The following is a 57671-nucleotide window of genomic DNA, read 5'->3' as shown; positions in this document are numbered from 1 at the left end:
TATCTTCTGTTTCGATCATTGAAGATCTTATTTCTGCCCGAACTTTATCAAGAACATTCATCAAGACATGTCGAGCGAGTGACAGATTGAGGATAATGTGTGGGAAATTGATCGACTTTCTGAGGCGTTGGCTCATGAGAAGATTTAGGATGCTAGTTTTTGTTCTAGGGGTAGGAGGAATGATTCTGGCTCTGTTATTTCACGTCCTGTCGCCTTCCTTTTTTCTCTCCTCTGCTTTGTCAGGCGTTCAGCCTCTACCTTTCCCGATCGCCTCCTCCACAGCGATTCAGTATCGGGTTTATTCATTGCCTCAGACAGATATTCATACCCTGTTGATACCTGTTGGCAACCCTTTGCACTCTAGTCACGATCGCCCTACCTTTGCTGTCTCTGCCACTTTAGAGACTGTCGAACAGTTCGCCCAACGCGAAGAGGCGACTGCGATCCTCAATGCTGGTTTTTTTGATCCAGTCAATCAAAAGTCCACTTCTTACATCACTCTTAATCAAAAGCTCGTTGCCGATCCACAGCAAAATGAACGGCTCATGGAAAATCCTGCTCTCACACCCTATCTCGATCGCATCCTCAATCGGACAGAACTACGCCGTTACCAGTGTCAGCAATTAGATAGATTTGATTTAGCACAACATCTTGCTCCACCACCTGCCAATTGTGAAATTGTGGATGCGATCGGGGGTGGACCTCAATTACTTCCCAATCTGGCTTTGGAGCAAGAAGGCTTTTTTGATGCGCAAGGCGAGGTTATTCGAGATCCCTTGGGCAGCCGTCAGCGCAATGCCAGAACGGCTGTAGGACTCCTACCTGATGGCAAGATGCTTTGGGTAATGGTGGCGCAGAAACCTAATTTCCCTGAGGATTCTGGCATGACGCTGGCAGAACTTGCCGAGTTTATGAAAACTTTGGGGGTTGAAAAGGCAATGAATTTGGACGGCGGCAGTTCTTCGTCACTTTACTATGACGGCAAGGCATTTTATGGCAAGGTGAATGACCAGGGACGGATAGAGCGATCGGTGAAATCGGTGTTGTTATTACGCTAGCGATGAATCGGACATTCTTTCAAGAATAATTTAGAAAATGTCCGATTCCATGCTAATCTTTAAATCATAGGACTTACGCAGAAGAGATCCCTAACCCCTTAAAAAGGGGCTTTTGAGATTCTCTCCTTAATAAGGAGGGTTAGGGAGGATCTGAATTTGCAGTTGCACAGTGCGTAAGTCCTGGCTAAGACTAACTATACTAACTTCTATTTTTGTTCTCTATGATTAAATACCGTGTCGAAGATTTCCGCATTTATAATCCCTGGGTTAGATTGTTTACTTTTCTCTAATGATCATTACCCTCCCCACTTCCATATTAAAAAAGCTGGACGTTGGGAAATTCGAGTCTACTTTTTAAGTTGTACTGAGCAAGAGCTTAACTATAAGTTTAAGTTTCCTAAAAAGCCTAATAGAGACGAGGGGCCAACAGGAAGGGAACGAAGAGATATTTTGAAAGCGGTTTTAAAGCATCGTGCAGCACTGCTTAAAGAATGAGAAGAAAAAGTAAGTACTGGAGAGGATAGTTAGCAATGGACATTAGAGGGCTAGTGAAAGAACCTTTAGGACAAAGCATCTGCGGCGATTCTACCCAAGGTATCGAAGTCCTGCATGAGACCATCATGGATGATGAACACCAAACTCTACTTGCCACAACAACTAAATTTGAGTTTGTAGAAGTTCGTGTCAAAAGCCAGAGTTCATCAGAAACTTTAGTAGCGATTATTTTTTCGACAGGAAATGAGTCGAAAGCAATATTTCGCGTCTTTGAAGATGCGAAGCAAGGATCAATTCGCAATGTGCGCTTTCGGCTAAATACTGCTATCCCAGAGCGCATCTTGAATGCTTGGAAGCTTGGAGCAGAACAAGATCTGATTGCCTATGCGGCGGTTTCTGACAAAGGGTTGTGCATCTTGGATTGTGCTTTGAATATTTTGACTATTCCTTTCGATGCAATGTCTGCTTTGAACTCTCTTCCCTGGTCTGAGCGACAAAACTTTGAACTTGATGCAGATGGCAGCTACCTTTACTGGGCATTTACAGATACTCATCTTGACCTTGATTCCTTCAAAATATCTGTAGATCCAGACTTAAAAACTAAGCTGAATGCTGAAAATCTTCTCTATGATGAACGGTTTGGCAAAGCGATCGCCACAGTTAGAAAAAATCTAAAGCTCAAACAAACTGATATTGAGGGCGTGTCTGCTAGACATATCGGACGGATAGAAAAAGGAGCACGTCCTAAACTGGAAACTCTCAAGTTGTTGGCAAAAGGGCATGGAGTGGAAATTAATGACTATATAGAAAGGGTTGCTCAAGCCATGGCTAAAATTTATCCATAAAGAGACAAGACAGTTGCCCCGTAAAAAAGAGATGTGCAGTTGCATATCTCCTTAAAATCTTGTTTTTTGGAAATTTAGTAATCCCTTCCCTTGACTTCTGCTAGTTCTGCCGCCACCATCACCTCATCTTCAGAGTAATAACCTGATGCTTTTTTCGCTTCAATTTCGACTTGAGCATCGGCAGGAATTAATTCAGGTGGAATGGCAATTCGCTGCACGACCTCAATTCCAGAATGGGTAATGGCGTTGTACTTCAGGTTACTCATCGAAACAAGGCGATCGATTTTGGTAATACCCAGCCAGTGCAACACATCGGGCATTAGCTCCTGGAAGCGCATATCTTGCACCCCCGCCACGCATTCGGTGCGCAGGAAGTAAGCATCAGCGCGATCGCCTCCTTCCTGACGCTTACGGGCATTGTAGACGAGGAATTTGGTGACTTCTCCTAATGCCCGTCCTTCTTTGCGACAGTAAACAATCACCCCTGCGCCTCCCGCTTGCGCCGTTTCAATACAGACTTCAATGCCGTGAACTAAATAAGGACGACAGGTGCAAATGTCTGAGCCAAACACATCCGAGCCGTTGCATTCATCATGAACTCGCACTGCTAAGGGCTGGGTAGGATCAGCGATCGCTCCTTCATCTCCCACAATATAGACAGTCGTTCCGCCAATAGGTGGCAGAAACACATGCAGATCAGGGCGGGTAACCAGTTCAGGGAACATGCCGCCCGTTTGTTGGAACAGCGCCCGCCGCAGATCCCACTCCTCAATGCCAAGGCGCTGAGCGATTCCAGGCAAGTACCAAACCGGATCAATTGACGCTTTAGTGACTACTAAATTACCGTCGGCTTTGAGGATTTTGCCATCGACTTTTAAACGTCCTTGGTCAATTTCTTGCTTGAGTTCGGGAATACAAATGTGCGCCTTCGTGATAGCGATAGTCGGCAGAATGTCATAGTCTTCAGAGTAGTGAGAGCCAAACAACTTACCCGCGATCGCCCCAAAGGGGTCAAGGGAAACAATTTTGCTAGGGTCACTCCAACTGGGATGAGGCCCCAGCGGCACAATGGGAGACGTATCGGTTAAGTCTGCCTTGTGCATGGGATCAAGCACGCCGCTGGCGACTGCTAAAGCTCGATAAACCCCGTAGGAGCCAGCATGGGAGCCAATCACATTGCGGTGCTTGGCGCTGCGCAGAGAGCCAATGACAGGACCGCGATCGCCCGGATCTGTCGCTCCCCAACGAATAGGCACAACGGGCTTAGCACCCTTATTTTGGTGAGATGTTAAGATAACGTGCTTCGAGCGAGTTGGCTCTGGATTAGGCTGGATGGAAATATCTGTCATAGGAGTTTTGCCGCCCTGATGATATTAATGTGCTGTATTCTAATCCTTAGAGTTCGGATATTAACCCGCTTTAATATGAGCAAGTTAGTTCGCTAAAGTAACTACAGATACAAAATAATGGCATCTGCTAGGTTCTTTATCTAACGTATGTTTTTAAGTTTGCTAACAAAATTCTCTAAGTGACACCAGTATAAATGGCATCTGAAGTATTTGTAATCCGTCATCCCCTAGTGCAGCACAAGCTAACGTTGATGCGTCAGCAAGAAACAGACACGCAGAATTTTCGGAGGCTTTTGAAGGAAACTTCTTTGCTTTTGGCTTACGAAGTAACCCGCGACTTACCGCTTAAGTACGAAATGATTCAAACTCCGGTTGCTCCCATGAAAGCACCGATGTTAGCAGACAAAAGGATGGTGATTGTGTCTATCATGCGGGCAGGACAAGGCTTGCTAGACGGAATGATGGAGCTATTGCCAACTGCCAAGGTCGGACACATTGGGCTATACCGTGAACCGGGCACCCTAATGACGGTAGAGTATTATTTTAAGCTACCTATTGATGTGGAGCAGCGGGACATGGTGGTGGTTGATCCGATGCTGGCAACTGGCAACTCAGCAGTAGCCGCGATCGATCGCCTTAAAGAATCCAATCCAGCCTCTATCAAATTTGTCTGTTTATTAGCTGCTCCAGAAGGCATCCAGCATTTTCACGAACAGCACCCCGACGTTCCCCTCTACACCGCCGCCATTGATGAACGCCTGGATGAACACGGTTATATTGTCCCAGGATTGGGAGACGCAGGCGATCGCTTATTTGGTACGCAATAACCGCTATCATCACACAGGTCAAACACTCATGCATCCCTCGATCGCCTACCTTCGCTCTCCTCAAGGCATCCGCGATCGCTGCGGTCAAATTTTTGCCCTCGCTACTGCCAACCAACTTCAACATTTCCATCTCGATCTAACACAACTCGATCGCACCGCAGACTACGTCATTGAAGTGATGCGAGCGACATATCCAACCCTACAAATTCCCTTTCACAGCCGTTGGCGACATTTTGAAGCAGGTGGCATTTCTCGCTCTGCGCTGTTGAATCAGCACCTTGCAAAATTAAACCCTCTAGAAAAAGCCCAAGCAAAGTTTGACCTCGTTATTCCTAGCGTTCTCCTAGATGCAGGCGCAGGTACAGGTTGGCAGTACTTAGAAGCGTCAACCGGACAAACGTTTCAACGTTCCGAAGGATTAGGCGTTGCCAGCTTTCATCTGTTTCTACAAAGTGCGTTCTCTAGCATTCCTCACGCCTTACAAACTGATGCAGCCGGATTACAAAATCTTACAGAAGCCACGTTAATAGAAGGATTTCAAGTCAGCGATCGCAATTCTTTAGTGGGGATGGCGGGACGACTCAAGCTGATGCAACGTTTGGGCAACGTTTTATCCCAATCGCCCCATTTGTTTTCTGGAGAACAGCCAGGGAAACAGCCCCGACTAGGGTATTTAGTCAATTATTTAGTAGCGCGCGCGCTTCAAGATACCCGCAAGGGGTCGCAGTCCAATCAACTAGAGGCGCAACAGGTTTTTGAGGCAGTTCTTGAAGGATTTAGCGAGATTTGGGAAGGTCGGATCAGGCTAGACAATATCAATATGGGCGATGTTTGGCTTCACTCTGCCTTGCCCGATCGCGGCGTTGGCTCTCAGATTGTGCCGTTCCATAAACTCTCCCAATGGCTGACTTACTCTTTGCTAGAGCCTTTGCAAGAATTGGGCTTAGAAATTACTCACTTGGATAAATTGACAGGATTATCGGAGTATCGTAATGGCGGTTTATGCATGGATTTAGGACTGTTGCAACCCAAGCATTCGGGCGTATTGCAAGAAACACACTCACCCGATTCAGAAGTGATTGTAGAGTGGCGATCGTTGACGGTGATTTTGCTCGATCGCATTGCCGAAACAATTCGCCAAAAGCTAGGAATGGATGCCCAATCTTTACCACTAGTAAAAGTCCTAGAAGGCGGCACCTGGGCAGCAGGGCGTAAAATAGCGGCGGAGCTAAGACCTAGAGGCGCTCCGCCAATTCAAATTATTAGCGATGGAACAGTTTTCTAGTAAATCTATGGGTAAAATTGCTCTTAGCAGGTTGAACTATTAAAGAATGGGTTATGACAACGCAACTTTTAAGTCCGCTTCATGCCAAACCCGCAAACCTGATTCACCATGTTTCCTGGCAACAGCTCGAGGAAATCGATCGAGCGCTCAGCATTTTGGGCAGATTCAAGCTTGCCTATTTGGATGAAACTTTAGAAATAATGCCTCTTTCAGACGAACACGAAGAATTCAAATCTACTATCGGGCTTCTTCTTGATGCTTACATGAGAGCCGCAAAAATTCGCTTTTACAAACGTGGGAGTCCGACCCTGGGTACTCCAGAGATAGGAGCTAGAGGAGAACCTGACGAATCCTATAATCTTGATACGCGAAAACCCTATCCTGACTTAGTTGTAGAAGTCGTCAGAACGAGCGGCGGAATAGATAAGCTGGAAATCTACCGACGAATGGGCGTTCTCGAAGTTTGGTTTTGGGAGGATGGCGTACTCAGTATCTACCAATTAAACAACATTGAGTCAGTCATAGGCTATCAGAAAGTTTCAAGGAGTAGACTGCTGCCCAGTCTGCCCCTTGAAACTTTTCTGCGCTATGTGACTTATCACGATCAATATGACGCGGTGACAGAGTTTCTTGCCGAGATAGGACGCTAAGACTCAAACTGCCAATTAACTGGCTTCCAATTAAAACCGCCTGCCTCGCGGGGTGTAATGTGCCCAATGCCAGGGAACGGAAAGTGGTACGCAAACATGAGGGTGCGATCGCTCGCAATTTTTGCCAGCGTTGACTGCCGCGTTGCCGCTGCCTGTTCTGGGTCGGCATCAAAAACTGGCTTCCAGCTAGGATTCCACAAGTTAATCGTAGAGATATGCACCACGTCTGCTGTATGAATCAGGGTTGATTCTCCTGACGTAATTTGAATAGCAACATGACCTGCCGTATGTCCGGGTGTTGGAATAGCCGTGATCCCCGGAATAATTTCCTCGTTCATTTCAAAACGAGTCACCCGTCCTTGTATTGAGGTCAACTGCTTTTTGGCAGTAGCAATCGCCCCCTTTTTCGCCTCATCAGGCAGCTTCACTTTGGGTAAGCTGACTCTCGGATTCATCCAAAATTGCCATTCAGTATTGGACACGTAATACTGGGCATTAGGAAACAACAGAGTGCCCATCGGATCGGTCAAGCCACCCACATGATCGCCGTGGGCGTGGGTAATGATGATGGTATCAATATCCGTGGGCGCAATTTGAACTGATGCCAAATTTTCAATCAACTTACCCGCCGTTGCCCCGTTTAGATTGCCGCTGCCGCTATCAATCAAAACTTTATGACTACCCGTATTGATAAACAGAATATTGCAGTCGGGTGTTAATGTTTCTGATTGAAAGCCCTCCTTCAAGACCGCCTGCAATTGTTCGGGGGTAGCGTTGCCTGCAAAGAGTGCTGCCGGAGCCGCCAAAACGCCATCGCTAATAGTTGCTAGGTTAAACTCGCCTACTTTAAACCGATAAAAACCGGGGTTACGGGGCGGCGTTTGAGCTTTGGCAACAGAGTAGAATGCAACGGGGAGAGAAGTGGCGATCGCAGCGAGTGCTGCTGTTTTTAGAAAAGACCGACGAGAGAGATCTACATTCATGAATCACACCATAAAATCTCGAAGGAATAGATTTAACACCCTATCATCTCTCAGGCTGATTGCGCCCCTTCTCGGTAAAATAGAAACTGCTGCCCTCAAGCCTTCTATCCCTATGAGTTACTTCCGCCCCACAGTTGATGCCATGAATGGCTACGTTCCTGGAGAACAACCCAAACCGGGCACACCCATCATTAAACTCAACACCAATGAGAATCCTTATCCGCCCTCGCCCAAAGCTATGGCGGTTCTGCAAAACCTGGATGGCGAATGGCTGCGACGATACCCCGATCCGTTTGCGCGGGAGTTTTGTAGTGCAGTGAGTGATGTGTTGGGTGTTCCTGCCGATTGGGTAATAGTAGGAAATGGCAGTGATGATGTGTTGAATGTGTTGGTGCGCGCTTGTGCCGAGGGGAGCGATCGCCCCATTGTCTATCCCATGCCCACCTACGTTCTTTACCGCACGCTAGCAGAAATTCAGCCCGCAAACACGGTAGAAATTCCCTACAGCGAAAACTTTGAACTGCCCATTGATGCCCTCGTTGCCGCCCAAGCCGCCATTACGTTCATCGCATCGCCTAATAGTCCATCGGGGCACACGGTGCCGCTCGATCAACTACGTGAATTAGCAGCGCGGGTGAAGGGAGTGTTGGCAGTAGATGAAGCCTATGTAGATTTTGCTGAAGGTTCAGCGTTGTCGCTCGTGCAAGAATTTGAGAATGTGATCGTACTGCGGACACTTTCAAAAGGCTATTCGCTGGCGGGTTTGCGGATGGGCTTTGGAGTGGCAAATCCCAAGCTATTAGCAGGTTTATTTAAGGTAAAAGATAGTTATAACCTTGATGCGATCGCCATTCAGGTCGGCGCTGCCGCCATGCGCGACCAGACGTATAAAAATGCATGTGCGACAAAAGTAAAGGGCGATCGGGCTCAGATGATGATTGATCTCAAGCAGCTTGGGTTTGAAATGCGTCCCTCCCACGGTAATTTTTTGCTGGCAACTGTGCCTTCTGGCAGTCATGCCGAAAGCCTCTATTTAGGGCTAAAGGAACGAGGAATTTTGGTGCGCTACTTCAACCAACCTGGGCTAGCAGATAAGCTGCGCATTACTGTAGGAACAGCGGAACAGAATCAGATTTTGTTGGAAGCATTGGTGAGTTTGTTGCAATAAGGCTGTTATGGCAAAAGATTTATTTCGCCCTGTAGTGAGAGACGCACTCATCAAAGACGGCTAGCAGATCACCCATGATCCTTTTCCTGTTGACTATGGTGATGTCCAAATGCAAATTGATCTTGGTGCGGAACGACTAATCGCTGCTACTCGCGGTCAAGAAAAAATTGCTGTCGAAGTTAAAAGCTTTACCAAACCATCAGCTATCTCCGAATTTTATACTGCTGTTGGACAATACCTCAACTATCGGCGAGCATTGCGATCGCAGGAGCCAAGTCGTATTCTGTACTTAGCTGTCCCTAGCCAAACCTATGATGAATTTTTCCGCCTACGGTTTGTTCAAGAAGGGGTAGATGAATATCAAATGCGTCTAGTGGTTTATGAAATAGAAGATAGGAGTATCCTGCAATGGATAAGCTGAATCACTATCGCCAAGTTGTTCAACAAATCCTCACTGAACACGGCCAGATCAAGCCTGCCTATGGTGAGATCGAAATGGGAGTTTTGTTTAACCTAGAGCGCGATCGCTACCAAGTCATCCGTACAGGATGGCTGCAAAAAAGGCGCGTGTACGGTGCGCTAATTCACATCGACCTGAACGGAGGGAAAATCTGGATTCAATATGACGGCACAGAAGTGGGTGTTGCCAATGAACTCACCGAACAAGGAATTACCAAGGAAGATATTGTCTTGGCATATCACTCGCCTTTCATGCGCCAATATAATGGCTTTGCTGTGAGCTAATCCTGACCACTGAGCCAATCTTAAATGCCCTCTGTCTATTCATTCTCCAAAATCGCTTTAACCCGCAAAAGCTCCTGCAAATGTTCTGGATTCATCTGAGGATATTGTAAATTCAGTTCTTCTAATTTTGTACAAACAATATCAGCAACTGCCAAGCGAGTAAACCATTTGCGGTCGGCTGGAATCACGTGCCAGGGTGCATGATCAGTACTGGTGTAGCTAAGTACCTCCTCATAGGCATACATATAATCATCCCAAAATTGTCGAACTTCAAGATCGCTGAGGGAAAATTTCCAGTTCTTTTCAGGGATATTAATGCGTTCTAGAAATCGCTTTTTCTGTTCATCCTTAGAGACATTGAGGAAGAATTTAAGAACAACGATTCCGTTATTATCTAAGTATTTTTCAAAGTTGTTGATTTCCTCAAACCGTTGCTGCCAAATGCGCGCGGCTTTGCCGATACCGGAAGGGTCGCCTTTCGGCAAATGGGGCAACTTCTGTGTAGCCAAGATTTCAGGATGAACCCGTACCGCTAAAACTTCCTCGTAGTAAGAACGGTTAAAAATGCCAATGCGCCCCCGTTCCGGCAATGCTTTAAACGATCGCCATAAATAATCATGATCCAATTCCTCTGTTGAAGGTGCTTTGAAGCTAAACACCTGACAGCCCTGTGGGTTCACGCCAGACATAACGTGCTTAATGGTACTATCTTTGCCCGCTGCATCCATTGCCTGAAAAATTAGCAGTAGCGCATAGGTATTTTGGGCATACAGCACATTTTGATAAGCACCAATCCGTCCTGTATCTGTTTGGAGCTTGGCTTGAGCCTCGGTCTTATCTTTAAATTCGCCCGTATACTTGGGGTCATAATCTTTGAGAGAGATAGTTGCGCCGGGTTTAACGATCAAAGGTTTGTGATTCATAGAGGAAAGGGGATGGCAAAGTCAAAAAAACAAGAAGAGTTGCTGGCTAGCTTGGCTGAAGTGCGGAATGATCCCACATCGGAGGCTGGCATAGCGGTTTTGCGTCAGATCCTGAGTAGCAAATTTTCGATCGCCATTGCCCAAGCTGCGAAGGTAATTGGAGAAGCTGAAGTGCGATCGCTGATTCCAGAATTAGCTGCTGCATTCTCCAAGTTTATGACAAACGGGGCAGAAACAGATCCGAGTTGCAAAGCGAAACAACGGATTGCCGAAGCCCTATACCGCATGGATTATTCTGAAGAATCGCTGTTTCTTGGGGGCATTCATTTTGTACAAAAGGAGCCAGGCTGGGGTAGCCCAACCGATACGGCTGCCGCACTACGAGGCACCTGTGCCCTAGGCTTGGTACGGATGAATTATGTTGATGTGATGAGCGAATTAGCAGATTTGTTAGCCGATGCCGAATCAGAGGCGCGGATTGGGGCAATTCGGGCGATCGCCTACACCGCCCATCCTCAAGCTGTGCCACTGCTGCGATTTAAGGCTCGAATGGGCGACGAAGATCCACAGGTTGTATCCGAATGTTTTACGGGGCTGATGAGTTTAGCGCCTCAACCCTCTCTACCATTAATCGCTAGTTTTTTAGACAAATCTCCCGAAATTAGCGAGATGGCAGCATTGGCTTTAGGCGAATCGCGGCAGCCTGAAGCGTTTGAGATTTTGCGGCAGTGGTGGCAGCGCACAACAATGACAGAGTTGCGGTTAACGGGTTTACTGGCGATCGCTATGTTGCGGCAAGATCATGCTTTAGATTTTCTGTTAACGCTAGTTGCAACGGGAAATCAGCGCGATCGGGATGGGGCGATCGGGGCGCTCAAAATGTATCAATCAGATGCTATTCTCTGGCAACGGGTACAGCAAGCCATGGCAGGAGACGCATCTAACCCATGATTTTGATTGAAGGCAATTTTTCTATTTTGGGTTCGGCTCCCGATGGCGACTCAATTCGTTTCATGCCCCACGACTTGAGTTTGTGGAATCAGTTAGGGCAACCCGTTAAGTTTAATCAGGCAGGCGTGACGCAACTGCGATTAGATGCGATCGACTCTTTAGAAACTCATTTTCAGCCGCCCAAAAGCCGGATTGGGAGCCAACATCAGCCACCACCCTACGCCGAACAAGCAGCAGTTAGATTGCTCAATTTGTTGGGATTTGATACTGGCACCATTCAACGAGATGACGAATGGTGCGTGATCGCAGCTGACCCAGCGATCGCTCCCGGTTATATTTTGACTCACTTTGCCGACCAATATGGACGAGCATTAGCATTAGCGTTTCCAGGGCGATCGGGAAAACAGGATGGCAGTAAGGTGGTCATGGATAAAAATTGGATACAACAAAGCGTTAATTTTCAACTCCTTAAAGAAGGATTAGTCTATCCAATTTTCTACAACAATCAGCTAGCACAGATTCGGCAGTTTTTAACAGCAGCGGTTGCCCAAGCCTGTTCTACAGAAGCAGGGCTGTGGTCAGTCGATGTCACAACCGCAGGGTTTACGATTTCAGGATTTAATTCTTTAACCCAAGAATCGGTGATTTTTCCTAAGCTGTTTCGGCGATTAATGGGATATTTGTCGCAGCATGACGGCATTGATTTAGGAGACCTAGAAGCATATTTGACGGTGAACAGCGATCGCCTCATCCTCCTTCCGGAGGGCACCCCAACCACGCTGAAAAATCTGCTAAAAATTGATGGACAAACAATCCGCCTGACGCAACCCATCAAGAATTTGCTATTCATGGAGAAATAAAAATGACCGGATTTCCCAATTTTTCCGGGAATACTGCTTCTCTGGGAATACTGAGAGAGCCTCCTGATGCAGCAATTTTATTTCAGTTGCGAGTTTGCTTGTAAGAGTAGGACAGCCTTCTAGCCTAACGGGTAACATGCCCGTCCTACAAATCATTGGGCTGTTAATACTTGAAGAACTCAACAAGAATTGCAGAAATTGCATAAAATTCCTAGCCGACAATCTCTAAGACGGCTAAAATGTCCCATTAGCGGCTGTTGTATACAACAACCGATGTAGAGTTACCCGATTTTATGGACCAAAGTCCATCCCCACATAGTAAATTCGTCCTCTAGCCCGGTGTAGCCATTGTCTCTACGACTCTAGTTTCCCGGCGCGAGGGGACTATAGGAGGCTGAAATGCTCACTCAGGAAAACAAAGATGTCCTGCTAGAACTTGTCGATTTAAATCAGGCGAAGGGAGAGTTGAATCGTCTCCAAGCTGTAGATGTGGGCGATTACATTGAAGAGTTGCCGCTTGAAAAACGGGCGATCGCCTTCCGGTTGCTTCAAAAAGATAAAGCGACCGATGTATTTGAATATCTTCCCCCCGATGTGCAGGAGGAGTTGATTACCTCGCTCCACACCGCAGATGTAAGGAGTCTAGTCGATTCCATGCGCCCCGACGATCGCGCTGAACTATTCGACGAACTGCCTGCGCGTATCGTTAAACGGTTGCTGCAACAGCTTAGTCCCAGTGAGCGTGCCGCCACCGCCACTATCTTGGGATATCCAGAGGGCACTGCCGGACGGGTCATGACCACTGAGTATGTGCAACTCCGCCGAGGATTAACTGTAGGTGAAGCCTTAGAAAAAATTCGGCAGACTGACCAAGATAAAGAAACTGTCTACTACGCTTACGTCATTGATGAGCGGCGTAAGTTGGTGCAGGTCGTGTCTTTGCGGCAATTGCTATTTTCAATTCCAACTGCCTATATTCGTGATATTGCCAGTGAGCGGGTGCTGAAAGCCTACACCGAGATGCCGCAAGAGGAAGTGGCGCAACTCATGAAGCGGTATGACCTGCTGGCGTTACCTGTGGTCGATCGCGAAGATCGGCTAGTCGGCATTGTCACCATTGACGATGTTGTGGACATTCTGGAGGAAGAAGCCACTGAGGATATTCAAAAACTAGCCGGGGTTAGCGGAGGCGATGAGGCAGCATTATGTTCGCCCAAGGTAACGATACGCAAGCGGTTGCCGTGGTTATTAGGAAACGTGGTGTTATATGTGGGTGCGGCAAGTGCGATCGCTCCTTTTCAGTCTGTGATTTCCCTAGTGCCTGTTTTAGCAGTGGTGATGCCAATTCTTTCTAATGCCAGTGGCAATGTAGCAATCCAAGCGCTTTCAGTGACAGTGCGAGGGTTGGGCATGGGGGAAGTGACCCATCATGACGCGTTAAAAATTTTGCGAAAGGAAATTTTGGCAGGTTTAGCTTCTGCATTAGCACTAGGGCTTTCGTTGGCAGTGCTTTCATTAATCTGGGCACCTCCTTCAGAGCATTGGGTAGCACTAGTAGCTGGGTCAGTGATGATGATTAATGTACTGATAGCAGCGAGTTTGGGGACGCTGCTGCCCCTGGGGTTAAAGCGGCTGAATCTCGACCCGGCGTTAATCAGTGGGCCCTTACTAACTACCACTTTAGATGCGATCGGATTCTTGACGTTTTTAACCTTAGTCTCTGTAGCGTTAAAAATTGTGGGTCGGTAGGAGAACCCTGGTGCTATTGCACCACTTGTCCTCCATGACTACGCGGGTCATCGGTTCTGGCTTGAGCACTGTCTTGGGTCACGGGAGGTTCTATTTCAGAGACACGACCTCGGTTTTGGAGATGAGGCAGAGGAGAGGCAGTGGCGAGGGCTTCAATGTTGCTTGCCATGATGGCACGAGGTTGTTGACCAATGGTGCTGGCGATCGCTTCTCCTTTTTGCGTCAGGAATTCAAAGTGAGGAATGCCATCAACCCGATAGCTCAGCATCTCGGGAAGCCATTTGTTGTTATCGACGTTGAGCATGACGAAGTTGACGCGATCGCCATATTGCTGCTCAAGTTCGCTCATATCATTCGCCATTGCTTGACAAGCCGAGCACCAGTTGGCGTAGAACTCTACGAGAGTGGGCTTACCGTTTTTGAGCGCTACATCAAGGGGAACAGCGATCGCTGCCAGGCTAGTAAGGGAGCCAGAGCTTGTGCCCGTTCGCAGACCCAAAAAGAGAGCAACGCTAAGGACAACAGCAACCAGGACAATAATGAGGTTACGGAGGCGAGAGGCAAGGGTTGATGAAGTGGCGGTCATAGCGATCTGAGCCTAAAAAGTTCTACATTAGACCTTTAAATGGTAAACACATTTTAGGCTGAAAGCGATCGCTTCAAATGACACGGCTTCTAACGTCCCCCATGAACCTGGTCTTTTAACCCTGCTTAAAAATCTACGCCTCGTTTGAGATCAATACCTTTTTCAGCGTAATGTTTGTGGCAGTAGACTTCAGAATGGACGCTGGCGAGGTCGAAGTAGTCTGGGGGATTTTTGCAGCGTCCGGTGATAATAATTTCGGTGTCGCGCGGCTTTCTAAGAAGAGCTTGGACGATCGGTTCTTGCGGAAGTAATTCTAGATCTACGGTGGGGTTGAGTTCATCAAGAATAATAGTTTTGTAAAGACCAGAGGCGATCGCCGCCCTCGCAATTTCCCAACCGCGCTCAGCCTCCACATAATCCAATTCTTGTTGTTGCCCCCGCCACACGATCGCATCCCGTCCACAGCGCTGATGATCCACTAAATTAGGATAGCTTTGGTGAAGCGCCGCGATCGCCGCATCTTCGGTATAACCCACCCCACCCTTCAACCACTGCAAAATCAACACCCGGTGCGACTTATCCTGACTAATTCCTTTTCCGATCGCCTGTAACGCTTTGCCTAACGCACTAGTCGATTTACCCTTACCTGCACCGGTATAAATTTCAATACCCTCAATGCCATGCGCCAACGCATTAGGATGATGATACGCCTTCATCTCAGAATGCAGGTCAGCAATATCTAACACGGCTTGGGGCGCAGCCCGTCCTGTGGCAATGACCTCTAAATCGGGGGATTTATTCAGTAAAGTTTTTACAACCTCTTCAACGGGCAGCAAACCCAGGTCAAGCACTGGATTAATTTCGTCTAAAACTACGACTGAATAAAGCCCAGAAGCGATCGCTCCTTTTGCCACATCCCAGCCCCGCTGCGCCTCCAAGCGGTCAAACTTTGTAATTTCATCTGCTCCAAAAAATTCTGCCCGACCCGTCCGTACCTGGTCAATTAAGTGCGGAAACCCGCGCCGCAATGCTTCGATCGCCGCATCTTCATCGTAAGTCCGTCCAGGGCCCTTCAAAAATCGCAGCAGCAACACCCGCGTTTGCGTCCCCGTGTGAATGCCTAGCCCAATCGATCGCAGCACCACACCCAGCGCTGCCTGCGACTTTCCCTTCCCCAGCCCGTCATACACGTGGGTCTGACCTGCTAACCGCTCAGACCGACCCTGGGCTGTCCGAATACCGATGCCTGATCTAGTCATGACTTTAGTATTGCTCACTTTAAAGAAGGATAAATTAAGAGAGATAAAAGAAGGAAAAAAAACTTCATTCGCGCCTTCACGGTAACACTACAAGTAGTTATTCTGACCTAAATATTACTAATATTTACTACATGTAGCGTTTTTACAAAAAGAATTAACTCCTAGTTCCTCCTTGTGCTGCCCACTTCTTTTCCTATCCCACAGATCCATTCTGTTCAGGCTGAAGTACTTTTAATGAAAGAATCTCCCTGCATTTTTTCTTGAACCGATGTTCTTTGACTTCATCCCTAGCGTTGTTCCTCTCCGAGCGATCGCCTTTCAGATCGTATTTTTGCTGATGGCGATCGCCATTGAAGCCACCGTCCTTCATAAACAACTCAATATTCCCCCGAAGCAAAGCGTCCAGTTTGCCGCCTCTATTAATTTATTAACGACAGTTTTAGGCTGGCTAGTCACGTTCTTGCTGTTGGGAACCTCCCTGGCACTGCCCACGCCTTTACTCACAGAGCTAAAGATAGCGCTGATGAACTTTATCTTTTTTGACCAATGGTCTAACGGCACTGCCGAGCTATTAATCATGATTTGCTTCATTACCTTTTTTGTCAGCCTGGGCATGAAGTGGCTGGGGCTGGTCGGGCTAGATTGGTTGATGAAAAAAGATCTCCCCAAAGCTCCTGATGTGGTCGTCGAAACAGGGGTTTTTGTTTCACCTCAGCGTAAACCCCGCCAGTTCCGTCCGCGGCTCAACACCACCCTGGTAGCTAATGCCTGGAGCTATAGCGCAATTTTGGTGGCGCTGTTGCTGCGGATCGTCTTCCAATCAAACCTTAATGTGCCGCTGTGAAAAAACTTATTGACCAGTTCCAGGCACGCTTCAAAGACGTTCAGCAATTTTCGGGGACAACGGCGCTGTTGCTAGGGATATTTTCTTGGCTGGTTTACCTGCTAATTCGTGAACCCGCTGCCAAAGAACTTGTCGCGCTGACTGGCTGGTTTTTCCTCATCATTGGCACAGATTGGGTACTTTTCAAGAAAACTGTGCCTATTCCGCTTTTAGGTTTGAAAATTACTTATGGGCCCTGGGTAACCGGGGCATTGCTGAGTATTGCACTCTATAGCAATCGTTTCTTCATTCAAGATTTCCCGACCGCGCTGATTAGTTGGCCGTTGTTATCTGGCATCATTGCTGCCATCCCAACTTTGCTAAAAACGGGCCCTCAGATCAAAAAGTTTGATGACTTCCTCCCTTTTGAGCGGCAATATCTCGTTTTGCTCGCTCTAATTTCAATTCTGCTAAGCTGCTGGATTCAGTTTCATTTCTTGCTTGATAATTTGCTTCAGCAGTATCCTAGCCTTCTAGCCGATCGCAACGTTAACAAAAGCGCCTTTATTGTTCGGCTCAATTCCCCTCCTGTTTCTCAAGGTGTAACGATTCTAGACACTGCCGAAGCCATGATTCGAGATGAACTTCGCCGCGGGGAACTGAGGGGGCGATCGTGGGCAGATGGACAACGGCTCCTCCGCAATATTCAAGCCGAAACCTCGCCTATTCGTCCCTTCAACATGGCTCCGGTGATTGCCCAAAAAGTTTTTGGCAATATCCCTGGCGCTGAAGAAGCCCGCCTCTGGCTTTACAACGCCCAATTTTTTCCTAGTAACATTGACAACGCCCCTGGCTCTCAGTCTCCTTGGTACGGCACACTTCTTCTGCAAGCCATTTGGCGGGGCCCTAGCTCTCAACCCAACGGCTACACCTTAGCTAAATCCTGCCGTGTCCCCCGAGAGCCAGATGCACCGCCAGTTAGAGGCTTAGAACGTCCTAAAGAACTCAGCTTTTATCTCCTTAAATGCGACCCCATTGACTCGCGTACCAGCGGCATTACAATCGATCGCGCTCCACCTCCGGCAACGGCTCCCTGGTGGAACCTTAACCCTCGGACTCCTGCCGCTAGTCCAACGCCTAGCATTTAGAGTTGCCAAAGCATCCTGATCCAGCCATCCTCCCAGGAAATATTTAGCCTTGGCAGGGCATATTAAAAGCGGTCGAATCAAAAATTTAACGGGTGTCTATGAACTTAGGTCGAACTCTAGTAGTGGCTTCCAACGTATTCCGCGAGGTAATCCGCGATCGCGTTCTCTATATCATTGGCTTCTTTGCTCTGCTCATGATTGCGGCTGCGGTGCTCCTTCCCGAAATCGCAGCGGGTAATGAAAACAAAATCATCATCGACATCGGCTTAGCCGCCATGAGTCTTTTCGGACTGGTCGTCACCCTTTTTGTCGGCACAGCGCTCATTAATAAAGAAATTGAGAAGCGCACAGTCTACGTCCTGATCGCAAAACCAATCAGTCGCGCTGAGTTTGTTGTGGGCAAACATGTCGGGTTATCGGCAGTGTTGGCGGTGTTGTTGGCAGCAATGACGGCTATCTTTCTGGCAATACTCAGTGCCAAACAAATTTCTTATCCGGTCACCAGCATTTTTGTGACGGTACTCTTTCAGTTTCTAGAACTTGCTCTTATTGCTGGAGTTGCCATTCTTTTTGGCGTGTTCACCAGTTCATTGATCGCCATGATGCTAACCCTAGCAGTTTACCTAATGGGGAACTTTAGCCGCGATATTGTCACATTGGGAAATTTGGTAGAAAGCCCAGGCATTCGGCAGATGACTCAAAATCTTTACTTGGTGCTGCCCGACCTGTCGCGCTTTAACCTTAAGAACGAAGCAATCTACGGCATGACTTTACTGCCCCAGCCGCTAGACTTGCTGGGGAGTACGATCTATGGGCTGGTGTGGATAGGATTGGTATTAGCGATCGCCGTCCTGATCTTTTCTCGCCGAGAGTTCTAATCAGTTAAAGAACTTAATCTGCGCTCATAATCTTTGGCACCTTAAAAAAGTCTCCTTGAATGTTCGTCTCTCGGTCGGGGGCACTCTCCAAAATTTGCTCCCGTTCTGGCGAAGGCTGCAACGCATCTACTCGCGCCACATTGCTCACCTCGATCGCCCTAGTCGTAGGCTGAACGTTGGTCGTATCTAGCTCGTTCAACTGCTCAAAGTAATCTAGGATGCCATTGAGTTGCGTTGTAAACTGCTCTTCTTCGCCAGCCGATAAATCTAGTCGCGCCAAATGAGCCACTTTATGAACCTGTTCTCGATCAATCATGATTTAGCCTGCAAAAGAAAATCTAGCTTTTAAAAGAAAACATCTGCCTTCGATCGCCCAGTCGTCTTCATCCAGTTCTGCGCCTCAATGTAGTTATTGGGAGCCTGACGAATGGCGCGTTGCCAGTAATCCGCAGCCTTATCGAACAGTTCTTCAGCCGCTTCGTTATCGCCTTCCTCCTGCTTCATCTCGCCCAAGTGATAATAAATAACCGCGATATTATTCAACGCCTGGGGCATCCGAGGACTGATTTCAATAGATTGGTGATAGAGTTCTAGCGCTTTGTTATGGTCGCCGTTGCTCGCAAAGATTAAGCCCATGTTGTAGAGAATGAAACTGCGATCGTAGGGGTCTTTTTCTAGCCGCAGAGCCTCTTCATAGTTCGCCATCGCCTCGGCGTATTCGCCATCGCCCTGAGCCGACATCCCATCTCGGTAGTAAGCAAATGCTTCTTTGGCGGCTCGGCTGGTGGGTAGCACCTTCAAAATCATGTCTGCCATGACAGTAAAGGTTTTATCAATAAAGTTGTCATTTCGTTGAGATCTGGGCATGGTCGCCTCGGGTAAGAATTTAGGAAGGACAGAAAGAGCGTGTTAAAGCAGTCTAAATGGAATACTGGAGAACATCTCACAATTTAATACTTTAACCTGATCCAACCCGACAACACGCAGCTACAATAACCGCTTCACGTAGCTTCACCTTAAACAGCCGTAAAGATGCGCATCTTATCACCAGATCAGCCCAATGGTGCAAATTTAAGTAATTCCCTCCTTCTCGATAACGTCGTCATTTTTCCTGATGGCTCTGTCACGTGGCTTACAGCTAACCCCATATCCTCTGAGATGATTTCAACCGTTGCCTGTGAAATTGTTCCAGAGGAGTATTCTTTGCCCGTTGAACACCTGCGTTTGCCTCAGCCTCAGCCTCCTGAGATTTTCGTCACAGAGCCAGAATTTACTCCGATGCGAATATTAAAGTCTATGAGGCACCTTTGACAGTTTATTCTGTCTAGGTGACTGAGTTCTAAAGGACTGAGTTCTAAGGGACTAAGTTCTGAGTGACTGCGTTTTCCCCATCATTTAGAACCAAAACCTATACTGAAGAGAGCAGATCGTTTGAGGTTCAATGGCATGGCTTTAAACCCTTCCGTCATGCAAGCGGTAGAGAGATTAGGTTATCGGGTGACAGTTGGAGATGTAGCGTCTCAAGCGGGATTAGAGGTGCAGGTTGCCGAGCGCGATTTGCTAGAACTTGCCTCTGAAGCGGGTGGGCATATGCAGGTTGCAGAGTCGGGCGAGATGGCATACCTGTTTTCCAACAATTTTCGGGATGTGCTGCGTAACAAATATTTTCGGCTACGGCTTCAGGAATGGTGGAGCAAAATCTGGGGCGTTCTGTTCTACATTATTCGCGTGTCGTTTGGGATCGTGCTGATTGCGTCAATTTTGCTAATCATGCTGGCGATCGCCATTATCTTGATTGCCCTAGCCAGCAGCCGAGGCGACAATGACAACGACAGCGGCGGAAGTTGGGGTGGCGGTTCAGGAGGCGGTATGGGCTTTTTCAGCCCTGACTTTTTCTGGATTTTTACACCCAACTATTATGACGATCGGGCGCATCGCCGTAAGTCAAGCCGAGACGGAAACGAAATGAACTTCCTAGAATCGGTCTTCTCTTTCCTTTTTGGCGATGGCGACCCCAACGCCGATCTCAACGATCGCCGCTGGAAAACGATCGCCACCGTCATTCGGAATAACAATGGCGCGATTGTTGCCGAACAGGTCGTTCCTTATTTAGATAATCTGGGCGATCGCTCTCAACAAGAATTTGAAGACTATATGCTGCCTGTGCTGACGCGCTTTAACGGCAGACCAGAAGTGAGTCCGACGGGGCAGATTATCTATCACTTTCCTCAACTGCAAGTTTCGGCACAGCAGCAGCAGTCTAGATCCGTCGGCGCTTACTTGAAAGAATCCCTGTGGCGATTCAGCCAGGCAGGTTCGGGACAGATCATACTAGCTGCAGGCTTGGGTGGCGTTAATCTCGTTGGTGCGCTGGTGCTAGGCAGTTTACTACGAGATGGAACGATCGCTGCTCAATTAGGCGGTTTAGTTGCCTTCGTCGGCGGTATTTATGGCATTTTGCTAGCCTATGGCATTGGCTTTTTGGGCATTCCCTTAGCTCGCTATTTCTGGATTCAGTGGCGCAACCGGGGCATTGAGTCGCGGAACGTATTACGCCAAGAAAGAGCAATCGCTCTTAACTCTGGCAGCGATACCCTTAATCAAAAACTGAGCTTTGCCAAACAGTTTGCAGCCGCTACAGTGGTTGATGCAAAAGACCTGGCATATACCACTGAGTCAGATTTAACAGAGCAGGAGTTCTTGAACGCTGACAAAGTGGACGCAGAATGGCGGAAAAGATTGGAGCAGTCGTAGTTCAATCATCCTCATACAGAACATAGAGAACTATGGTTGCTGACATTCCACATAGCCTACCTGCTCAACAGGCTGTCCACACCAATCTGTCTGATTTCGCACAAAAGGCTTATTTTTTGCCCATCCTGGCACCTGCGTCAGAATATAGTCCTTTGCCTGTTCTGCTTCCGCTTTGCTGGCAAATCCTTCTCCAACGCGCACTGCATACCATTCATTTCGCTTAGCAATTGCCGCCGATAGCCCAGCGTTTTCTGCAATTTTCACTTGTTCTTGCGCCAGTTCCAAGGTGCTATCACTAGACACTATCACCACCCAAACTGATGGGGTCACGGGCAATGGCTCAGGCGTGGGAATGAGATCAGGGCTTGGAATAGGAGATGAGTTAGCCGGGGAAGGAGGAGACAGATCAGGCGCAGGAAAGGGTTCAGGAGTGGCAGAGCTGCCTACTGCGATCGTCGGACTTACCGGAGGAGAGACAGAGCCATAATCTGAATCACCAGAGAGTAAGAGCCGTGCGCCTGCCCCGACTGCAAGCCCTACGCCAATCACAGCCACAATAATCCAGAGGGAATGACGCGATCGCTTGCGGGTGCCTTGAAACGATCGGTCTTCTTGTACAGGAGCAGATCGTACAGGGGTTGAAATGAGGGGTTGAAAATCGGGAGTTGAACTCTTAGAGAGATTAGGAAAACTCTCTTTAAGTGGGGTTTGAGTGACCTCCTGACGCACTTCTGGTTGAATCAATCGTCGAGAGATCGCCTCAACATCTTCTTTCCGTAACCCTAAAGCCTTTTGAAAAGATTGCAGTTCGCCCAATGTGGTGTTGGGGAGCGACCCTTGCGGTATCTGCGAAGCAGTCCGCCGTTGTTGCAATTCAGCCGCCAAAACTTGCTCATAGCGCAGCAGTTTCGCCTGATATTCTTGGTAAGGTTTCATGACCTCTGCCTCGATCGCCGCTGCAACATCTGGTAATAATCCTAGTGTTGTCTGGCGCACATCTAACGTGTGCCGCCCGATCGCCGAGATTGTGCCCCGGCTAAAAAAGCGTTCCACCTCTTTGCGATAAAGCACCTTCGGATCGCTCGTCGGTGCTTTCGCCAAAAAGATGCGAAACCCTTCCTCGACTGCATAGATTTTAGGCTTCATTGCAGGCGATGTATCTTGTACCTTTTTGCGTGCATAGTCGTGCAGTTCATCGACCGCAATAAATCCATCATTGTCGGTGTCAGCAATTCCTGTTTCAATTCCTTCCACAATAAAACGGGTGTACACCGATAGTTCTGAGCCTTGTTGCTCAAAAGAGTATTGCGTCGAGGTCGATGAGGTTAGCACTGCCCGTCCCTCGCCGCCCAATTGCGACTGTACATCAACAACGCCATCATCTTTCGCCGTCATACCCTCAGCAAAAGCGCCGCTGAAACAGCAATCTAAAATGACGATCTGGCGCTTACAGCGCGATTGGCTCATGATATCTTGCACAAAACTCGCAGGCACAGCAGTCGCTTTGACTAAATCGCCATTACTATTTTTGCGGGTTAACGGCGTTGCAAAGTATAGCCGTCCGCGATCGTCTTTAATGCCATGACCTGAGAAAAAAAGTAGCGTTAAATCTTCCTTCACGCCACTCGAAAACAAAGCTTCGATCGCCTCCTGCATTTGCTGCACTTCAGGATTTGCCAAAGTCTTAATCTCATCAAACCCGCCCATGTCTGGATGCTGCAACACCCGCTGCATCGCTTCCATATCGCGCACCGCTCCGGGCAAAGGATTTAACCCAGGCTGATATTCACTCATTCCAATCAGCAGTGCGGCTTTTTTCATGGCTATTTTTCCTATGGCTACTTTTCCTTACGATTGCTCAACTTCAACAAAATCTCGAGCAGCTTTCATCGCGGCTTCTAACTCTTCTCGGCTGTGTGCCGTTACCTTTAGCTTTCTACCGTTCGCTTCGACTTCCAGTTCAATGGGTTTACCGCCAAGGCGATCGCCCAAAAAACCCAACACTTTTTTACAGTTAGCAGCATTCACTTCTGCCGTCAAAATACCTATTAGCAAGGCTCCCAAGGATTTATTGCCAGCGGGCGGATGAGGATCAACCACTCGGTTTGCTTCGACTTCATCCAGATCTTGTAGTTGATACAGTAGGTTCTCAACTTCTTCATCCCGCTCTTCGTCATCTAGACCTGGATCACTAAAGTTAATCGTGAATTTAATGGTGTCACTGGTCATCATGATTTTCCTTGGTTAGTAATTATACACAACCACTATTAGTTTAATAGACGCGATCGCCCCTTCAGGGTTTCCCGATCCTAATATTTTATATTTCGCAAACCCTGCCGCTCTTTACGTTAACCCGTTGGTTTCCCCTATACTGGGGGCGATCGGCAAACGTTTCTAGTACCCTGACAGGTAATTTTCAACAAAAAAACGGAAAACAGGAACTTGCTATGATGCTTCCTTTATTCAGGTAGTGCCAGCCAGCTAAAGATCTCTGCTGCTGATAAGGTGAGGTCGATATCTCGCAGGATTGGTAACGGCTCTGTTCCCTGATATAGCTTCACCCGCGACTCTGGCAAAATTGCTAGCACAGTGTCATTTTCTGGATCAAGCAGCCAACCTAGCTCTGTACCATGCTCCATGCAGTGCAGCAGCTTAGCTAAAACCTTAGTCTGAGATTGGTCAGGAGAAAGGATTTCGATCGCCCAATCGGGAGGAATTTCAAACCGATTAGCCACTCTACCCGCCGAAGTGCGCGGAATCCTCCGCCACCGAAACACGGACACATCAGGCACGATCGCCGCTCCGCCAAACACACAGCGCAGTTCTGAAAAAGCTTTAGCAATTCGCGGTGACTCTGCAACATAATCAACACCTTACAAAGTCCAACTTGTAGAATGCTGTGTTCCCCTTGAGGCATAGGTTTTTGTGTAATTTGACTGTTGATGAATTCACTAGCAGGTTGAGTTTCTGGCAGTTGCAGAAACGCTTCCAGTGTTAACAGTTGAGTTGGAGTTTGAACCATATGCCTCCAGAGATTGATTTCGGAATGCTGCAATAGGCGGCGATCGCAATATTTTTGATGCTTTTAGAAGCATAACTTTTCCGTAATCATAAATTTGGAACAGATTGGCAATCGGTGGGGATGGCGATCGTGCTTGGGAGATTGCTGTGCAGGGTTGAAGGGGCGTTGGGTGGGGGAAAGATGCTGCTCTATTAGGAATAAAGTCTAGTTAATACAAGTGTTCTTATGGACAACAGTATTTCTATAAGCCAGATTATACCTACAGTATTAGAGAGAAATAGGTGATAGAAGAAGTCAGCGATTCACAGGAAGACATTTTTCCAGAAGGCGATAGAAATAGCCTACTTAATAACAACGGAGGACATGAAGATCAAGAGGAGTCTGGGGAAACCTTTGAGGACTTGTTTAATGATGATACAGATGCTGGGATGGGTGGTGATTCACAGACTCGAACACGCCGTAAAAGACCTCAGCGCAATTTTCCAGCCGCAACCTTCGAGGAATCATTAGAACTAGCTCTTGCCATTCAGAAGCATGCATCAGGTCAAAAGATTCGGTATCTTACACTATTTCAGGAAATGGGACGATCTGCGGAAAGTGGTACAAGCCGTCAGTTAGTAACCAACTCTAATAAATACGGTTTGACGAGCGGCAGCTACAAAGATGGGTATCTTGCACTGACACCAGATGGCTATACTGCTACAGCCGAGGATATGCCTGAACGTGAAAAGATTCGTGCCCGCTTTAAACTCGCAATTGAACAAGTTACATTTTTCAAGAAGTTGCACGAACACTATGTGAACAACCGACTACCAATAAAAATACAACGAGTCAAACAGCGATCGCTGCTCCAAAATCCAATCTACAAGGCGATCGCCCTACACCTCACCGTCCAAAATGCTGATGATGTCTCGCGTTGCATATAGAATTCGCACAACTTCGATATCACTATCATGCTCAAAATAGAAAATCAGGTATTTCCTGAAATCTTTCACTGCCCATTTCCGTAACCCCTGCAAACGAGAATTTTCGACAAGGTATAAACTACCGGTTCCTGGCATTTTGGCAAGCTGAGCGATCATCAACCGTGCAGAATCAAAAAACTGTAGAGCGGCTGCGAGGTTGTTCTCAGCAATGTAAGCAAAATGATCATTTAAGTTCTGGCTAGCTTTCGGTCTGAGAGGATGTCTGAGAAGTCTCAAGGATTCTTACACTCGCCCCCCAACCCCCCATTCTGGGGGACTTCTGCACCAGTCCTCCTTCAAAGTCCCCCAGAATGGGGGATTTAGGGGGCGGATCGGATAACAATCTAGACTTCTCAGACATCCTCTGAGAATGATTCATTTGGTCATGCTTCTGGCTGATGCATCCGCTCAAGCTGGGTGCGTTTTTGCTCCCACCAGTCATCTGTTGCTTCAATGAGTTCTCCGCTCTCCAACCCATCTAGCAACATTGACTCGACTTGCTTTCGTTGCAAAAGTCGCTCTTGCTCTCGCAGAATCAACTGATAAATATATTCACTGGCAGTGTTAAAGCCAGCCGCTGCTGCCTGCTCTTCGACAAATGCGAGAATTTGGTCTGAAAGCGTCATGTTCAGCATTAATCATCAACCTTAAGCCGTGATGTTTATTTCCCCAGTATAGCTAACGAACTTTTTCAAGTCACCGCTCAATTCCTTACTCTCTTAGTCTCCACTTGGGGTGAACGGCGATCGCTTCCCACTCCAATAATCCGAAAATCATAGGCAGTACCGAGGCGATCGAGTGTCTTATATTGAAGAGGCGATGCGTGCTAACGCACAGGCTAATGCCAATGCTCAACCGGAGACAAGTATGGAATCAGCAATTTATCAAGTCAGTGCCTTTTGGGATGCAGATGCAGCAGTCTGGGTAGCAACCAGCGAAGATGTGCTCGGATTGGCAACGGAAGCCGATACCATCGAAGCTTTGAGTCAAAAATTGCGGGATATGATTCCTGATTTGCTTCTGAGTAATCATCTCATCTCTGCCGATTATGTAGGTGCGATCGCCATTCAATTGACCAGTCATCGGCAAGAACTCATCGAGGTTGCCTTATAAATGGCTGCATCGCTAACCTCCGCACTCAAGAAACTCTTGATAGAAGCAGGTTGTTTTTTTGAGCGTCAAGGCAAAGGAGATCATGAAATCTGGTACAGCCCAATTACTGATTGGCGATTTGTCGTAGACAGTTCAATCAAATCTCGTCATACAGCAAATGCAGTTCTCAAGCAAGCAGGATTGCCAAAGGCTTTTTAGTTTGGTTGTCCGTCCGGTGAATGTCCAAATTGCCTGCTTAGGCTAAGAATTACTGCGACTCTAAACGAATTTCCTGCAAAATCTGGGCAACCTCATCTTCAGAATGGTGATATCGCGCCAAAACCTTTGCAGTCGAGTCCAGCATCTGGTTCGCAAACATCTGACTTAAATCCTGACGAAGGCATTTTCCAATGTAGAACTTGAGAAGTGCCTCTAGCGACATATCCCGCTGTACTGCAATCCTCCTAAGCGACTCTAGTATATCTTTGGGAATCTGGATTGAAATCGTTTCAGCTTCGCGGGGATGAATCCGCAACTCTAGATCTTCTCCTAACTCCAACTCTTCATTGAGATTGTTCATATAACCTCCGTTCGGAACGAGTAGCAACACGAGCAGAAATCATTCTAATTTTCGATCGCCGCTCCACATGGACAACAAGCAGCAGCCGTTCAGCGATCGAGTATCCTAACGCAAAATCTCGCACTTCACGATTTGCCGATGCCTCACCTACCACATGAAAGGGATCCAGAAAAACTTCTACTGCCTCCTCAAAAGTAACTCCATGTTTCTCAAAGTTGCTTTGGGCTTTGTTCTCATCCCATTCAAACTCGAATCCTTCTAAGCGATAGGTCGTATCCATGCTCTTAATTTTAGGCTGATCTCTCGTTCTCTATCAGAGCAAAAATCAGGATCTCACTTGCACTGGCATCACCAGATACGTCATCTTCATGCCGCCTAATGGCGTTAAAATCGAAGGACTGGTTGCGGTATTAAACTGCATCTGTACCTCTGTTGTGTTCAGCGCCTTCAGCCCTTCTAGCAAATATTTGACGTTGAACGCAATCTCCAAATCGTCGCCAGAAATTTGTGCCGGAATGGCTTCTCGACCGCTGCCCACATCTTGAGCATCTACAGACAGAATAATTTCTTGATCAGTAGTCGTGAGGGTGAACTTGACGATGCTATTTTTTTGGTCGGCTAGTACAGCGATGCGTTCTAGAGCAGAGGTTAAGAGACGGCGATCGCACGTCATTTGGCGCGAAAACTGTTTGGGGATCAACTGCCGATAGTTAGGATATTGCCCTTCTAACAGGCGGCTCGTGAGACGCTGATTTGCCCACTCCACAATCAACTGCCCTTGATCAAACCGAATGGCGATCGGTTCCGCCGAGGCATTGCTCTGAATCATTCGCTCTAGTTCTCGCAATGCTTTACCAGGAACCGTGACATCGAACTTGCCTTTGTGGTTCTTCTGCTCAGCCGGATCACCATCTCCTGGCTGAACATTTGCCGTTTCTACGACTGCTAACCGATGCCCATCAGTCGCCGCAAACTCCATACCATCCTCGTCCACCGCAATGTGAACTCCCGTCAAGACTTGCTTAGTCTCATCAACGCTCGTTGAAAAGAGCGAACCTCGTAGTCCCTCCAGCAATGCTTCAACGGGCAAGTAAGCCACGCTGCCATCAACCAATGTGGGTAGCTCAGGATACTCCTCTGCGCCCATGCCTCGGACCTGGTAACGTCCAGCGGCACAGGTCAGGGTCACGAGAGTCTCATCGGAACTGCCGTCTAAGGTAATCTCACCATCAGGCAACCGAGAGACGATATCCCCCAGGAGTTTTGCGGGCAAAGTTAGTATGCCACCTTCTTTAACCTGAACTTTGAAGCTGGTTTGCACTCCTAAGCTGAGATCGAACCCAGTGAGACTTACCTGCTGCGTCTCTTCGCTAGCGTTCAATAGAACATTAGCCAGAACGGGATGGCTAGGACGAGAAGGCACGACGCGGCTGACTAAAGACAGGTGGGTATTGAGTTCGTTCTGGGTACAGGTAAGTTTCATGAGGGTGCGCAAAGAGCTAGAGAAGCTGGGTCAGCAAGGAATAGAAGAAATAAAGGCACGGCAAAGAAATTCTAAGGGTCTATCAGCTTTTGCGGTGACGCTTAAACGAGTTCTTTTCAGGAGGTTATCGTAACACTCCCCTTTCGATAAGAGTGAGTTTGTTCACAAATTTGTTGGCTCAGGTTAATCTATTTGTCCGGAGAGTTCTTTCATCTTTAAATAGCTTTAAAGAGATCTAGTAGTAGTAGAGCCTGTGGAAAATGTGGAAAAGATTCTCAAAGCCTTACTATAGATAAGTCATAAGGACTTTAAGGGTGTGGAAAACCTGTTAGGGAAAACCGAGGTTTTCAACAGGTGCCTCGATATCCCATCAAGTTGTTAGAACTACCTCAGGATTATCCACGGGTTTTCCCCAACTTTTCCACAGAAAAAGGTGAGTTTTCCACAGGAAAGATTTGGATAGTTTTTCTTTACAAAAGAAAGTTACAAATATTTGCCTTAGGAAACTAATCGGTCTTTGGTTGATTTTCCGTAATTTAAAGGTGGGTAAAGTGGGTTGAAGACTCGCAGGAATTTTAGTTAAGGCTGGAGGGGGGCTTGAAAAGAAGTCTTGAGATGAGACTGAGTTTAGAGAGTGCTTAAAGACAGTCTTATTTTGAGAATGGCAAGAGGGTAAAAGGCTAATGGAGTAGTACAGGCACAAAAGATGTACTACTCCATTAGAGCGGCGACAAGAATTTCACAAGAATTTGAAAAGTAGCGCAAGGATATTTAGACGGTTGTCTAAGGCTGTTTTATCCTAAGGCTTTGACATAAGCACTGTGCAACCGCTTGAGATAGTTTTCCATACTAAAGTTCTTTGCAACTTGCCGTCCTGCGATCGCTAGTCGATCGCGTAGGGCTTTATCCCCCAAAATTTCCTCCAGCTTTGCCTTAATATCGCGGACATCGTAGGGATCAACGTAAAGCGCAGCGTTACCGCAGACTTCGGGTAAGCAGGATGCATTAGAGGTGACAACTGGGCAGCCGAAGTTCATCGCTTCGATGGGGGGTAAGCCGAACCCTTCGTAAAGTGATGGAAAAACGAGGCAATAAGCGCCCCGATAAAGATAACGAAGGCTGTCAGGAGAAACGTATTCTAGAAGACGCACCTGTTTTGAGGAGTCAGAGTCGAATAGGTAGGACAGTTTACCAATTTCGTTTTCCCAGAGCCAGCCTTTTTTGCCCACAATGACGAGGGGCATGTCAGTATTGAGGGCTGCGTAAGCATCGAGTAATCTGCCAACGTTTTTCTTGGGTTCGATCGCGCCGACAAACAGTAAATAATTTTGATAGCTCAAGCCAAAGCGTCTAATCGAAAAGGCAACCTCTTCTTTCGAGACTGGCAGCGGTTGCAGGGCGATCGGTTGATACGTGACTACAATGCGATCGGGGTCAACATCAAAATAGGTCAGCAAATCTTGCTTAGAATGTTCTGAAACTGTGATAGTAACTGCCGATTCTTTTAACGCATCGCGGACTTTGAAATAAAAGTTTTCTTTGTCATCAAGCGTTGCGTAGGGTAATCGTAGCGGAATTAAGTCGTGAACTGTCGTGATTTTTTGCGTTCCCCGAATCTTCATGGGTAGAGGATAGGTCGCGTGCCAAATATCGAGTTTTTCGGAGGCAGAAATATGGGTTGTAATGTTGAGTTTTTTGTAAATACCATTGGCTAGATCGTAGCACTGAGGCAGGTTGAAGGAGGTCGCATACTTTAGAAAATCGTCACTGTATTGACCGCGCTTAACGACGTAATTATTAGAAGGTTTCCGGCGCTTGGCTCGGTAGAGTGGTCCTGCTGCGGTTTTTAGTAAACCTTTGAGCAACATTAGTAGGTTTTGATCTTTATCAATAGTGTCAAAAAAGTAGACTTCATCAAGAATTTCGTTCCCTTTGTAACCGCCTCGACCGAGTAAAACATCAACGGTTGCGCCCATTTCGTTAAGTGCCTGAATCAGGCTTAAACCATAGGTTTTAATGCCTGTTCCTTGAGGCAGTTGCAGATTATAGCCATCAACAAGAACTTTGACTCCTGCCAGGCTGAGGTCTTCTGAATTAATGTTAGCGGGTGCAATTGCGGGTAGAACTGTTTCTGGAACGATAGGAGCCCTTTCTTGCGGGTATCTCACAGAACTAGTCTCCCCAATTTTTTTAGGGGAAAGATCAATAGGAAGGGTAGGAGCAACGGACGGCGTAGCTTCTGTAGGACTTCTGCCAGCAGGATTTTTGCCAGTAAGACTCTCTGCATCCTCAAAAGTATTCACTAGTCCGGGTACACAAACTAAATTTCCGCCTTGTTTAACAATAGAGTAGGGCGACCAAGCTGTAATCCACCAGTCTTCATCGGTGCCCTGTCCGGGTAGATCTAAAACAGGGGTGGGGATGGGCAGTATCGATGCCCAATAGCGACGGTGAGCATGAAAGTGAATGCTGGAGGACGATCGCTTCAGCAAAATGGGGTGATCGGCAATGATATCAGTTTGGAGGGTAGGATGCTCTGGTGCGTCGCGTCCAGTGAGGATTGGACGTTCGGGGCTTTGAATTTGTGCCAGAACTGTTAGGGCATCTGCCCTGACGTTAACGTTGTCTCGGAAGTATGAGATCCAGGCAATGGTTGGGTCGGCAAGCCAGTGGCTAATGCCCAGGTTGATGGCGTTGGGCTGACGTTGATGGGTTGGCGATCGCATCAATTGAACGCCATACTGCTCTGCGATGTTCTGGTTTTGTGCAGCTTGTTCAGGTGAGGAGCCGTCATCGATTATGAGGACAGGTGCCCCAAGTGCAGCGATTTGAGGAAGCGATCGTGCTAAGTTGTCCGGGTTGTTGTAGGTGGTGACGACGATGGCGCAGGTTTGATTGTTTTGCAGAGACTCGAAGCGATCGCTAGCTTCGATTTGTTCGACCAAAGCCTGAGCCTGTCGCTCGTCTGGCTCAGGAATATCAGTTAGTTTAGCTTGAGCATAAATTACAAAAACATCATTAGCGAATGATAAATAGAAGTGTTCAAGAACCTTTAAAGACAACGATTGATCCACTTCTGCAACCATGTCTTTGTGAAAGACTACAAAATTATAGAAGTGAGCAGGGAACAGATGAGAAACACGATAGGGGTAAGTGCCAGAAAAGAGTTCTAAAAAATCATTAGGAGCGAGAAGTGTATTGGAGGGTTTAAGCTGGTGTTGCAAAAAAGCGAGGGCTTGAGTCCAATACTGGTCTGAAGGGAATGACATGGCTTAACGTTGCCCCTAAAAGTCTTAGTTTGCATTGTAAGTCAAAAGGGGTATTGTCAAAAGATCGTTAATCTAGCTCGAACTCTTTTCTGCTCTACGTTTGCTGCCTCAGCAAAAACTGGACGACTCCTTGTGGATCTCTCGAAGCGATCGCCTTCACTTTTAACTTGGAGCGCATGGCAAAGGCGATCGCACTGATCGTTTCACTTGCACCCTTGCCCGTCATCTGTGCTCCTAAGATTTCACCGTTGCGCCGCACTACAATTTGGCAAAAGCCAGCTACTTCGTTTTGAATTGCCCCTTTGTTGGGTAGCTGTTGGTGTAGAACTCTGACATTTTTGTAGATCTTTTTCGCCTGTGCTTCGGTTAACCCAACTTGAGAAAACTCTGGCTGGGTCTGGATTCCCCATGGTACCCATCGATATTCAATTGGTATCTTTTGGAAAGACAAAGCGTTGCTTACAGCAATACCTGCTTCGTACTCTGCCAGATGAGGAATTGCGTAACCGCCTAAAGTTTCGCCACAGGCATAGACTTGTAAATTAGAGGTTTGGAGATGACGGTTCACGGGAATACCCTGGAGTTGCCATTGAACATCGATCGCTTCTAAGTTAAGGTGTTCCAAGGGCGATCGCCGTCCCATTGCAATTAATAATTCCTCGGCTTCAAAAAGCTTATCTCCAGCCCATACTCGCTTTAGATCTCCCTGTTGTTCGACTTGAGTGACTTGGCAGCTTGTAAAAATCGTTATACCTTCTGCTTCTATTTGCGATCGTAGCTCGTTCATTACTGTGGTATCTGCTTGCTTTAAGAGATGCCTCTGTTCAGTAATTAGCGTTACCTCAGTGCCCAGGCGGTTGAAGCTTTGAGCCAACTCAATGCCTGCTGGCTCGTTGTGGAGAATGATTAGTCGTGGAGGAGGGCTTTGCCAGGGCTGATGAATCAGTGAATCGGGGGTGAGGTAGGCAATACTTCGAGCAATCTGGGGAATGGCAGGTTGGGTGGCAAGGGCAAGGAGGTAAGTGCGCGATCGCAACACTCTGCCGTTAATTTCCAGTCCTTGAGGATGGCGAATGAATGTACATTTCCCAATAACCACATCGACTCCTACAGTAGCCAATGATTCAACAGATTGTTCTGGGGTTAAGGTTTCGGCAACACGAGTTGTCCACTCGGTTAAGGTATGCCACTGAAAAGGTAGAGTAGTAGAGGGGAAGCCCCAGAGGTCGGCGTGGCACATTTGGTGAGCAACTTGTGCCGCATGAGCAAGGGCTTGGCGATGAAGAGCCGTGGGGATTAGGTGGGAGGAGGGTTCGATCAGGGCAATCCGGGCTTTGGTTTGGGCAGCTTTGGCGGCGGCATAGCGGGCTGTGTGGGTGCCGCCGATAATGATGATGTCGTAGTCAATTCCTTTCACCGATTATCCTTTTAGGGTACTTAAGGTACTTAAAGTTTGAGTTAATCCTTTTAGGAGACGATCGTTTTCAAGTGCGGTGCGAATAGCAATGCGGAAATAGCGATCGCCCAGTTCAGCAAAGCTAGTGCAGTCACGAATCAGAATTTTGTGTTGCTGTAGAAGTTCTTGCTGAAGTTGTAGAACGGGATAGTCAGATTGAACCAGAAAATAGTTGGCGACTCCAGGAAGGGGTTGTAGTCCAGGGATATTAGCGAGTTGGCGATAGAGGGGCGATCGCGTTTGTTCTAGCCAGTCAAAGGTGTGTTGCTGAAAGGCTATGTCTTGTAATACAGCGATCGCAGCGGCTTCAGCAAGGACGTTCACTGACCATGGATCGCGCCATTCTTGCCAGCGTTGCAGACGATCGGGGTGAGCGATCGCATAACCCAGTCTTAATCCTGGTAAACTGTAGAACTTAGTGAGCGATCGCAGTATCACTAAATTAGGATATTGAGTGATCAATGCAATCAAGCTTTGCTGGTGATCGGGTAAGACAAAATCCATAAAGGCTTCGTCAACTACCACGAGCGAAAATCGTTCTAGTAAAGGACGAATCGCCTCTACTGAAAACATTGCACCTGTTGGATTGTGGGGATTGTTAAGCAGTAAGCCAGCAGTGTTGGTCAGCGAAGATAAGGTTGGGCACGGAGTAAGGACAACTCCTGGCGAGGCTGTCAAGGGATAGCTTAAGGCGATCGGGCAAGGGTGCAAAGTTGCGCCGAATGATTTTAAGGCTCTGTAATAATCACCAAATGCGGGGGTAATTAGGGCAGTACTGGGGAGTTCGGCAAGTTCGCGGCTTGCCCAGGTGAGCAGTTCTGCTGAACCATTGCCGGGGAGCACCCAGCCAGGGTCGATCTGATGATGGGCGGCGAGAACTTGCCGCAGATGAAGGTAGCGGGGGTCGGGGTAATGGGTGAGGCTGTCCCAACTGGCTTGGATGGCAGCGATCGCCGACTTTGGCGGCCCTAAGGGATTGATGCTAGCAGAAAAATCTAAAATATCTAGGGGAGAACAGCCTGCTAGCGATGCTGCCCAGGCGATGTTCCCCCCGTGTTGAGGTCGGTTGACGGGTTGTGCGAATGAAAAATCTTGCACTGAAATTCCCGTTACTTGGCGGGTGCCACCATTTCTTTAAATAATTTGCCAGCCGAAAATGCAGGAACCTTGGTTGCCGGAATTTCCATGGCTTCCCCGGTTTTAGGATTGCGTCCTTCGCGGGCTTTGCGCTCACGAGGCTCGAAGGAACCGAAGCCCACCAAGGTGACTTTATCGCCTTTGGATACAGCTTCCATGATGGAGTCGATCGCCGCAGATAGGACAGAATCTGCTTGCTTTTTGGTCACTCCGGCTTTTTCTGAAACCTTATCTACTAATTCACCTTTATTCATTGGGGTATCTCCTAGGAACGTTCGTCGAATTTACGGATTGGATCTCTGGCTGAGATTGCAAGTTAAACGTTTGAGTGGGTTTAGATTCAGAATGGCTGAAACCCTAGCAAACTCGAATTTTCACTGCCTTATTCTAGATGGAAGATTTACCATATGGATCGTCAGAACCTCTAATTTATTAGATTTCAAGGTTTTTTTAGAAAATTTATCGTTGATCTGAGCCGTTTTTAGGAATTTTTACTTAGTCAAACCTGTTCAAACCTAAAATTGTCTGAAGGTAATGCAAGCTTTAATACACCTTGGAATGACTGAAACCTGCGATCGCCCCATACACTAACCAAATTGCCATTGCCCGCAAGTAATGACTCGCTCGAAACGTCTCAGCCGCCGTAATCGCTTCCGGTGTCCGAAACTGTAGCCCATTATCGTAAACCTGTCGCACCACGGCTTCTGTCAACTTCAGAGCGTCGTCGCGCCGATTCATTTGCACTAAAAATGCTGCTAACCCAAAGTTAATGCCCGTCCACACTTCCAGCGGATGCGTGTCTTTAGGGTCAACCGCCGATCCATCTAGTCTCACGCCATTAGCAGCGCCAATTTTGCCATCGTGAAACTTGAGGAAACAAGCTTCGTAGACCGTGGCTAAAGCAGATTGGGCACAGGCTTCGGGCACCACGTCTGGCAACCCCAATAGGTGCGCATAGAACTGTCCACAAAGTTGATCTGCCATAACGACCTCTGAGCCGCTGTCGCTGTCGAGGCGATAGTATTGACCGTTCCACAGGGTGTTGTGGTACACGGCGCGGGATTGGGTGAGCCAGGATTGGAAGTTTTGAAGCTGGGCGTTGAGATTAGGGAGCGGATGATCTGTAGAAAGTAGCTTTCCTATGGCGATCGCCGCCTCTAGTGCCGCAATCCACAGCCCGCCGCAGTAGGCGCTAATTCCCTGAAGTCGCCAATCATCAAACGTTTGGTCGGGTGCGCCAGAGTTTTCTGGAATGCCATCTCCGTCTAAATCGAGCGCTTTGAGATATTCTAAGGCTGCCGCGATCGCCTCCCAACACTCTGCTAAGAACGCCGTATCGGTGCCGCCCGTCATGACAAAATCGCGGTAGACCTGCAACACAAAATCGCTGCCTAAATCTTTCCACAGGTTGCAATCTTGGTAGCTGGTGTAGTTCGTTTTTTCCCAGACATGCTCATTAGGCGCACCTAAATCATGGGGTGTGGCGTTTTTGGCTTTGCGCAACGCTTGGGGGCTTTCCGAACCCATGACATAGTAGTAACCAATGATGCGTGTGCTGACATTTTCGGCAGGAATTGCCCGCGCGAACGCTCGCAGAATTGCTTTATCAAGTTCGGGGAACAGCATCAGCAGGGCAAAAGAACCATATAGCCGCACATCCAGACTTTCGTACCAGCGATAGTCTAAGCATTCCAGCACCGCGAACTGTCCATAGGGATCGCGTTCATCGGCAGCGCTCCACAGGGTGCCGCCGCTGGTGAGGTCGTATAGCTCGTTGAAGAGCGCCATTTTGAACCAGTCGGGCAGGTCGGGGCGATCGAGAATGGGCTGCTGCCATTGCTGGATTTGGGTTTGCCAGTGGCGATAGTTCTGAATAGCGGTGAGGGCGATCGCCTGGGCGTTGGCTCCGGTGCGTCCAAAAAAATCGGTGTAGCGGCGGAAGTAATTCACGCCTTCGGCAAATTCTGTGACTGGGAAATCCCAGGCGACGGCGAAGGGAATGCGCTGGGTGGCTCCAGGCGGCAAGGTGAACCGGATGGCGATCGCGGCTCCAAGTTGCTCGCCTTTCGACACTGCCTCATTTTCCTGATTACTCAGCGATCCATCTGCGGCAAACTGCCGCCACACTTCCGCGCCATCGCCCTGCGGATTCCAGCGGGTCTGAAAAAATGTCTCTGGGGCGATCGCATCCATAACCGACGGATCTGCAAAAATTGCCCACTGTCCATCCCCTTCTGCCGGAGGTGTCGTTGCCGAACCTGCCATCAGACAGCCCAGCCCTTGCCCTTGCTCAGTCAAGCGATTTACTTGTCCAGCGCTTTGCCCAATTCGTGGCTGATACTGATAGACCGGACTGCCATCATCGCGGACTTTCACCTCTGGCGATTTCAAGGTATTGGTAAACCAGCCCACCATGTTCTGCCAGGTCAGCATGATGCTCAGGGTAATTGGCTGCTCGGTAGGATTATGCGCCGTCCATTCAAAGCAGGCGATCGGGTAGCTCGATTCCTGATAATTGTCTGCCCAAATGGGCGAGAACTGTTCGCAGGTTAATTCTGCCTGAAAGACATTCTCATAGACATACCAACTGCGGGGAAACAGCGCATGATAAGTGCCGCCCTTCTTTGGATACCATTGCCAAGTCTTCAACGTGCCGTCTGTAGGTGGCTCTGTGCAAAGGGCGTAGGCTTGAGTACGCCGCTCTGCGTTTGTTTCGGAGCCGCCAACCTGCTCAAATATGCTGAACTGGCAAGCGGGCATTGTTTGAAAAATATGTTCCCCCCCATCAATGTGCCAGAGGTTAAAATCTCCCTTTGAGGAGCGACCGATGCACCCTGCTCCAAAGCCACCTAGCGGCATCCCGTGCCACGGCCCATCATCAATGTTGCTGGCATAGCGGACGGTGTAGGGCTTCGTCCAGCCTAAACCGATCGGGCGGCTCCAGGTGCAAGGCGGAATATCAGGGTGAGATTTAATCATGGGTTGATTTTACTGGGGTGCGGTGTCGTTTGCACAATCCGTAAATTTTCACAAAAATTGTCGATATTTTGGCAATATTCTAGAGAAAAATTCTAATTGTTTCGATCGCTCACTTTAACCCTCAGCCCTGACTCTCCGTAGGGTTAACTAGAAAAAAGATCCTCTCTAGTCACAATGTTTGTGCTGTAAAAAGATCGGGAACTCTGGGTGCAATGAAACAACCATCGGTCAAATTTATACGCGATGGCATACGTAGACAATACGAGGGAAGGGGTTGTGATGATCAGTCCTGAGAATGGATTATCTGGTCGCCTTGAGCACATGGCAGACTTAGAACAGGCGCGGTTGCAAACTTTGACAGCATTGGGTTTGCTCGAAACTGAGAGTGTGCCTGTATTTGAGGAAGCCACTCAAACCGCAGCACATTTCCTTGAGGCTTCTATTTGCGTGTTGGGCGTGCTCGATCGCCATCGCTTATGGTACAAATCTGCCGTGGGTTTATCGCGGTTGGGGCTGATGAACAGCTTGGCTTCGACGAGGCAGATCGATCGCACCGAGTCTTTCTGTGCCCAAGTTGTAGAAACTCAGCAAGTCTTGGCGATCGCCGATGCCTCCAAACATCCTACTTTTGCCACGACTGCCCTCGTTCAACATTATGGCGTTCGAGCTTATCTAGGAGTGCCCATCATGACTTCCGACGGGGTCTGTGTTGGCACCCTGGCAATCATGGAACTAGAACCCCGCAGCTTTACCCGGAAGGACATTGACTTTTTGCAACTCATGGCGCGTTGGAGCATGAGTGAGTTTGAGCGCGATCGCTTAATTAAACGTACCCCTCAGCCCTCCCTCACAAATGAACCTGCTCCTGTCTCTATCAAAGCTAGTCTGATTTCTCAAATGACCCAAGAGCTTTGCACGCCGCTGACCTCAATCCTGGGCATGGGCAGCGTTTTAAGCCAAGGTATCTATGGCACCCTCACCGACAAACAGCAGGAATATATTGGAATTATTCACAACAGCGGACAGTATTTGCTGTCGTTGGTTAATGAGATTGTCGATTTGGGTGCGTTAGACGATAGCGATCGCGCCCTTAACTTAATGCCTGTTGACATTGAAATGCTCTGCCAGCAGGCGATCGGCACCCTCGCCCAGTCTGCCCAACGCCGCGAACAGCAAATTAGACTCACCATAGAACCCGGACAGCGAATTTGGCTCCTCGATAAAGGTAAAGTTCGGCAGCTAATTTATCATCTGGTGTTTGGCATCATTCAAACCTCTAATGCAGGAGGAACTATTCGCATTCACGTTTCGCGCAAGCAAGCCGACCTCAGCCTTACCATTTGGATTTCCCATCCTTGGCTGGGCGATGGTTTACCCACTGACTATTCACCCCAGTCAACGAACCGCCTTGCCTTAGTGGGTGCAGATTCGGATCTCAATGAATTTTCATCAGCATCCTCAGCGACTTGGAATGTTAATGACTTGCCCGAAGAATATTTAACGTATTCTGAATCTTATAAAACTACTGAAGAGTCGAAGCAACCGGACGTGTCTCGGCAAGGCTTAGGATTGCTGTTGAGCAGCCATTTAGCAGAACTGCATGGGGGAAACATCACCATCAAAGGTTCAAGCGAAGAAGGCTACCGCTATGTTGTGCGGCTGCCTCATTTGCAGAGTCAAGAAGCAAGTTAAGGATCGGAGATAGGGAGGAGCAATAAAATAACGTCCCGCTCCGCCCCCTAAATCCCCCAATTTTGGGGGACTTTGAAAGGCTCGGAAGTCCCCCAAAATAGGGGATTTAGGGGGCTGGAAAGTTAGTGCATCTTACTGAGGTTTTATTTTCACGCAACTTCCTAAGTCGGGTTTACGTCCACCTGTGCCAGTCATCATCCGTAGTGCCACAAACTTAAGCGGACGTATTACTTTCATCACTCGCAGTCCTAAACGGCGCACAATAACGATCGGTAGCCAACTGCTAGAGAAACTGCGATCGAGAAAATCAGTAAATCCTAAAATCATCAGGTTTTCTAGTTTTCGCCACCGTTCGTAATGTCGCAGGACGGGCAGGCTACCGAGATCTTTGCCTTGGCGGTGAGCCGTTTGCAGCACTTGGGCGAGTGCCGCCACATCTCGAATGCCTAAGTTTAAGCCTTGTCCCCCCACCGGATGACAGCAGTGAGCCGCATCGCCGACCAGGGCAAGGCGGGGGCTAATGTATCGATCGCTCTGCATCAATTGCACAGGAAATAGGAGGCGATCGCTCAATAGCTCCAACTTGCCCAACTGCCCCTGATAACGACGATTGAGTTCGGCTAAAAAGTCGGCTTCGGTGCCAGTTGCCCATTGCCGTGCCTCATCGTGGGGAGCCGTCAGGACAATTTGACAGCGGTTATTAGGCAGGGGCAGCGTTGCAAAGGGGCCGCTCGACCAAAAGTGTTCGCGGGCAATGTTGCCGTGGGAGGCTTCAGGACGAATCACTGCCGTGACGCAGGATTGCCAGTACTGCCAGCCGTGGGTTTTGATGCCTGCTTGTTGGCGCAAGGGCGATCGCCCTCCATCTGCGGCTACCATCAGCTTTGTCCGAATCTGCTGTTGTTCTCCATCTAGGGCGATCGTCACCACTGCGGCATCTGTTCCATATTCCACTTCTATCACTTCCGCAGGGCAAATCCAGGTGACCGATTCACTGGATTCCAGAGCATCTAGCAATGCCTGCACCAAGACTCGGTGTTCTCCCACATAGCCCAAATTTTGGGTGCCTAAGTCTTCGGGGCGCAGGTCTACGACGGCAGGATAGTCGGCATCGGCGAGGCTAATTTGGCGAAAGGTGGTGATGTGGGGCAAAATATGTTGCCAAATGCCCAGACCTGTGAAGATGCGCTCGGTCATCAGCGAAAGGTGATATGCCCGCTGCTGCTGCAATCCAGCGGTACGGGGCTTGGTTTCGATGAGGGCAATGCGAAGTCCTGAGTCTTTCAGGGCACAGGCGAGGGTTAGCCCTGCAATCCCGGCTCCAGCGATCGCCACATCATAAGTAACCTGCTGCGCGGAGGAAGAAATGGAGGAATGCTGAGCCAGAACCATTGGGGATTTTGAAGAAACGTTAAGCTGCTAGTTTTATTGTGCCGCGATTCTAGCGGACTTTCAAGCGAGGCATTCTGAAGGCGTTTTGAGAATATTCCTCAAACCAAACTGGTCAGCAGCTCATCCGCCATTTCAAAGTTGGCAGTGACGCTTTGCACATCGTCTAGTTCTTGCAGAACCTCCATCATCCGTAGGAGCGATCGCGCTTGTTCTGCGTCGGTTACCTCAACGCTGTTGTTAGGAATCCAGCGAATTTCAGCTTGTTCCACAAGATAACCTTGTTCTTTAAGGCTCTGGACAAGCTGCTCCAGGTTAGTCGGTTCGGTGAAAATTTCTGCACCGGGAATATCTTCCTCAACTTCAAGGAGTTCATACGTCTCTGCACCGCCTTCTAGTGCCGCTTCTAGTAGAGCTTCTTCATTTATTACTGCCCGTTCCTTTTTGCTTGCAGGGGGATGTGCCTTGATGGTCACTACGCCTTTTTGGTCAAACATCCAGCTTACACAGCCTGTTTCGCCCATGTTCCCACCCCGTTTGCTGAATGCAGACCTCAAATCTCCGGCGGTGCGATTGCGGTTATCGGTCAGCGCTTCGACAATGACTGCCACGCCGCCTGCTCCGTAGCCCTCATAGCGGATGGATTCCAGGGCATCTTCGCCGCCAAAGGTGCCTGCCCCTTTGGCGATCGCCCGTTCGATATTTTCCTTAGGAACACCCGCCGCCTTTGCCTGATCGATGGCAGTCCGAAGCTGAAAATTGGCAGACGGGTCAGGTACGCCTGCGCGCGCTGCGATGATAATTGCCCGTGACATTTTTGCCGAAGTTGCTCCTTTGCCTGCATCTGTCTTGGCTTTTTGCCGTTGGATGGTTGCCCATTTACTATGTGACATGAATCTAATGGCGATCGTGTAATGGTCTAACCAATAGGATAAACAAAGATGAGGGAAACGAAGATAGGGTTGAAGAAAAGGCGTTGCTGAATCTAAGTATGATTTTCCCTCATCACCTTTATTGGGCAATGCCCAATTCTTAAAGGAAAGGCTGTGCGATCGCCATTGTGTGAGGTTGCGATCGCTTCGTGTCGAGTCACACTGCCATGAGGTCGAGTGACAATGGCAGCGTGTTGGGTCACACTGGCATTGTAGAGAGCGCAATTAGAAAGTTGAGTGGTGACATTGTCATTGCGCCAGGTTGCGATCGCATTGCAGGAGCTACGCCATAGACAGACGGTAGCCCGTGATGCTCTGCCTTATCTCACCAAGACACTCATGTACTTGCCACTGGCAAACGGTACGGGGGCATTGCTGAATGAGAATATGAATCTGCTCAAAGCCCCTTTCCTTCAGGAGAGGGGTTGGGGGAGAGGTCGCGCGCGCTGCGTTATCGAAACCTAACCCCTAACCCCTTCCCTGCGAGGGCAGGGGAACCGGATTTTGATTTAGTGACACCGTAAAAAGGTCTTCTGTTTGATAGAAAGGGGCGATCATGCTGGTTGCGTCAAATAATAATTGAACCGTTCCTGCAATTGCTCCATTGTTAAGTCCTGCGTCCAGTACTCTACTAGCGCATGACCCAATGCACTAGCAGCACGATCGGCGGGAGCAGAATTGTCTATTAATAATGACCAGAGCGATCGCAAATCGAAGTTTAAAGGATTGCCTTTAGGGTTAAGTAGCAAAAACAGATCGTATGCCATCTGAAGTTTGCCAATGACCACGGGTAACTCCTCGACGGGAATCTTTTGTGCCAACACATACGCCAGGGCTGGCGTTCCGGTAGATAGGGTAGAAATGAATTGCAGGACAGGACTTTTAAGAAACATTGTTAGCCCTTGAGTCGTTGTCATTTGCAACGTGTAGCGATCGATGATTTTTGCTGCCGCGATCGTTCGGGCATCTAAGTTGCGCAGAAAATGGGCGAGGCGGAGTTGTTTCGCTGGGGCGATCGCTTCTAGCAGTGCCAATGACAACGCCTCTATACCCCAAGCCATTCGCCCAGAACCACCTGCCGAAGAATCACCCATCACAATCGGTAACACGCGATCGCAAAACTCACCTAAAAGCTGTGCCCGATATTCAACCGCTTCCCGAATCGCGATTTCCTTAGGTCGATCGCCCCATTGCCAATCATAGGGCGGCTCCCACTCCCGCACGGGACGAAGGCGATCGACCTGAGAAACGATCGCCAGAGTCGGCAATTCTAAATCCTGCATTTCCTTCAGAAAATCGACATCCATTTGCAGCGCTGGATCAAGGGCAGGTGTGACCAGGAGGAGGAGATCGGCTTTTGTGCCAAAGTCCAGTACCTGTTCTCGAAAATCACTGCGGTTAACTTGTTCGTAACCTGGCGTGTCCCAAAGGATTAACGTTTCACCCTCTGCTTGCCACTGATAGCTTTGAATTTGGTCGGTGCTAGGCAATACATCTACTGCGATCGGCTCGGCTTGCACTTGTTGAGGTTGAGCCGATCGTGGCTGAACCCGATCGGCTTGAAACAGTGTGTTGATCAGGCTGCTTTTTCCGGCTCCGGTACGTCCGACTAGCAAGATATTCAGGGGCTTTTGTGCAACGACTTCGGCGGGCTGGGCTTGGGAAAGAATGTCGCGTAGGGTTTGAGTTTTAGCGAGGGGAATGGCGGGGTCTGTTGCGGTTCCGAAAGAATCGGGGAGAGCGCTGCCGCCGTAGAGGGCGATCGCTTGCTGACATAAATTGCGCAAAGCCGCTTCTCGCAAAAGTTGGCTGAGGTTGAACAATAGCTGCTGGTTTGCCTGATTGCTGGAAGGCTGACTGGCGCGTTTTGCAACTGCCACAACAGGGTTTAAGACCCACTGCGCCCAATCCCAAACTTGTCCCAGTTTGCGTGCCGAGGGTTCTAACTTGCGGTAAACTTCGTAGCCTTGGTAGGCTTGACCAACGGTTAATTGACTGAGTACGGGCGATAACTTTTGCATCCATTGATCCATGTCATCGACTGTTCCTCGAATCAGTCCGTAGGCTTGCGGCACATAGATGTTAAGAAGGGGATATTTAACTTCAGGATGGTGGATGTGGGCGATCGCGCTTACCAGATCTTGACAACGTTTCCAGAAAGTTTGCCAGTCTTCCCAAATTGGGCGATCGCTTTGTGCCGCCAACAAAAGTTCTTGAAGCACGATTGCCGCTTGTGCCCCTGTCCTTCCCTCCCCCGTTCCACCGGAAGATGCTGAAGACTTAAGTTCTTGATTAACCTCTGCGATCGCGGCTTCGACCTGGCGAATTTCGGGCTGTGTCCAGTTGACCAACAGCCAACGCCAGCCCAACAGCAACAGCGGCACTAAGCCCCAAATCCAATTAATGCCCCACTCATGGATTTGTAATCCTGCGGCAATCAGCAAGAAACTAACGAGGATGGCGATCGGGCTGATCAATACTAGCCACTGCCAAGATTTTAGTTGCACCATAACCTGTCCCAGCTTGCCTGATAAATTAAGTTGCCTGATGATATTAGACTGATGATACCGCTAGTACCTTTCAGTCGCACCGAGACAGACATGACTCGCAAAATTATCTACTTGGCTAGCCCCTACGGTTTCTCGGCTCAACAAAAGGCACTGCTGTTACCGCCTATTGTGCGATCGCTAGAAAGCTTGGGGGCTGAGGTTTGGGAACCGTTTGAGCGCAATAACCAGGTTGATCTTTCGCAGCCAGGATGGGCGTATCAGGTGGCGCAAGCAGATTTGAATGATGTGAAGAACTGTGATGGAATTTTCGCCATTGTGAATGGCACGCCTCCTGATGAAGGCGTAATGGTGGAGTTGGGTGTGGCGATCGCGCTCAACAAGGCAATCTTTTTGTTTCGAGATGATTTTCGACGGTGTACCGATAGCGAAAAATATCCCCTCAACCTGATGTTATTTGCAGGCTTGCCAGAGATAGGCTGGGAAAGCTGCTTTTACACTTCGGTTGAGGAGATTGGCGCACCAGATAAGTCGCTGTTTGGCTGGTTAGGGAGTTGCAATTAAATAACGCCCCGAACCGCCCCCTAAATCCCCCAGAATGGGGGACTTTGACAGGTTCGGAAGTCCCCCAGAATGGGGGATTTAGGGGGCTGATAAGTCAATGCATCCCATTGGGGTTTCATTTTCACGCAACTCCCTTAGCGTGAAGAATTAAAAGTCGATGCTGCTGTCAACGATGAATCATCACCTTCAAAAGCTGCTTCAAGTTGCTGCACCAAGAACTGCAAACCCCGACTTATTTGACCAACATTCACTTTCAGAGCATCAAAATCTAAATCAAAGTCTGTTCCTAGAGTGATGTCATCATCATTACTGATTAGGTTACTGATGCCAAAATCAGCGTTAATGTCATCAGCATCATTAGCGATCGCCACCTTGTCAGAATGGTCGTGAGAACCGTCATGAGAATGGCTGCTAGAATCGAGATTAGAATCGGTATCAAAACGGGTATCAGAATCGGTATTATCATCGTCATTACTCACGTTTTTGGTTTCTACTGAGTCAGCATCAAAGTTGGCGTTGGCAGCATTTTCCCCGTCATCAATTGCGACATTATTCGCCTCAAGGTCAGCACTGGCATCATCACTACTAGCGTCGATCGCCGCAGTGTCAACGTTACTATCTTGTGCTAGGAACGATGCTGCCAACTGTTCAAAACTATCGCTCAGTCCTTCAAAGCCATCACTGACCGCTTGAAACGCTTCACCGATAGACTCTGCATTATCTAACTCACTGAGGGCAGCCATCATGAACGGGTTCAAACTCGCATCTTCAGCGATGCTCAAACTCGAGTCTTGAGCTAACGGAGCAGGTGGCGTTACGGTCGTGGAATCTAAGCCCGGTATTGCGTCTGCCAATGCGTCTTCCAAAGACTGACCTGAAACGACTTGCAGCGATGGGTTCGTAACATCAACTGGAGCCTCAAGGCTGGATAAAGAACCTTCTTCAGCGAATGGATCGGGTGGCGTTATGGTCGTCGGATCTAAGCCCGGTATTGCATCTGCCAACGCGTCTTCTAAGGACTGACCGGAAACGATGCGTAAGGATGGGTTTGTGTCATTGCCAAGGGCATCAAGGCTAGACAGCATATCCATTAGAGACTGATCGAAGTCAGCGCTTTGTATAGAAGAGCCTTGTGATTCAGTCAATGCTGCATTCGTATCTAAACTTGTGACGGAAACATCAGCGGCTAATGCTGAGTCTTCCATGCCGAGGTTATCGACTGCTGCGATCGCATCTAACATTGAGTTGTCTCCATGATTTTCAAGATTTCGTTAACCGAAGGGAGAAGCGTTTGATATATTTTTTTTCAAAAATCTCTGAAATCAATATCTAATTGCCTCGCCCTCCGATGATCAACAAGGCTGATTAAGCAGATCGCACAACGTTTTTATTGAAGTTCGTTCGATTCTCTCCAGTCAAGAACCCACCTTTGCCATCTCCATCCAAATCTACGTTGGTATGAGTGTTGACATAGAAGAGTCCACCCAGTAACGCTGCTTGTTCTTGGGGCGTTAACTCAAACTCACCTGTGATTGTTCCAGCTTTCGCGCTCGTGGACGTATTGTTAAAATACCGAACTACCGTAGCATCAGCAAAGTTGCCCCGCACATCTCCTGCCGGGCTAAAGTGTAAGTGCGTTCCAGTGATTTGGTTGCCCTCCACGTCTTCAGGAACTCTCAGGAAGCCATCCAGGAACGGCTGAGCCTGGGCACCGTTAAGAATCACAGCGGTTGGGTCAATAGTCGTTTCTCCTTGGCTAAAGAGAGGTGCGCCATCAAAGTTTTTGTAAGTTCCGTTAACGCGCAACACGCCGCCTTTAAGGTCAAGATTGAGCCGAGTGCTGCCAGGGCTGTCGGTAGCAAAAGGAAATTCTTCGCCAGATCGGGCTGTACGGAATTTGAACGTATCATCACCAGGAGCCAAGAAATCATCGCCTTCACCACCTACTAGTTTGTCGCGTCCTTGACCTCCAGTCAGTTGCCCGCTCCCTTCTTGAGTATTGGAAAACTGGGAATTTTTGGCAGCATCAAGCGCAGTAGAACTGACTCTAAAGAAGTTACTCTCGTTGATGGTATCTGAGTTGACAAAGGCGAGCGAGGCTAAAATATGCCCGTCAGACTTGTCGATAATCAAGGTGTTGGTAACGCTGTCTAGAGGCTGGTTGAGTCCACCTTTACCAGGGTTTTTACCTTGGGCGATAACGATGTTGCTCATATCTAAACCATCGGCTAGAACAAAGCGATCGCGGTCTGGATTGAAGTCAAAAATCCGGTTAGTGGTTTCATCGCCCAACACAATCGTATCAGAGCCACCGCCTGTGGTGATGGTGTTTAGTCCAGCGCCGTTACCAAAGATGAGATCATTGCCACCTGCGCCAATCACGGTGTTGTTACCTGCGCCTGGATCAAGTAGATCGCCTTTAGCGCCAAACCTGCGAGTTAGATCTCTAACTTGGCGAGTTGCGTCAGCGTTAACGCCTTTTGCCGAAGATACATCGTCTAGGGAAATGTGGAACTGTGGCGCAGTACCCGGATTACCGTGATCATGATCGTCGGTCACAGCAGGTGCATTATCGACACTAAATCCCTGTAAATCTGAATCAGCGGGTTGGGGTGCAGTTGTTGTGGGATCTAAGCCAGGAATAACATCGGCAAGTGCTTCTGTCGGAGATTCTGTTGTCATTAGTCGCAATGAGTTAGCAACAGATGGATCGGCAGAGGACTCAAGGGAATCGCCAACGGGCGTGTTAGCAGTAGGTGCTTGAGCCTCACTAGGAGCTTGTTCCTGATCTAGGGCTTGAGCCTCTTGGGCAGCAACTTGTGGCTCAGGTTCAGTCACCACGACGGGCGCAACAGGGGCGGTAGGGGCAGCAGGCTCACCTAGGGCAGCATTTAAGGACTGACCTAATTCAGTCTCTTGAATGGATGAACCGATCGAGCTATTTGCAGTGGAATTAGAGTCAACAGGGCTGAGGATATCGGTTGCACCGACAGAATTGTGATTGTGATTATCTAGATGGGTATCAAGAGGCTTTGTTTCTAAGGCTTCCATGGTTTCTCCTAGTAATTGTGAAAAGAACGAACTGGAACTAAATAATTAATGACTCGTGATACAGAAGAACACACGTGGAGGAATAGCAGTTGCTAATGTTCATCTATACTCTCAGGGCAAAGCCTTGAGACAAGCTAATGAACTAAAACTTTCAGGTGAATAAATACTTTAGGATCTAGCAGAGCGATCGCCCATAGATCTCATTCAACGTACATTACAGAGGCAACCGTTAAGGAACGGCGGTACGAATGAAGGTTCTCAATCTGCTAGAAAAGCTTAACTGCTGTAGGTCATCCTACCCCCGACATTATAACAATCATTTCTCATGAATTCAAATTTAATTTACTATTTATTTTGAATTCATTCATGAATTGATGGGACGTTATTTCGGAGTGAAAAAAATTAGATCTAGTACAGGAATAGATTGTTCTCAACAGAGTGAAAAATACAGTCTACTCAAATACTAATGTTCCATCTCCTACAAAAGCAGGAACAGAGTTTTCTGGCTCTGGATAAGCTGCAATGCCATACTCTCGTTCGCCAGATGGCGCGTTTTCTCCTACTTCTAAAACAACTGTAAAAGTAGTGCCAGGTGCCAATGTGGGAGCGAATTCGACCCAGACTACACCAATTTCATCCACCCAGGCATCGCTTAATTCAACGCTCTGTCCGGTAGCGCGTGTCCCTAAAAATACTTGAGTTTTCTCTAAGTTGAAGGGCAGGCGACTTCCTTCTGGGGTAAGGTCACTAAAGCTGAGTTTTGCTAGTTCTTCTCCGGCGTTTTCGGGGATGGTGACTGTGAAGTAGGCTTTCTGATTGGCGATCGCCACGCGATTTAGTCTAGGAGCATGGTCAAAACTAATGGTTTGTAGATCTAAGCTTATTGCCCCTTCACCTAAGCCAATGAGTAGACTGGCAGCAGTCGTTGCAACTGTTAAATAAACCTGTCTCATGAATTCTCTCCTGTTTTTAGATCTGGGTTTTTACGAGCTACGCATCCACTACCAACGAACCGACCGGATGTGCAACACAGGCTAAAGCGTGCCCTGCCTCTCGGTCGGCAGCAGTCAGGGCAGTGGGTGCTGTGGCATAGCGAACGCGACCTTGAGTTCGCACTTTGCAAGCGCCACAGCCTCCTGCTCGGCAGGCATTGGGAATGCTAATGCCCTCTTGTTCGGCAAGTTCGAGAATGGAAAGCTCACCGTCTGCTAGAACGTTCACACCTGATTGACTAAAGCTGATCTCAGCAGTATCTACCGCGATAGGTTGAGCGATCGCCACGCGGGATAACTGATGTCCGTTGCCGTTACTCTCGGTCGTTCCTTTATTGCCTATAAATGTATCCTCAAGACCTGTTTCTGTTTTTAGCTGTGTGGTATTGCTGGCAGAAGCAGGGCGATATCCACCAAAGCTTTCTTCTTGGTAAGAAGACATCGGGAAGTCTAACGCCGTCAGGATAGATTTAATGTTTTGCATCCAGTCCTTAGAACCACAAACGTAGACAGCGCGATCGCTTAAATCGGGTACAACCATTTGCAGCATCATGTTTGAAATGCGTCCTGTCAGCCCTGTCCAATTGGACTGAGCAGAAGGTCTGCTGACAGTGAATGCTAACCGGAAGTTAGGGATTTGGGCTGCCATAACCTCTAGCTCGCGGCGAAAGATAATATCTTCGGGTGTCCGAGCGCTATGCAAGAAAATAATATCGCAGGGAGCCAGAGTATCTTGAACCCACCTTGCCATGCTCATCATGGGCGTAATGCCGCTGCCTGCGGATGCCAGGAGAATTTTGGGTGGTGCAGGCAGGCAGGTAAAGTTGCCCATCGGTGCGCCCCGAAGCTTGATGCGATCGCCTACTTGCAAGCGATCGTGCATCCAGTTAGAGACTAATCCAGGGGGAAGATCATTGCGCAGACGAGGCAGTCGCTTGATGGTGACAGCAAGATGATGAGGGCGTGTAGGCGAGGATGAAATAGAATAGGGACGTACAACAGGTTTTCCATCAATTTCCACTTCCAAATTCACGAATTGTCCAGGTTTGTAGTGAAATAGAGTGGCTGGCTCAGCTGTAAAACAAAAGGTCTTAACATCTGCTGTTTCATCAATGATGCGACAGCAACGCACCTGTAGATCGCCCTGCCATTCTGAAGCCATCTTTAATGGTTGATGCGAGGCAAGGTCTAACGAAGTCAGTGCCGTTAGTTCTTCGATCTGTAAATAAGTCTCTCCTAAAACCAGTAAGTCTCCTTTGTGGAGAGGCTTCCTTTCACTAGGTAAAAGCTCGGTGCTATTTAGAGTCGTGCCATGTTGACTAATGTTTTCAAAGTAATAAACATCATCTTCATAAGAAATGCGTCCATGGGTACGGCTTACATCTAGCGTCGTTAACACAATCTGACAGCGCGGATCTCTACCAATAATCCACTCGCGTTCATCGGCAGGTTCTAAGGTATAGTCTTGAAATAGTTGGTGGTTGAAGTTAACAGATTTCAGTTTCAACATGATGGTATTGAGATTAAAGGTCAGTTTGCCATAGCGCTATAGTCGTTGTTTCTTGCGTATAGACCGTTTTTTTACAGGTCTAACAATCGTCCGGGCAAGAGTTTCAGCATCGTGTAGGTAAGAAGCAAATGATTGCCAGCGGGGGGCTATTAAAACTTCAGGACTGGTTTTTCCGATCGCCTCTATTGCTGCCAAATGATCTGCTTCTCCCAACTGAAGTTCTTGTCGCAGCTTTTCACAAAAATCGAAGCTTCGAGAAGCATGGGTTACACCTTGTTCGATTAGCTCTTGCAGAACGCCTGTGTAAGTTTGTACGCGCAAATGGTGAGAAAGTCCGGGAAGAATTTTTACCAGCAGGTCAAGTTCATCGGGAGAGAGAGTTTCAAGCGATCGCCCCTTTAACAGTGCTGGATCAAGCTGAAGCCGCTGGAGTTGCTTGCGCAAACTATTTGCCATACTTTCCCGTTCGTATTGCTCACGGGTGCGTCCTAAGGTTTGAAACATCCAGATTGCACCAATCAGAACAACCAATGCATTGAACGCCAGCACGAACGTTGTGGGTAATCGATTTAGGGATGGACGTGCTCCATAGGAGAAGAACGCCCAGAAGGAGACGACAGTGAATACGGTAAAGGAAAAATGTTGTGCTTGTTCTGCGGAAACTGCTCGTCCACGCCACCGAGCATGTTGACGATAGAGTTTCTCGAGCGTTAACCCTAGGCTGAAGGTAATGGCGACAAGAACGCCGTAGGTGAGATAAACCGCGATCGCTTTGGGAATGGCGATCGCATGTCCATGGATATAAAATCCTGGATCGAATATTCGTGTGAGCAGAGCTTCTTCGTGAGTCCAAGCGCCAGTGAAATAATAATCCCAGTTGCCTGCATAAAGGAAATAGTAAAGGTAAAACCCAATGACCATTCCTAGATATCCATACTGTACGAGTCGCCGTCCTGGCAGTTGCAACTCCTGCCAATAGGATTTTTCTGCATCAATATCAATGCAAGCGACTTTGCAACCCACACAGGCGCTTTTTTCTTGTCCAGTGCTATCTACAGTGCGACACATGGATTGAGTAATGCCGGGTGCAACGTGAGCTTTACTACCTAGTAAGGCGCGTGGGCCCGTATAAATCATCTGAACCGGAGCCATGGGGCAGAAGTAGTTGCACCAGCTTTTTCCAGCGTAGAGATAACCAATGATTACAGCAGAGAAGATTGTTCCGATAAGGAAATAAGCCAGGGCAGTGCGATCGCCATTTACAAATAAGATTCGTATGCCTAAACCTAGTATGAATAATCCGAACTGTACGTAAAGATGATTTTCTCCTAACCAAGAATGTTCACCCACAGTAACCAACTCATATCGAACGTCGCGAGTCACTGGATCAACAACTTTACGTTTTCGTTGGATGCCCAAAGCCCGAGGAATTTGCGAGAAAAAAGATAACGGGCAGATTCGTCGCCAAAACTCATGACCTAGAGTCATTAAAATCAAAATACCCGCAGGCACAATCATTGCCCACCAAATTAAGACACTGAGGGAATAGGGTTTTTGGACAATGCAGTTTTCTCGGATTTTAATACAACTGGTGAGATCGAGATGAAAAGGACTGCTGAGGTTGCTTGGCTCAGTTAATAAAGGTGTGAAAGGATCGTAAAACAGTGAAGCAATTAACACTAGCCATCCGAGGGCAAGCACCCACCGGACGCGGTGCATAGTTCTTTCTGAAGCTTGGCTCAACATAGGATATCAGTATTCTAGGGGTGTTCTGAGAGAGATGATTATGGATGATTAAATAGTTAACGAGTCGATCGCAAACTATCCCAAGCCTTAATCAACTCGTCTGCCACATAGCTAATGGGTGCACGGGAACGCACTTTTATATTGGCTCCAACTGTCATTCCGGGCACCAATGAAAGCGGTTTTCCTTGACGTTCTAAAGACTGTGTTTTTAGTTTCACCTCAATCGGGAAAACTGTTTGTCCTGGAGTTTGTTGACTAGCAGGTAATGCTTCTCGACTGATTTTTGTTACTGTTCCCTTAACTGCTCCAAACTCAGTAAAAGGGTAAGCATCAATACGAACATCCACTGTCATTCCTTCTTGCAAATTAGCAATATCGGCGTTGGCAACTTGAATGCGAGCAATCAGAGATTCGCTAGGCACGACTTGGAGCAAAACCTGTGCAGGTTGGGCAACGACACCGGGTAACTTATGCACTAAATTAACTACTATGCCATTGACTGGAGCACGTAAGTCTTGACTTTCCAGGTCATGTTGAATTTGTTTAAGCTGTGCTGAGATTTGCAGCAGTTGACGCTCGTTGGTTTTAACAGTGGTATCAACCTGAGTGTCTAACGATGCCAACTGTTGTTGGACATCCTGGTAGGCAGTTGCTTGAACCCTTTGGGTTTCAACTTGGGCTTGTTGCTGGCTAAGCTGTAGTTGGCTTTTCTGGAGATTAGCCTGGTTAATTTGGCTTTGCAACGCACTAACATCCACAACTCGCTTCATAACATCTGCTCGAGCGATCGCCCCTGATTCGGCAAGCGGCTGCAACTTATCTAGCAATCCCTGCTCAACCTGAAGTTGGTACTCGGTCTGAGTTGCCTGGGAATTGGTTGCAGCAATTTGGGCGTTTAGATTAGAAGTTTGCAGTTGGTTAATCGATAGCTGATTGTTTAACTGCTGCTGAAACAGGGCATATCGTTGCTGTTGATCAGGAGCTAACCCAGCAGGGTTACCAGAGAGTTGTGACACGAGGAGCGATCGCTCTTGAATTTGATTTTTCAGTTCTGGAGGAAGTTCACCCGTCGCTGTCGCAAATTCACCTTGTCGTGCCATTCGCAGCGCCGCCACTTCTTGGATCATCTGTCCTCGCTGCTCTGACAAAGTTTCTAATTGATCATAGAGCGGGGTTTTATCAAGTTGCATTAACAACTGTCCTTTTTTGACCGTTTCTCCTTCGCGTACCATCACCGAAGTCACAACTCCGCCAACCCGCGACTGCACAACCTGAGTTTGAGAAATTGGCTCTAGCTTGCCTCTGGCTGCCACCACCACATCTACCCGTGCTACAACCGACCAAATGCCCGTTGCCGTTATGCCTAGCAGCATGATCTGGGTAATGCGTTCTACCCAAACAGCAGGCTGAGGAAGACTTAACGCGCCTCCATTCGCCTCCTCTTCTATTTGTTTAACGATCGACTCGTGGTGGTTTTGAAGAACGCGCAGAGGATTGAATGATGAAATCTTGGGGCTCATAGTATTCCTCCTTCAAGGTGATGCTGAATGGAATAATCAGCAGAATGATCAGTGCAACTAACGAGATGCTTGACTAAACAAGCTATAGTAAAGCTGCCGATTCGTCATTAAATCTGCGTGAGTACCTTGCTCGATAACGACACCAGATTGCATATAAATAATCCAATCTGCACCTGCAACAGTATTAAGACGGTGGGTAATAAAGAACACGGTGCGATCGCGGAAATAACTTCTTAATTGGGCACAAACTTGGCGTTCTGTTTCATAGTCTAAAGCACTGGTCGCCTCATCAAAAATTAACAGGCGTGGATTGCTAGCCACAACCCGTGCAATGGCAATTCGCTGACGTTGCCCACCCGACAATAGACCGCCGCGTTCGCCCACCGGAGTGTTATAGCCCTCTGGTAATTGCATAATAAAGTCATGGGCGTTGGCTACTTTTGCTGCTGCAATTACATCGTCATCTTCAAATTCTGAGAACAGAGTGATGTTGTCTCGAATACTACCCTCAAACAGCACAGAATCTTGAGGCACGTAGCCAATCTGCCGCCGTAGGGAACTCAATTTAACTTTGCTAATATCGAATCCATCAATCAAAATATTGCCGGATTGAGGCGTATACAAACGCGGTAAAAGTTTTACCAACGTACTTTTTCCTGAACCGCTTTGTCCGACCACCCCGACAAAGGCACCCGCTGGAATTTCTAAACTCACATTCGAGAGTTGCTGTTGCCCTGGCTTGAAACCAAAACAAAGATCCTGACACTGAACTCGACCCTCAATGGCAGGCATTCGGACATGGGCATCGTCTCGCTGAGGATCTGCCTCCATTGGGCTTTCGACAATATCTGCCAGTAGCTCCATTGATAATGAGGCTTCCTGAACCTGCTGCCAAAGGCGAGAGAGACGAGTGAAGGGGCCTGTAACTGAACCAGACAAGATGCGAAAGGCAATCAATCCGCCCAGTGTGAGTTTGCCTTCAATGACCAATCCTGCACCAATCCACAATACGAGAAAACCGCTAAGAGTGTTCAAAAATTGGCTAAATGAGCCAAAAATTGTAGTGATGTTTGAGGCGGTAAAACCGCTGGTGAGGTATTTAACATAGCGATCGCGCCACGTTGCTTCTACCAATCCTTCCATGTTCTGAGCCTTGACCGTAAACATTCCACCCAAGGCTTCAATTAAGTAAGATTGCACCTTCGAGCCATGATCTGCTCTGACTCGAATCAGCCGTCGTTGAATCGTTGCCACCAGCACTGTAGAAATCATGATGACCGGAAGCATCAGCAGTACACAAACCGTTAGCGGCACGCTGTATAGGAACATCACTGCCACGTACATGGTGGAAAAGATTACGTCTAACACAGCCGTCAGTGCCGTTCCTGTTAAGAACTGCCGAATCTTTTCTAGCTCTGCTAGCCTGGCTGATAACTCACCTACAGGGCGCTTTTCAAAGAAGCCGAGGGGCAAGTGCAACAAATGACGGATGACTTCGGTTCCCAGTCGTAAATCTAGTCGCAACGTTGTATTGGCAAATAAATAAGTTCGTAGAATTGTCAATATGCCTTCTAGTAAGGCAAACGCTACCATTAACAAACCAAAGGTCGGCATCGCGCCCTGATTCGCATTAACAATAACTTTATCAATGACCTGCTGTACTAACAGCGGGTTCGCTAGCCCAAGCACCTGCACAAATGCTGAAGCCAATAAGACCTGAACTAGAATTCCCCGTTGTGCGGCTAATAGCGGAAGAAACCAACTGAAGCCAAAATGTTTAATCGGAGTTTGGGGTTGGCGCTCTAAAATAACAGCGCGGCAGGAGCCTTTGTCTGAGTCTAGCCGCGACGCCAGTTCGGCAGGCGATACCCGTAGCAGTCCTGAACGAGGCGAACCGACAACGGCGGTCTTGGAAGTTGCCTCATACAGGACAGTTAAAAGACCCCGGCAAGGCACAATTGCCGGGGCGCTCAAGCGATTGAGTCCACCTGGCGAAGGGGTAAAGTGGACAATCCTGGCATCTAAACCAATCGCCTGAGCAATGCGAACACACAAATCTAGTGGATCAAATTCTTCTAGCGATCGCTGCCCCAACTGTCGCCGCATTGAATCAGGACGGTAAGGCAATTTGAGAAACTGACAAACCATGTCGAAACAAGCCACCACATCTTCCGTGAGATTAGGGGAGGGCGATCGCCGAACTGGGTAACTTTGGGGCTTACGATCTTGGGTGAGCAAGCCTACTGGCGCAGTCTCAACAGCGGCACCCGGCAACAAGCGTAAATCAATCGATGATTCGATTGATGATTCGATCGATCGGGGAATTGCACCCTTTAGAATTGCCGATGCTAGAAAGTTTCGATCAATTCCTAGCAAGCGCACCGGAAAAGGTGAAGGTTGCACTTGACGCAACTGCTGCGGCAAATTAACGGGCGTACCGACTGGCGTATTGAGTAATGCACCTCCACTGACCAGCCAAACTCGCTCATCTGACAATTGCAGCAACAGCGCCACAGGCTTTGTTTTAGACGGATACCAGTGGTGTACCGATGCTAATTCTTCCTGTTGAATATATCGCACTACGTCTTTAAGATTAACGCCCGAAAAGTAACTGGGCATTGCCGACAAAAAAGCAGAGAGAGTGTCAAATAATTCAATCAGGCTCACTTGCCGAGCGATCGCAGGCATTAAATACTTCAACGCCAACGGCTCAAATTCATCCGCAGACAATGCCAACGTTAGAATTGACTGTCCAGCCTCAGAGGTGGGCAGAGAAGTCGGCAAAGCTGCCCGCACTGTACCGACTGCAACCCGCCTCAACAAACTATCCCAGCCAATAACCGAACCTTTACCCGACACCGCTAAAGTTGGGCTTTGATGCGATGTCGGTCCTAAAACGCGTACCTGTCCTTGCACAACACAATGAATATCCGACGGCAACTCCTGATCAGGGTAAATCACATCTCCAGGATTGAAGGAACAGAGACGGAGTTTACATACGATCGCTTCTTGTAAATGTTCGGGTAGCGATCGATAGAGCCACGTTTCATAGAAAACGGGAAGGAACGAGCGAACTTGGATATCAACTTGCGTCATTACTTCTTTTGGAGATACTTTTTATACTGCTTCTGATTGCATCTGAATGCCACCGGGTTGCGACATCAACGTATTGACTTGAGCATTGAGCCAGCGATCGTATAAACGAGTCATTAAACTAGCGCGTACTGCCTCAGTTAAACGAGCCGCAATCAACTTTTCTAGCCGCACGATCCAAAAAACCTCACCGATCTTAATGGGCGCACAAACCGCAGTTTGTCCACCCCGAAATAGATTCGCCACTTCGGGTGGCAGTTCCGACATTGCCATCGGACCTAACCTGCCTCCAGGTCGTCCCTGACCATACTGACGAGCCAGCATTTCAAACTCGGCTCCATCATCTCGCAGATGAAAATAGAGCTCTTGCGCCAAAGGCAAATCAATCAATTGCAGCAAGCTAAACTCTACCTGATCAAACTCTGGCTTGAGCCGAATAAACTCAGCCTCGATTTGATTTGCAAAATAAGTTTGTTTAAACTTTTGCACCCGCAATTCTCGCAATATCACACCCTTAAAATAAACAGGCGTAATCTCCATCTGCTGACACCATTGACCTACAAATTCTTGTAGATTTGGCATCTCTGCATTAACGTCGCCGCCCAAAGCCGAAAATAGTTCTTGCTCTGATAGCGGGACTTGCTCGATCGCGCCGTCTAGTAAAACTTGTCCAACTAAAGGCTCTAAGAGCTTGTATTGGACTAATGCTGAAACAATTTGATCGCTGTTGAGTTGGCGATCGCCAATTTTCAATGCACTCATGACAACCTTCTAAATTCGTCAAAGAGAGCAGATGACCCCCTGAAATTCTCATGTCTCTATGAGCTTATTGTGCGACTCCAGATCCTTTTGTCAGGAGGCAATTTTCCGACGCGGTTCCCTCTTTGTTAAAAAGAAAACGGGGGATGGTCGGCTGGAGACACTATAAACTCTAAACTTTCCTTACTATGGCATCATAAGTTTGCGTAGTCAACCTCATATAACTTGTTAACTACGCAATCTGTAAATTCTGCCTCTGTCTAAAGCCATATATCACTAGAGTTGAAGCAGAATTTTAGATAAAATGAACGTGAAAAATTAAATCTAAACCAACGAAAATTTCTAGTTCTATTACTGTGCTAGAAAATAAAAACAATTTGAAATAGAACTGTGACTGCACTTAATTCATACGCAGATTGAACCCCTGCACAATCTGCATATACAACAGTTTCACCTAAGATCTGGTCTGAACTTAGAGGATGTTTGAAAAGTTATGGCAAGTCAGATTTTACGCCAATCGCCTCACCATAATCCGGATCATCGCCAGATAGATCAGAGTCTCTGAGGTCTGCGGAAGGTGTTCATAATCTTTGTTCAA

General features: G+C 48.0%; 53 protein-coding genes and 2 pseudogenes. 22 read left to right on the top strand and 33 right to left on the bottom strand.

Features of this window, described 5'->3' with window-relative positions; translation table 11 throughout:
* The first annotated feature begins 179 nt into the window (after positions 1-179).
* Together KME11_20420 and KME11_20415 are read left to right on the top strand one after the other, a co-directional pair.
* The gene (locus tag KME11_20420) at positions 180-1058 is read left to right on the top strand and encodes a phosphodiester glycosidase family protein (protein MBW4517575.1); all 879 of its coding nucleotides are present in this window, start codon (positions 180-182) and stop codon (positions 1056-1058) included.
* 530 nt (positions 1059-1588) lie between these two features.
* Positions 1589-2398 carry a helix-turn-helix domain-containing protein gene (locus KME11_20415; GenBank protein MBW4517574.1) on the top strand — a complete coding sequence of 270 codons (810 nt, stop codon included), beginning with the start codon at positions 1589-1591 and terminating at the stop codon, positions 2396-2398.
* Between the two features lie 74 nt (positions 2399-2472).
* On the opposite strand, the gene KME11_20410 is transcribed toward KME11_20415, so the two are convergent.
* Entirely contained in the window at positions 2473-3747 is a 1275-nt protein-coding gene (locus tag KME11_20410; GenBank protein MBW4517573.1) for a GTP cyclohydrolase II, read from the bottom strand.
* Between the two features lie 194 nt (positions 3748-3941).
* Between KME11_20410 and upp the strand changes: the two genes are divergently transcribed.
* The 3 genes from upp to KME11_20395 are packed head-to-tail and all read left to right on the top strand — an operon-like array spanning position 3942 to position 6509.
* A complete protein-coding gene (gene upp, locus KME11_20405) occupies positions 3942-4574 on the top strand; it encodes a uracil phosphoribosyltransferase (GenBank protein MBW4517572.1) in 633 nt (210 codons plus the stop codon).
* Positions 4575-4602: 28 nt separating this feature from the next.
* Complete coding sequence (locus KME11_20400; protein ID MBW4517571.1) at positions 4603-5859, top strand: URC4/urg3 family protein; 1257 nt, start codon at positions 4603-4605, stop codon at positions 5857-5859.
* Between the two features lie 53 nt (positions 5860-5912).
* Entirely contained in the window at positions 5913-6509 is a 597-nt protein-coding gene (locus tag KME11_20395; GenBank protein ID MBW4517570.1) for a Uma2 family endonuclease, read from the top strand.
* Here KME11_20395 and KME11_20390 read toward each other — a convergent pair.
* Positions 6506-7492, bottom strand: coding sequence for an MBL fold metallo-hydrolase (locus KME11_20390; protein MBW4517569.1), 987 nt, complete (start codon positions 7490-7492; stop codon positions 6506-6508). The genes KME11_20395 and KME11_20390 overlap by 4 nt on opposite strands.
* Before the next feature lie 112 nt (positions 7493-7604).
* Between KME11_20390 and hisC the strand changes: the two genes are divergently transcribed.
* From hisC to KME11_20375, 3 genes and pseudogenes are all read left to right on the top strand, one after another.
* Positions 7605-8660: a histidinol-phosphate transaminase gene (gene hisC / locus KME11_20385; GenBank protein MBW4517568.1), complete on the top strand. Its 1056-nt coding sequence runs from the start codon at positions 7605-7607 to the stop codon at positions 8658-8660.
* A gap of 7 nt (positions 8661-8667) precedes the next feature.
* Positions 8668-9081 (top strand): annotated as a pseudogene (locus KME11_20380) (fatty-acid oxidation protein subunit alpha).
* Positions 9069-9404, top strand: coding sequence for a XisI protein (locus tag KME11_20375; GenBank protein ID MBW4517567.1), 336 nt, complete (start codon positions 9069-9071; stop codon positions 9402-9404). The pseudogene KME11_20380 and the gene KME11_20375 overlap by 13 nt, the downstream one beginning before the upstream one ends.
* Positions 9405-9439: 35 nt before the next feature.
* On the opposite strand, the gene KME11_20370 is transcribed toward KME11_20375, so the two are convergent.
* The gene (locus KME11_20370) at positions 9440-10327 is read right to left on the bottom strand and encodes a polyphosphate kinase 2 family protein (protein ID MBW4517566.1); all 888 of its coding nucleotides are present in this window, start codon (positions 10325-10327) and stop codon (positions 9440-9442) included.
* A gap of 12 nt (positions 10328-10339) precedes the next feature.
* Between KME11_20370 and KME11_20365 the strand changes: the two genes are divergently transcribed.
* The 3 genes from KME11_20365 (at position 10340) to mgtE (ending at position 13887) form a co-directional block, all read left to right on the top strand.
* Positions 10340-11278, top strand: coding sequence for a HEAT repeat domain-containing protein (locus tag KME11_20365; GenBank protein MBW4517565.1), 939 nt, complete (start codon positions 10340-10342; stop codon positions 11276-11278).
* Complete coding sequence (locus tag KME11_20360) at positions 11275-12138, top strand: hypothetical protein (GenBank protein ID MBW4517564.1); 864 nt, start codon at positions 11275-11277, stop codon at positions 12136-12138. Before KME11_20365 ends, KME11_20360 begins: the two co-directional genes overlap by 4 nt.
* A 399-nt stretch (positions 12139-12537) precedes the next feature.
* Positions 12538-13887 carry a magnesium transporter gene (mgtE, locus tag KME11_20355; GenBank protein MBW4517563.1) on the top strand — a complete coding sequence of 450 codons (1350 nt, stop codon included), beginning with the start codon at positions 12538-12540 and terminating at the stop codon, positions 13885-13887.
* A gap of 13 nt (positions 13888-13900) precedes the next feature.
* Here the strand turns inward: mgtE and KME11_20350 are convergent, their stop codons facing one another.
* Both KME11_20350 and KME11_20345 read right to left on the bottom strand, forming a co-directional pair.
* On the bottom strand, positions 13901-14473 hold the full coding sequence (locus KME11_20350) for a thioredoxin family protein (GenBank protein ID MBW4517562.1): 573 nt from the start codon (positions 14471-14473) through the stop codon (positions 13901-13903).
* Between the two features lie 125 nt (positions 14474-14598).
* Positions 14599-15732 (bottom strand): cob(I)yrinic acid a,c-diamide adenosyltransferase, encoded by a 1134-nt coding sequence (locus KME11_20345; GenBank protein MBW4517561.1) that lies wholly within the window; start codon positions 15730-15732, stop codon positions 14599-14601.
* Positions 15733-16000: 268 nt separating this feature from the next.
* Here KME11_20345 and KME11_20340 point away from each other — a divergent pair, with 268 nt between their 5' ends.
* The 3 genes from KME11_20340 (at position 16001) to KME11_20330 (ending at position 18581) form a co-directional block, all read left to right on the top strand.
* Positions 16001-16576 carry a hypothetical protein gene (locus tag KME11_20340; GenBank protein MBW4517560.1) on the top strand — a complete coding sequence of 192 codons (576 nt, stop codon included), beginning with the start codon at positions 16001-16003 and terminating at the stop codon, positions 16574-16576.
* A complete protein-coding gene (locus KME11_20335) occupies positions 16573-17703 on the top strand; it encodes a DUF5357 domain-containing protein (GenBank protein MBW4517559.1) in 1131 nt (376 codons plus the stop codon). The genes KME11_20340 and KME11_20335 overlap by 4 nt, the downstream gene beginning before the upstream one ends.
* Positions 17704-17801: 98 nt before the next feature.
* Positions 17802-18581, top strand: coding sequence for an ABC transporter permease (locus tag KME11_20330; protein ID MBW4517558.1), 780 nt, complete (start codon positions 17802-17804; stop codon positions 18579-18581).
* A gap of 13 nt (positions 18582-18594) precedes the next feature.
* Here the strand turns inward: KME11_20330 and gatC are convergent, their stop codons facing one another.
* A complete protein-coding gene (gene gatC, locus KME11_20325; GenBank protein MBW4517557.1) occupies positions 18595-18897 on the bottom strand; it encodes an Asp-tRNA(Asn)/Glu-tRNA(Gln) amidotransferase subunit GatC in 303 nt (100 codons plus the stop codon).
* Positions 18898-18926: 29 nt separating this feature from the next.
* Positions 18927-19448 carry a photosystem I assembly protein Ycf3 gene (locus KME11_20320; GenBank protein MBW4517556.1) on the bottom strand — a complete coding sequence of 174 codons (522 nt, stop codon included), beginning with the start codon at positions 19446-19448 and terminating at the stop codon, positions 18927-18929.
* Between the two features lie 165 nt (positions 19449-19613).
* Between KME11_20320 and KME11_20315 the strand changes: the two genes are divergently transcribed.
* Both KME11_20315 and KME11_20310 read left to right on the top strand, forming a co-directional pair.
* Positions 19614-19892 carry a hypothetical protein gene (locus KME11_20315; GenBank protein ID MBW4517555.1) on the top strand — a complete coding sequence of 93 codons (279 nt, stop codon included), beginning with the start codon at positions 19614-19616 and terminating at the stop codon, positions 19890-19892.
* A 135-nt stretch (positions 19893-20027) separates the two neighbouring features.
* Positions 20028-21335 carry a hypothetical protein gene (locus KME11_20310; protein ID MBW4517554.1) on the top strand — a complete coding sequence of 436 codons (1308 nt, stop codon included), beginning with the start codon at positions 20028-20030 and terminating at the stop codon, positions 21333-21335.
* Between the two features lie 30 nt (positions 21336-21365).
* On the opposite strand, the gene KME11_20305 is transcribed toward KME11_20310, so the two are convergent.
* The 3 genes and pseudogenes from KME11_20305 to KME11_20295 form a co-directional block, all read right to left on the bottom strand.
* Positions 21366-23156, bottom strand: a complete 1791-nt coding sequence (locus KME11_20305; protein MBW4517553.1) for a caspase family protein — start codon at positions 23154-23156, stop codon at positions 21366-21368.
* Positions 23157-23183: 27 nt separating this feature from the next.
* Positions 23184-23567, bottom strand: coding sequence for a hypothetical protein (locus tag KME11_20300; GenBank protein MBW4517552.1), 384 nt, complete (start codon positions 23565-23567; stop codon positions 23184-23186).
* A 227-nt stretch (positions 23568-23794) separates the two neighbouring features.
* Positions 23795-24357 (bottom strand): annotated as a pseudogene (locus KME11_20295) (Uma2 family endonuclease).
* 281 nt (positions 24358-24638) lie between these two features.
* Between KME11_20295 and KME11_20290 the strand changes: the two are divergent.
* Positions 24639-25283 carry a hypothetical protein gene (locus KME11_20290; GenBank protein MBW4517551.1) on the top strand — a complete coding sequence of 215 codons (645 nt, stop codon included), beginning with the start codon at positions 24639-24641 and terminating at the stop codon, positions 25281-25283.
* On the opposite strand, the gene KME11_20285 is transcribed toward KME11_20290, so the two are convergent.
* Complete coding sequence (locus KME11_20285; GenBank protein ID MBW4517550.1) at positions 25236-25559, bottom strand: type II toxin-antitoxin system RelE/ParE family toxin; 324 nt, start codon at positions 25557-25559, stop codon at positions 25236-25238. The two genes, KME11_20290 and KME11_20285, sit on opposite strands and share 48 nt — an antisense overlap.
* A gap of 146 nt (positions 25560-25705) precedes the next feature.
* On the bottom strand, positions 25706-25957 hold the full coding sequence (locus KME11_20280; protein ID MBW4517549.1) for a type II toxin-antitoxin system ParD family antitoxin: 252 nt from the start codon (positions 25955-25957) through the stop codon (positions 25706-25708).
* Positions 25958-26189: 232 nt separating this feature from the next.
* On the opposite strand from KME11_20280, the gene KME11_20275 reads away from it, so the two are divergent.
* Together KME11_20275 and KME11_20270 are read left to right on the top strand one after the other, a co-directional pair.
* Entirely contained in the window at positions 26190-26435 is a 246-nt protein-coding gene (locus tag KME11_20275) for a DUF1902 domain-containing protein (GenBank protein MBW4517548.1), read from the top strand.
* The gene (locus KME11_20270; protein MBW4517547.1) at positions 26436-26633 is read left to right on the top strand and encodes a type II toxin-antitoxin system HicA family toxin; all 198 of its coding nucleotides are present in this window, start codon (positions 26436-26438) and stop codon (positions 26631-26633) included.
* Positions 26634-26682: 49 nt separating this feature from the next.
* Here the strand turns inward: KME11_20270 and KME11_20265 are convergent, their stop codons facing one another.
* The 8 genes from KME11_20265 to KME11_20230 all read right to left on the bottom strand — a co-directional run bounded on the left by KME11_20265 (position 26683) and on the right by KME11_20230 (position 37318).
* A complete protein-coding gene (locus KME11_20265) occupies positions 26683-26994 on the bottom strand; it encodes a hypothetical protein (protein MBW4517546.1) in 312 nt (103 codons plus the stop codon).
* A complete protein-coding gene (locus tag KME11_20260; protein MBW4517545.1) occupies positions 26978-27274 on the bottom strand; it encodes a BrnT family toxin in 297 nt (98 codons plus the stop codon). The genes KME11_20265 and KME11_20260 overlap by 17 nt, the downstream gene beginning before the upstream one ends.
* A 45-nt stretch (positions 27275-27319) precedes the next feature.
* On the bottom strand, positions 27320-28477 hold the full coding sequence (gene dnaN, locus KME11_20255) for a DNA polymerase III subunit beta (protein ID MBW4517544.1): 1158 nt from the start codon (positions 28475-28477) through the stop codon (positions 27320-27322).
* A gap of 794 nt (positions 28478-29271) precedes the next feature.
* Positions 29272-31746, bottom strand: coding sequence for a glycosyltransferase (locus KME11_20250; protein ID MBW4517543.1), 2475 nt, complete (start codon positions 31744-31746; stop codon positions 29272-29274).
* A 94-nt stretch (positions 31747-31840) separates the two neighbouring features.
* The gene (locus tag KME11_20245; GenBank protein ID MBW4517542.1) at positions 31841-33163 is read right to left on the bottom strand and encodes an FAD-dependent oxidoreductase; all 1323 of its coding nucleotides are present in this window, start codon (positions 33161-33163) and stop codon (positions 31841-31843) included.
* Between the two features lie 3 nt (positions 33164-33166).
* Positions 33167-34300, bottom strand: coding sequence for a threonine-phosphate decarboxylase CobD (gene cobD, locus KME11_20240; protein MBW4517541.1), 1134 nt, complete (start codon positions 34298-34300; stop codon positions 33167-33169).
* Between the two features lie 11 nt (positions 34301-34311).
* Positions 34312-34593 carry an HU family DNA-binding protein gene (locus tag KME11_20235; GenBank protein ID MBW4517540.1) on the bottom strand — a complete coding sequence of 94 codons (282 nt, stop codon included), beginning with the start codon at positions 34591-34593 and terminating at the stop codon, positions 34312-34314.
* A gap of 289 nt (positions 34594-34882) precedes the next feature.
* Positions 34883-37318 carry a bile acid beta-glucosidase gene (locus KME11_20230; GenBank protein ID MBW4517539.1) on the bottom strand — a complete coding sequence of 812 codons (2436 nt, stop codon included), beginning with the start codon at positions 37316-37318 and terminating at the stop codon, positions 34883-34885.
* Positions 37319-37597: 279 nt separating this feature from the next.
* Between KME11_20230 and KME11_20225 the strand changes: the two genes are divergently transcribed.
* Complete coding sequence (locus KME11_20225) at positions 37598-39010, top strand: HAMP domain-containing histidine kinase (protein ID MBW4517538.1); 1413 nt, start codon at positions 37598-37600, stop codon at positions 39008-39010.
* A gap of 132 nt (positions 39011-39142) precedes the next feature.
* On the opposite strand, the gene KME11_20220 is transcribed toward KME11_20225, so the two are convergent.
* The 3 genes from KME11_20220 to KME11_20210 all read right to left on the bottom strand — a co-directional run bounded on the left by KME11_20220 (position 39143) and on the right by KME11_20210 (position 41534).
* On the bottom strand, positions 39143-40402 hold the full coding sequence (locus tag KME11_20220; GenBank protein ID MBW4517537.1) for an FAD-dependent hydroxylase: 1260 nt from the start codon (positions 40400-40402) through the stop codon (positions 39143-39145).
* Between the two features lie 98 nt (positions 40403-40500).
* Positions 40501-41292, bottom strand: coding sequence for a YebC/PmpR family DNA-binding transcriptional regulator (locus tag KME11_20215; protein ID MBW4517536.1), 792 nt, complete (start codon positions 41290-41292; stop codon positions 40501-40503).
* A gap of 92 nt (positions 41293-41384) precedes the next feature.
* Positions 41385-41534, bottom strand: coding sequence for a hypothetical protein (locus tag KME11_20210; GenBank protein ID MBW4517535.1), 150 nt, complete (start codon positions 41532-41534; stop codon positions 41385-41387).
* A gap of 34 nt (positions 41535-41568) precedes the next feature.
* Here KME11_20210 and KME11_20205 point away from each other — a divergent pair, with 34 nt between their 5' ends.
* On the top strand, positions 41569-41796 hold the full coding sequence (locus tag KME11_20205) for a hypothetical protein (protein ID MBW4517534.1): 228 nt from the start codon (positions 41569-41571) through the stop codon (positions 41794-41796).
* Between the two features lie 89 nt (positions 41797-41885).
* On the opposite strand, the gene KME11_20200 is transcribed toward KME11_20205, so the two are convergent.
* A complete protein-coding gene (locus tag KME11_20200) occupies positions 41886-43841 on the bottom strand; it encodes a 50S ribosome-binding GTPase (GenBank protein MBW4517533.1) in 1956 nt (651 codons plus the stop codon).
* Between the two features lie 90 nt (positions 43842-43931).
* Between KME11_20200 and KME11_20195 the strand changes: the two genes are divergently transcribed.
* Positions 43932-44402 carry a nucleoside 2-deoxyribosyltransferase gene (locus KME11_20195; GenBank protein ID MBW4517532.1) on the top strand — a complete coding sequence of 157 codons (471 nt, stop codon included), beginning with the start codon at positions 43932-43934 and terminating at the stop codon, positions 44400-44402.
* 134 nt (positions 44403-44536) lie between these two features.
* Here the strand turns inward: KME11_20195 and KME11_20190 are convergent, their stop codons facing one another.
* The 9 genes from KME11_20190 to KME11_20150 form a co-directional block, all read right to left on the bottom strand.
* Positions 44537-45643 carry a hypothetical protein gene (locus KME11_20190; GenBank protein ID MBW4517531.1) on the bottom strand — a complete coding sequence of 369 codons (1107 nt, stop codon included), beginning with the start codon at positions 45641-45643 and terminating at the stop codon, positions 44537-44539.
* A 124-nt stretch (positions 45644-45767) separates the two neighbouring features.
* Positions 45768-47453: a CHRD domain-containing protein gene (locus KME11_20185; protein MBW4517530.1), complete on the bottom strand. Its 1686-nt coding sequence runs from the start codon at positions 47451-47453 to the stop codon at positions 45768-45770.
* A 452-nt stretch (positions 47454-47905) separates the two neighbouring features.
* A complete protein-coding gene (locus tag KME11_20180; protein ID MBW4517529.1) occupies positions 47906-48406 on the bottom strand; it encodes a DUF2808 domain-containing protein in 501 nt (166 codons plus the stop codon).
* A gap of 37 nt (positions 48407-48443) precedes the next feature.
* The gene (locus tag KME11_20175) at positions 48444-49955 is read right to left on the bottom strand and encodes an FHA domain-containing protein (GenBank protein MBW4517528.1); all 1512 of its coding nucleotides are present in this window, start codon (positions 49953-49955) and stop codon (positions 48444-48446) included.
* Between the two features lie 36 nt (positions 49956-49991).
* On the bottom strand, positions 49992-51701 hold the full coding sequence (locus KME11_20170; protein MBW4517527.1) for a hypothetical protein: 1710 nt from the start codon (positions 51699-51701) through the stop codon (positions 49992-49994).
* Positions 51702-51757: 56 nt separating this feature from the next.
* Positions 51758-53221, bottom strand: coding sequence for an HlyD family secretion protein (locus KME11_20165; GenBank protein MBW4517526.1), 1464 nt, complete (start codon positions 53219-53221; stop codon positions 51758-51760).
* Positions 53222-53278: 57 nt separating this feature from the next.
* A complete protein-coding gene (locus tag KME11_20160; GenBank protein MBW4517525.1) occupies positions 53279-56317 on the bottom strand; it encodes a peptidase domain-containing ABC transporter in 3039 nt (1012 codons plus the stop codon).
* Between the two features lie 21 nt (positions 56318-56338).
* Positions 56339-57076 (bottom strand): peptidyl-prolyl cis-trans isomerase, encoded by a 738-nt coding sequence (locus tag KME11_20155; GenBank protein ID MBW4517524.1) that lies wholly within the window; start codon positions 57074-57076, stop codon positions 56339-56341.
* A gap of 505 nt (positions 57077-57581) precedes the next feature.
* Positions 57582-57671, bottom strand: a 90-nt coding sequence (locus tag KME11_20150; GenBank protein MBW4517523.1) for a transposase, incomplete at its 5' end; no start/stop codon positions are given.

Origin of the sequence: Timaviella obliquedivisa GSE-PSE-MK23-08B (genome assembly GCA_019358855.1) — a bacterium.
GTDB lineage: Bacteria > Cyanobacteriota > Cyanobacteriia > Elainellales > Elainellaceae > Timaviella > Timaviella obliquedivisa.
Note: the sequence above shows the minus strand (reverse complement) of the source record. Positions and strands in the feature narration are given on the sequence as shown.

Bases quoted from the DNA above. Each gene is read 5' to 3' on its own strand.
- KME11_20220 (MBW4517537.1), bottom strand. From the start codon at position 40,402: ATGGTTCTGGCTCAGCATTCCTCCATTTCTTCCTCCGCGCAGCAGGTT.
- KME11_20360 (MBW4517564.1), top strand. From the start codon at position 11,275: ATGATTTTGATTGAAGGCAATTTTTCTATTTTGGGTTCGGCTCCCGAT.
- KME11_20415 (MBW4517574.1), top strand. From the start codon at position 1,589: ATGGACATTAGAGGGCTAGTGAAAGAACCTTTAGGACAAAGCATCTGC.
- KME11_20185 (MBW4517530.1), bottom strand. From the start codon at position 47,453: ATGGAAGCCTTAGAAACAAAGCCTCTTGATACCCATCTAGATAATCAC.
- KME11_20300 (MBW4517552.1), bottom strand. From the start codon at position 23,567: ATGATGACCAGTGACACCATTAAATTCACGATTAACTTTAGTGATCCA.
- KME11_20175 (MBW4517528.1), bottom strand. From the start codon at position 49,955: ATGTTGAAACTGAAATCTGTTAACTTCAACCACCAACTATTTCAAGAC.
- KME11_20195 (MBW4517532.1), top strand. From the start codon at position 43,932: ATGACTCGCAAAATTATCTACTTGGCTAGCCCCTACGGTTTCTCGGCT.
- KME11_20330 (MBW4517558.1), top strand. From the start codon at position 17,802: ATGAACTTAGGTCGAACTCTAGTAGTGGCTTCCAACGTATTCCGCGAG.
- KME11_20180 (MBW4517529.1), bottom strand. From the start codon at position 48,406: ATGAGACAGGTTTATTTAACAGTTGCAACGACTGCTGCCAGTCTACTC.
- KME11_20270 (MBW4517547.1), top strand. From the start codon at position 26,436: ATGGCTGCATCGCTAACCTCCGCACTCAAGAAACTCTTGATAGAAGCA.
- KME11_20155 (MBW4517524.1), bottom strand. From the start codon at position 57,076: ATGAGTGCATTGAAAATTGGCGATCGCCAACTCAACAGCGATCAAATT.
- KME11_20215 (MBW4517536.1), bottom strand. From the start codon at position 41,292: ATGTCACATAGTAAATGGGCAACCATCCAACGGCAAAAAGCCAAGACA.
- KME11_20225 (MBW4517538.1), top strand. From the start codon at position 37,598: ATGATCAGTCCTGAGAATGGATTATCTGGTCGCCTTGAGCACATGGCA.
- KME11_20275 (MBW4517548.1), top strand. From the start codon at position 26,190: ATGGAATCAGCAATTTATCAAGTCAGTGCCTTTTGGGATGCAGATGCA.
- KME11_20200 (MBW4517533.1), bottom strand. From the start codon at position 43,841: ATGGTGCAACTAAAATCTTGGCAGTGGCTAGTATTGATCAGCCCGATC.
- KME11_20235 (MBW4517540.1), bottom strand. From the start codon at position 34,593: ATGAATAAAGGTGAATTAGTAGATAAGGTTTCAGAAAAAGCCGGAGTG.
- KME11_20230 (MBW4517539.1), bottom strand. From the start codon at position 37,318: ATGATTAAATCTCACCCTGATATTCCGCCTTGCACCTGGAGCCGCCCG.
- KME11_20160 (MBW4517525.1), bottom strand. From the start codon at position 56,317: ATGACGCAAGTTGATATCCAAGTTCGCTCGTTCCTTCCCGTTTTCTAT.
- dnaN (MBW4517544.1), bottom strand. From the start codon at position 28,477: ATGAAACTTACCTGTACCCAGAACGAACTCAATACCCACCTGTCTTTA.
- KME11_20345 (MBW4517561.1), bottom strand. From the start codon at position 15,732: ATGACTAGATCAGGCATCGGTATTCGGACAGCCCAGGGTCGGTCTGAG.
- KME11_20420 (MBW4517575.1), top strand. From the start codon at position 180: ATGATTCTGGCTCTGTTATTTCACGTCCTGTCGCCTTCCTTTTTTCTC.
- KME11_20320 (MBW4517556.1), bottom strand. From the start codon at position 19,448: ATGCCCAGATCTCAACGAAATGACAACTTTATTGATAAAACCTTTACT.
- KME11_20340 (MBW4517560.1), top strand. From the start codon at position 16,001: ATGTTCTTTGACTTCATCCCTAGCGTTGTTCCTCTCCGAGCGATCGCC.
- hisC (MBW4517568.1), top strand. From the start codon at position 7,605: ATGAGTTACTTCCGCCCCACAGTTGATGCCATGAATGGCTACGTTCCT.
- KME11_20250 (MBW4517543.1), bottom strand. From the start codon at position 31,746: ATGTCATTCCCTTCAGACCAGTATTGGACTCAAGCCCTCGCTTTTTTG.
- KME11_20280 (MBW4517549.1), bottom strand. From the start codon at position 25,957: ATGCTGAACATGACGCTTTCAGACCAAATTCTCGCATTTGTCGAAGAG.
- KME11_20395 (MBW4517570.1), top strand. From the start codon at position 5,913: ATGACAACGCAACTTTTAAGTCCGCTTCATGCCAAACCCGCAAACCTG.
- KME11_20265 (MBW4517546.1), bottom strand. From the start codon at position 26,994: ATGAACAATCTCAATGAAGAGTTGGAGTTAGGAGAAGATCTAGAGTTG.
- KME11_20375 (MBW4517567.1), top strand. From the start codon at position 9,069: ATGGATAAGCTGAATCACTATCGCCAAGTTGTTCAACAAATCCTCACT.
- KME11_20365 (MBW4517565.1), top strand. From the start codon at position 10,340: ATGGCAAAGTCAAAAAAACAAGAAGAGTTGCTGGCTAGCTTGGCTGAA.
- mgtE (MBW4517563.1), top strand. From the start codon at position 12,538: ATGCTCACTCAGGAAAACAAAGATGTCCTGCTAGAACTTGTCGATTTA.
- KME11_20165 (MBW4517526.1), bottom strand. From the start codon at position 53,221: ATGAGCCCCAAGATTTCATCATTCAATCCTCTGCGCGTTCTTCAAAAC.
- KME11_20390 (MBW4517569.1), bottom strand. From the start codon at position 7,492: ATGAATGTAGATCTCTCTCGTCGGTCTTTTCTAAAAACAGCAGCACTC.
- KME11_20310 (MBW4517554.1), top strand. From the start codon at position 20,028: ATGGCTTTAAACCCTTCCGTCATGCAAGCGGTAGAGAGATTAGGTTAT.
- KME11_20315 (MBW4517555.1), top strand. From the start codon at position 19,614: ATGCGCATCTTATCACCAGATCAGCCCAATGGTGCAAATTTAAGTAAT.
- gatC (MBW4517557.1), bottom strand. From the start codon at position 18,897: ATGATTGATCGAGAACAGGTTCATAAAGTGGCTCATTTGGCGCGACTA.
- KME11_20370 (MBW4517566.1), bottom strand. From the start codon at position 10,327: ATGAATCACAAACCTTTGATCGTTAAACCCGGCGCAACTATCTCTCTC.
- KME11_20260 (MBW4517545.1), bottom strand. From the start codon at position 27,274: ATGGATACGACCTATCGCTTAGAAGGATTCGAGTTTGAATGGGATGAG.
- KME11_20190 (MBW4517531.1), bottom strand. From the start codon at position 45,643: ATGTTAGATGCGATCGCAGCAGTCGATAACCTCGGCATGGAAGACTCA.
- upp (MBW4517572.1), top strand. From the start codon at position 3,942: ATGGCATCTGAAGTATTTGTAATCCGTCATCCCCTAGTGCAGCACAAG.
- KME11_20350 (MBW4517562.1), bottom strand. From the start codon at position 14,473: ATGACCGCCACTTCATCAACCCTTGCCTCTCGCCTCCGTAACCTCATT.
- KME11_20305 (MBW4517553.1), bottom strand. From the start codon at position 23,156: ATGAAAAAAGCCGCACTGCTGATTGGAATGAGTGAATATCAGCCTGGG.
- KME11_20400 (MBW4517571.1), top strand. From the start codon at position 4,603: ATGCATCCCTCGATCGCCTACCTTCGCTCTCCTCAAGGCATCCGCGAT.
- KME11_20410 (MBW4517573.1), bottom strand. From the start codon at position 3,747: ATGACAGATATTTCCATCCAGCCTAATCCAGAGCCAACTCGCTCGAAG.
- KME11_20170 (MBW4517527.1), bottom strand. From the start codon at position 51,701: ATGTTGAGCCAAGCTTCAGAAAGAACTATGCACCGCGTCCGGTGGGTG.